Source organism: Nocardioides halotolerans DSM 19273 (assembly GCF_000422805.1).
In the GTDB taxonomy this organism is placed as follows: Bacteria; Actinomycetota; Actinomycetes; order Propionibacteriales; family Nocardioidaceae; genus Nocardioides; species Nocardioides halotolerans.
The window spans coordinates 1-56496 of record NZ_AUGT01000026.1; the positions used below are offsets into that span (position 1 = coordinate 1).

The 56496-nt window shown below is 73.0% G+C and carries 60 protein-coding genes (1 of these 60 only partly in view); 25 read left to right on the forward strand and 35 right to left on the reverse strand.

Translation table 11 applies throughout. From position 1 onward, the window contains the following. Positions 1 to 174 precede the first annotated feature (174 nt). Positions 175 to 720, reverse strand: a complete 546-nt coding sequence (locus tag G514_RS0108460) for a hypothetical protein (protein ID WP_028651399.1) — start codon at positions 718 to 720, stop codon at positions 175 to 177. 137 nt (positions 721 to 857) lie between these two features. Between G514_RS0108460 and G514_RS0108465 the strand changes: the two genes are divergently transcribed. Further along, a complete protein-coding gene (locus G514_RS0108465) occupies positions 858 to 1373 on the forward strand; it encodes a hypothetical protein (RefSeq protein WP_157544666.1) in 516 nt (171 codons plus the stop codon). 18 nt (positions 1374 to 1391) lie between these two features. Beyond that, positions 1392 to 1901 (forward strand): hypothetical protein, encoded by a 510-nt coding sequence (locus tag G514_RS0108470; RefSeq protein WP_157544667.1) that lies wholly within the window; start codon positions 1392 to 1394, stop codon positions 1899 to 1901. Positions 1902 to 1956: 55 nt separating this feature from the next. Here the strand turns inward: G514_RS0108470 and G514_RS0108475 are convergent, their stop codons facing one another. Then, positions 1957 to 2382, reverse strand: a complete 426-nt coding sequence (locus G514_RS0108475) for a nuclear transport factor 2 family protein (protein ID WP_028651402.1) — start codon at positions 2380 to 2382, stop codon at positions 1957 to 1959. 207 nt (positions 2383 to 2589) lie between these two features. Between G514_RS0108475 and G514_RS0108480 the strand changes: the two genes are divergently transcribed. Then, the gene (locus G514_RS0108480) at positions 2590 to 3525 is read left to right on the forward strand and encodes a hypothetical protein (RefSeq protein WP_028651403.1); all 936 of its coding nucleotides are present in this window, start codon (positions 2590 to 2592) and stop codon (positions 3523 to 3525) included. Positions 3526 to 3605: 80 nt separating this feature from the next. Here G514_RS0108480 and G514_RS0108485 read toward each other — a convergent pair whose 3' ends face one another. After that, on the reverse strand, positions 3606 to 4031 hold the full coding sequence (locus tag G514_RS0108485) for a hypothetical protein (RefSeq protein ID WP_157544668.1): 426 nt from the start codon (positions 4029 to 4031) through the stop codon (positions 3606 to 3608). Positions 4032 to 4097: 66 nt separating this feature from the next. After that, positions 4098 to 4607, reverse strand: a complete 510-nt coding sequence (locus G514_RS0108490) for a CGNR zinc finger domain-containing protein (RefSeq protein ID WP_028651405.1) — start codon at positions 4605 to 4607, stop codon at positions 4098 to 4100. 57 nt (positions 4608 to 4664) lie between these two features. Here G514_RS0108490 and G514_RS0108495 point away from each other — a divergent pair, with 57 nt between their 5' ends. From G514_RS0108495 to G514_RS0108505, 3 genes are all read left to right on the forward strand, one after another. Continuing rightward, positions 4665 to 5453 (forward strand): alpha/beta hydrolase family protein, encoded by a 789-nt coding sequence (locus G514_RS0108495; RefSeq protein WP_028651406.1) that lies wholly within the window; start codon positions 4665 to 4667, stop codon positions 5451 to 5453. 22 nt (positions 5454 to 5475) lie between these two features. Beyond that, positions 5476 to 6360 carry a TIGR03619 family F420-dependent LLM class oxidoreductase gene (locus G514_RS0108500; protein ID WP_028651407.1) on the forward strand — a complete coding sequence of 295 codons (885 nt, stop codon included), beginning with the start codon at positions 5476 to 5478 and terminating at the stop codon, positions 6358 to 6360. Positions 6361 to 6507: 147 nt separating this feature from the next. After that, positions 6508 to 7656, forward strand: a complete 1149-nt coding sequence (locus G514_RS0108505) for a hypothetical protein (RefSeq protein ID WP_036564177.1) — start codon at positions 6508 to 6510, stop codon at positions 7654 to 7656. Between the two features lie 31 nt (positions 7657 to 7687). Here the strand turns inward: G514_RS0108505 and G514_RS0108510 are convergent, their stop codons facing one another. Beyond that, the gene (locus G514_RS0108510) at positions 7688 to 8290 is read right to left on the reverse strand and encodes a GNAT family N-acetyltransferase (RefSeq protein WP_028651409.1); all 603 of its coding nucleotides are present in this window, start codon (positions 8288 to 8290) and stop codon (positions 7688 to 7690) included. Positions 8291 to 8371: 81 nt separating this feature from the next. On the opposite strand from G514_RS0108510, the gene G514_RS0108515 reads away from it, so the two are divergent. Then, positions 8372 to 9205: an SDR family oxidoreductase gene (locus G514_RS0108515; protein ID WP_211222088.1), complete on the forward strand. Its 834-nt coding sequence runs from the start codon at positions 8372 to 8374 to the stop codon at positions 9203 to 9205. A 128-nt stretch (positions 9206 to 9333) separates the two neighbouring features. After that, entirely contained in the window at positions 9334 to 10491 is a 1158-nt protein-coding gene (locus tag G514_RS0108520) for a sulfotransferase family protein (RefSeq protein ID WP_245582141.1), read from the forward strand. Positions 10492 to 10636: 145 nt separating this feature from the next. Here G514_RS0108520 and G514_RS0108530 read toward each other — a convergent pair whose 3' ends face one another. Further along, positions 10637 to 11131: an RrF2 family transcriptional regulator gene (locus G514_RS0108530; RefSeq protein WP_028651412.1), complete on the reverse strand. Its 495-nt coding sequence runs from the start codon at positions 11129 to 11131 to the stop codon at positions 10637 to 10639. Positions 11132 to 11222: 91 nt separating this feature from the next. Between G514_RS0108530 and G514_RS0108535 the strand changes: the two genes are divergently transcribed. After that, entirely contained in the window at positions 11223 to 11966 is a 744-nt protein-coding gene (locus G514_RS0108535) for an SDR family oxidoreductase (protein ID WP_028651413.1), read from the forward strand. A gap of 4 nt (positions 11967 to 11970) precedes the next feature. Here the strand turns inward: G514_RS0108535 and G514_RS0108540 are convergent, their stop codons facing one another. After that, positions 11971 to 12930 carry an AraC family transcriptional regulator gene (locus tag G514_RS0108540; RefSeq protein WP_028651414.1) on the reverse strand — a complete coding sequence of 320 codons (960 nt, stop codon included), beginning with the start codon at positions 12928 to 12930 and terminating at the stop codon, positions 11971 to 11973. Between the two features lie 82 nt (positions 12931 to 13012). Between G514_RS0108540 and G514_RS0108545 the strand changes: the two genes are divergently transcribed. Continuing rightward, positions 13013 to 13531, forward strand: coding sequence for an anthrone oxygenase family protein (locus G514_RS0108545; RefSeq protein ID WP_211222089.1), 519 nt, complete (start codon positions 13013 to 13015; stop codon positions 13529 to 13531). 43 nt (positions 13532 to 13574) lie between these two features. On the opposite strand, the gene G514_RS0108550 is transcribed toward G514_RS0108545, so the two are convergent. The 21 genes from G514_RS0108550 to G514_RS0108650 form a co-directional block, all read right to left on the reverse strand. Next, on the reverse strand, positions 13575 to 14864 hold the full coding sequence (locus G514_RS0108550) for an MFS transporter (protein WP_028651416.1): 1290 nt from the start codon (positions 14862 to 14864) through the stop codon (positions 13575 to 13577). A 42-nt stretch (positions 14865 to 14906) separates the two neighbouring features. After that, on the reverse strand, positions 14907 to 16319 hold the full coding sequence (locus tag G514_RS0108555; protein ID WP_245582142.1) for a cytochrome P450: 1413 nt from the start codon (positions 16317 to 16319) through the stop codon (positions 14907 to 14909). Between the two features lie 125 nt (positions 16320 to 16444). Continuing rightward, positions 16445 to 17371, reverse strand: coding sequence for an alpha/beta hydrolase (locus G514_RS0108560; protein WP_028651418.1), 927 nt, complete (start codon positions 17369 to 17371; stop codon positions 16445 to 16447). Further along, positions 17368 to 17958, reverse strand: coding sequence for a TetR/AcrR family transcriptional regulator (locus G514_RS0108565; protein ID WP_028651419.1), 591 nt, complete (start codon positions 17956 to 17958; stop codon positions 17368 to 17370). The genes G514_RS0108560 and G514_RS0108565 overlap by 4 nt, the downstream gene beginning before the upstream one ends. Beyond that, entirely contained in the window at positions 17955 to 19280 is a 1326-nt protein-coding gene (locus G514_RS0108570) for a flavin-containing monooxygenase (protein ID WP_036564180.1), read from the reverse strand. The genes G514_RS0108565 and G514_RS0108570 overlap by 4 nt, the downstream gene beginning before the upstream one ends. 130 nt (positions 19281 to 19410) lie before the next feature. Beyond that, on the reverse strand, positions 19411 to 20013 hold the full coding sequence (locus G514_RS0108575) for a dihydrofolate reductase family protein (RefSeq protein WP_028651421.1): 603 nt from the start codon (positions 20011 to 20013) through the stop codon (positions 19411 to 19413). A gap of 37 nt (positions 20014 to 20050) precedes the next feature. Next, positions 20051 to 20779 (reverse strand): sulfite exporter TauE/SafE family protein, encoded by a 729-nt coding sequence (locus tag G514_RS0108580; protein WP_028651422.1) that lies wholly within the window; start codon positions 20777 to 20779, stop codon positions 20051 to 20053. 75 nt (positions 20780 to 20854) lie between these two features. Continuing rightward, complete coding sequence (gene idi / locus G514_RS0108585; protein ID WP_028651423.1) at positions 20855 to 21436, reverse strand: isopentenyl-diphosphate Delta-isomerase; 582 nt, start codon at positions 21434 to 21436, stop codon at positions 20855 to 20857. Further along, on the reverse strand, positions 21433 to 22455 hold the full coding sequence (locus G514_RS0108590) for an NAD(P)/FAD-dependent oxidoreductase (protein ID WP_028651424.1): 1023 nt from the start codon (positions 22453 to 22455) through the stop codon (positions 21433 to 21435). Before G514_RS0108590 ends, idi begins: the two co-directional genes overlap by 4 nt. Continuing rightward, on the reverse strand, positions 22448 to 22981 hold the full coding sequence (locus G514_RS0108595; RefSeq protein ID WP_028651425.1) for an isoprenylcysteine carboxyl methyltransferase family protein: 534 nt from the start codon (positions 22979 to 22981) through the stop codon (positions 22448 to 22450). Before G514_RS0108595 ends, G514_RS0108590 begins: the two co-directional genes overlap by 8 nt. After that, on the reverse strand, positions 22978 to 24054 hold the full coding sequence (locus G514_RS0108600; protein ID WP_028651426.1) for a type III polyketide synthase: 1077 nt from the start codon (positions 24052 to 24054) through the stop codon (positions 22978 to 22980). Before G514_RS0108600 ends, G514_RS0108595 begins: the two co-directional genes overlap by 4 nt. Continuing rightward, the gene (locus G514_RS25675) at positions 24051 to 25217 is read right to left on the reverse strand and encodes an NAD(P)/FAD-dependent oxidoreductase (RefSeq protein ID WP_245582143.1); all 1167 of its coding nucleotides are present in this window, start codon (positions 25215 to 25217) and stop codon (positions 24051 to 24053) included. Before G514_RS25675 ends, G514_RS0108600 begins: the two co-directional genes overlap by 4 nt. Positions 25218 to 25270: 53 nt before the next feature. Next, positions 25271 to 26071: a UbiA family prenyltransferase gene (locus tag G514_RS0108610; RefSeq protein WP_028651427.1), complete on the reverse strand. Its 801-nt coding sequence runs from the start codon at positions 26069 to 26071 to the stop codon at positions 25271 to 25273. Next, complete coding sequence (locus tag G514_RS0108615) at positions 26068 to 26964, reverse strand: ferredoxin family protein (protein WP_036564195.1); 897 nt, start codon at positions 26962 to 26964, stop codon at positions 26068 to 26070. The genes G514_RS0108610 and G514_RS0108615 overlap by 4 nt, the downstream gene beginning before the upstream one ends. Before the next feature lie 8 nt (positions 26965 to 26972). Then, entirely contained in the window at positions 26973 to 27929 is a 957-nt protein-coding gene (locus G514_RS0108620; protein WP_342662571.1) for a JmjC domain-containing protein, read from the reverse strand. A gap of 170 nt (positions 27930 to 28099) precedes the next feature. Beyond that, positions 28100 to 28330 (reverse strand): hypothetical protein, encoded by a 231-nt coding sequence (locus G514_RS0108625; protein WP_028651430.1) that lies wholly within the window; start codon positions 28328 to 28330, stop codon positions 28100 to 28102. Positions 28331 to 28411: 81 nt separating this feature from the next. Further along, complete coding sequence (locus G514_RS0108630) at positions 28412 to 31390, reverse strand: helix-turn-helix transcriptional regulator (RefSeq protein ID WP_169576343.1); 2979 nt, start codon at positions 31388 to 31390, stop codon at positions 28412 to 28414. Between the two features lie 101 nt (positions 31391 to 31491). Then, a complete protein-coding gene (locus G514_RS30205; protein ID WP_157544669.1) occupies positions 31492 to 31632 on the reverse strand; it encodes a hypothetical protein in 141 nt (46 codons plus the stop codon). A 225-nt stretch (positions 31633 to 31857) separates the two neighbouring features. Next, positions 31858 to 33042, reverse strand: coding sequence for an imidazolonepropionase (hutI, locus tag G514_RS0108640; protein WP_028651432.1), 1185 nt, complete (start codon positions 33040 to 33042; stop codon positions 31858 to 31860). Continuing rightward, positions 33039 to 34334: a formimidoylglutamate deiminase gene (locus G514_RS0108645; protein WP_028651433.1), complete on the reverse strand. Its 1296-nt coding sequence runs from the start codon at positions 34332 to 34334 to the stop codon at positions 33039 to 33041. The genes hutI and G514_RS0108645 overlap by 4 nt, the downstream gene beginning before the upstream one ends. Then, positions 34331 to 35584, reverse strand: a complete 1254-nt coding sequence (locus G514_RS0108650; protein ID WP_028651434.1) for an allantoate amidohydrolase — start codon at positions 35582 to 35584, stop codon at positions 34331 to 34333. The genes G514_RS0108645 and G514_RS0108650 overlap by 4 nt, the downstream gene beginning before the upstream one ends. A gap of 99 nt (positions 35585 to 35683) precedes the next feature. Between G514_RS0108650 and G514_RS0108655 the strand changes: the two genes are divergently transcribed. The 7 genes from G514_RS0108655 (at position 35684) to G514_RS0108685 (ending at position 43023) form a co-directional block, all read left to right on the forward strand. Further along, entirely contained in the window at positions 35684 to 36304 is a 621-nt protein-coding gene (locus G514_RS0108655; protein ID WP_028651435.1) for a nitroreductase family protein, read from the forward strand. Between the two features lie 59 nt (positions 36305 to 36363). Beyond that, positions 36364 to 37728 carry a M20/M25/M40 family metallo-hydrolase gene (locus tag G514_RS0108660; protein ID WP_028651436.1) on the forward strand — a complete coding sequence of 455 codons (1365 nt, stop codon included), beginning with the start codon at positions 36364 to 36366 and terminating at the stop codon, positions 37726 to 37728. Positions 37729 to 37746: 18 nt separating this feature from the next. Beyond that, entirely contained in the window at positions 37747 to 39201 is a 1455-nt protein-coding gene (locus tag G514_RS25680; RefSeq protein ID WP_051247141.1) for an MFS transporter, read from the forward strand. Further along, positions 39198 to 39764, forward strand: a complete 567-nt coding sequence (locus G514_RS0108670) for a DnaJ family domain-containing protein (RefSeq protein WP_028651437.1) — start codon at positions 39198 to 39200, stop codon at positions 39762 to 39764. The genes G514_RS25680 and G514_RS0108670 overlap by 4 nt, the downstream gene beginning before the upstream one ends. Before the next feature lie 124 nt (positions 39765 to 39888). Beyond that, the gene (locus tag G514_RS0108675) at positions 39889 to 40998 is read left to right on the forward strand and encodes an HpcH/HpaI aldolase/citrate lyase family protein (protein ID WP_028651438.1); all 1110 of its coding nucleotides are present in this window, start codon (positions 39889 to 39891) and stop codon (positions 40996 to 40998) included. After that, complete coding sequence (locus G514_RS0108680) at positions 40995 to 41855, forward strand: HpcH/HpaI aldolase/citrate lyase family protein (protein ID WP_281167607.1); 861 nt, start codon at positions 40995 to 40997, stop codon at positions 41853 to 41855. The genes G514_RS0108675 and G514_RS0108680 overlap by 4 nt, the downstream gene beginning before the upstream one ends. 55 nt (positions 41856 to 41910) lie before the next feature. Further along, a complete protein-coding gene (locus G514_RS0108685) occupies positions 41911 to 43023 on the forward strand; it encodes a matrixin family metalloprotease (RefSeq protein ID WP_028651440.1) in 1113 nt (370 codons plus the stop codon). Between the two features lie 43 nt (positions 43024 to 43066). On the opposite strand, the gene G514_RS0108690 is transcribed toward G514_RS0108685, so the two are convergent. Genes G514_RS0108690 through hutH form a run of 5 tightly spaced genes read right to left on the reverse strand, consistent with a single transcriptional unit; the run spans position 43067 to position 48429 of the window. Then, entirely contained in the window at positions 43067 to 44083 is a 1017-nt protein-coding gene (locus tag G514_RS0108690; protein WP_028651441.1) for a M48 family metallopeptidase, read from the reverse strand. A gap of 9 nt (positions 44084 to 44092) precedes the next feature. Next, positions 44093 to 44668: a TIGR03086 family metal-binding protein gene (locus G514_RS0108695; RefSeq protein WP_028651442.1), complete on the reverse strand. Its 576-nt coding sequence runs from the start codon at positions 44666 to 44668 to the stop codon at positions 44093 to 44095. A 25-nt stretch (positions 44669 to 44693) separates the two neighbouring features. Then, a complete protein-coding gene (locus tag G514_RS0108700; protein WP_028651443.1) occupies positions 44694 to 45185 on the reverse strand; it encodes a hypothetical protein in 492 nt (163 codons plus the stop codon). A gap of 20 nt (positions 45186 to 45205) precedes the next feature. Next, positions 45206 to 46873: a urocanate hydratase gene (hutU, locus tag G514_RS0108705; RefSeq protein ID WP_028651444.1), complete on the reverse strand. Its 1668-nt coding sequence runs from the start codon at positions 46871 to 46873 to the stop codon at positions 45206 to 45208. Next, positions 46870 to 48429 carry a histidine ammonia-lyase gene (gene hutH / locus G514_RS0108710; protein WP_028651445.1) on the reverse strand — a complete coding sequence of 520 codons (1560 nt, stop codon included), beginning with the start codon at positions 48427 to 48429 and terminating at the stop codon, positions 46870 to 46872. The genes hutU and hutH overlap by 4 nt, the downstream gene beginning before the upstream one ends. Before the next feature lie 220 nt (positions 48430 to 48649). Here hutH and G514_RS0108715 point away from each other — a divergent pair, with 220 nt between their 5' ends. Then, positions 48650 to 49846 (forward strand): MFS transporter, encoded by a 1197-nt coding sequence (locus tag G514_RS0108715; RefSeq protein WP_028651446.1) that lies wholly within the window; start codon positions 48650 to 48652, stop codon positions 49844 to 49846. Here G514_RS0108715 and G514_RS0108720 read toward each other — a convergent pair. Continuing rightward, entirely contained in the window at positions 49759 to 50148 is a 390-nt protein-coding gene (locus G514_RS0108720; RefSeq protein ID WP_028651447.1) for a hypothetical protein, read from the reverse strand. The genes G514_RS0108715 and G514_RS0108720 overlap by 88 nt on opposite strands. Before the next feature lie 7 nt (positions 50149 to 50155). Then, complete coding sequence (locus G514_RS0108725; RefSeq protein WP_051247143.1) at positions 50156 to 50554, reverse strand: hypothetical protein; 399 nt, start codon at positions 50552 to 50554, stop codon at positions 50156 to 50158. Positions 50555 to 50711: 157 nt separating this feature from the next. On the opposite strand from G514_RS0108725, the gene G514_RS0108730 reads away from it, so the two are divergent. The 7 genes from G514_RS0108730 to G514_RS25695 all read left to right on the forward strand — a co-directional run. Next, the gene (locus G514_RS0108730) at positions 50712 to 51362 is read left to right on the forward strand and encodes a response regulator (RefSeq protein WP_036564186.1); all 651 of its coding nucleotides are present in this window, start codon (positions 50712 to 50714) and stop codon (positions 51360 to 51362) included. A gap of 1 nt (position 51363) precedes the next feature. Continuing rightward, positions 51364 to 53091 carry a sensor histidine kinase gene (locus G514_RS25685; RefSeq protein ID WP_051247145.1) on the forward strand — a complete coding sequence of 576 codons (1728 nt, stop codon included), beginning with the start codon at positions 51364 to 51366 and terminating at the stop codon, positions 53089 to 53091. A 56-nt stretch (positions 53092 to 53147) separates the two neighbouring features. After that, the gene (locus tag G514_RS25690; RefSeq protein WP_028651450.1) at positions 53148 to 53531 is read left to right on the forward strand and encodes a hypothetical protein; all 384 of its coding nucleotides are present in this window, start codon (positions 53148 to 53150) and stop codon (positions 53529 to 53531) included. Positions 53532 to 53778: 247 nt separating this feature from the next. After that, on the forward strand, positions 53779 to 54531 hold the full coding sequence (locus G514_RS0108745) for an IclR family transcriptional regulator (RefSeq protein ID WP_028651451.1): 753 nt from the start codon (positions 53779 to 53781) through the stop codon (positions 54529 to 54531). 69 nt (positions 54532 to 54600) lie between these two features. Then, positions 54601 to 55263, forward strand: coding sequence for a DedA family protein (locus G514_RS0108750; RefSeq protein ID WP_245582144.1), 663 nt, complete (start codon positions 54601 to 54603; stop codon positions 55261 to 55263). A gap of 70 nt (positions 55264 to 55333) precedes the next feature. Beyond that, complete coding sequence (locus G514_RS0108755; protein WP_157544671.1) at positions 55334 to 55969, forward strand: hypothetical protein; 636 nt, start codon at positions 55334 to 55336, stop codon at positions 55967 to 55969. Between the two features lie 63 nt (positions 55970 to 56032). Next, positions 56033 to 56496, forward strand: partial view of an amidohydrolase family protein gene (locus tag G514_RS25695; RefSeq protein WP_051247147.1) — the start only. 1996 nt of this gene lie beyond the right edge of the window; 464 of the gene's 2460 nt are visible here — the first part of the coding sequence; the start codon lies at positions 56033 to 56035; the stop codon falls past the right edge of the window.

Consider the following 56496-nt stretch of genomic DNA (forward strand, 5'->3'; position numbering starts at 1 on the left):
GCTGACGCAGGTGCCCGCGCTGCGGTGATCTCGACAAGCTCGATCAGCGGTGGCCCGGCACGTGCCTTCCCGGCGGGCTGGCGCGCGGCGGGTGGCCGGTGCTGTCGAGATGGGCGCCGTCGAGCGGAGTGCTCTCTAAGCAACCTTGACTGCGGAGGACCTGCTTCGCTGCGCTCAGCGGATCTTGACCCGGACCTCGTTGGAGACGTTGGGGCCGTCAGTGTCGCGCACGCGGAACCTGTTGACGCCGGACTGGGCGGTCTGGACGTAGGTGGAGAAGGTCTCGCCGCTGACCACGGCGTCGACGGCGGCGAAGTCGTCCCACTTGCCGTTCTCGAAGCGCTGCACCTGGACCACGGCGCCCTCGCCTCCGGGGTAGACGCCGGTCAGGTAGATCTCCTCCATCGGGCCGACCTCGGTCGAGGCGGCCGACAGCGAGATCGCGAACTCCGGCGGCGCGTCGGACGACGGCGGGCCGCTCGGGGTCTGCTCGCCGGGCTGGAGCGTGATCTGCGGCCCGGTCTCCTGCAGCGTGTCGGAGGGCTTCGGGAGGTACATCGACTGCTGGCTCGAGGCGGTGCCGCCCTCGTCGTCGCCGCCGAGGCCGAGCATCGAGGTGGCGGCGAGCGCTCCCCCGCTGACGAGGAGCCCGACCACCACGCCCACGCCCGCGAGTGCGGCCAGGCCGGACAGGACCGGGTGGCCTTCGTCGTCGCTCAACGCGGAGGTCCTTTCCGTGAGCTGGTCCTGTCGTGGGGGTACGACGCCGCCATTGTCGGCCAGGATCCCTCGGCGATCCAACCAGCGGCGCCGCCGGGACCCGTGTCGTCGAGCGGCAGGTCTGGTCTGATGACATCGTGCAGAACCCCTTGGCGAAGCAGCGCGCGCTCCTCGCGCTCCGGGCGCAGGCGGCCCGGTGGCTCGCCGACCACGACGCCGACCTCCTCGCACGCGGGCTCGGGTTCACGGCCGAGGACGTCGCCGCGGTCGAGGCCTCGCGCGCGGCCCACCCGGCGCCGACCGAGAAGCCCGGCCCCGGCACCTACGTCTCGATGGTCTGGGTCGGGCTGAAGGCGACGTTCCAGAGCTATCCGGACAGCCTCGACCTCTCCGACCCGAGGCTCGCACCGGTAGCCGGCCTCAGCTTCCCGGCGTACGCCACCGCCGCCGCGGCGATCGGCTGGGCGACCGACGACGAGGACCTGGTCGCCCGCGTGACCGCCGCGCTCGGCGTGACGCCGGCCGACTGGGAGGCCGCGATCGAGGGATGGACCGAGCGCATCAAGGACGACGTCGTGATCGCGACGATGTACGGGCAGCTGTTCGCCCAGGTCGGCGCCCTGCCCATGAAGGGCTCCCCGGCCGCGCCGTGACCCGCTAGTTTCCCCTCCATGCCTCAGGACCCGGCGGCCATGGGCCGCGCGATTCAGGCGATCATGGCGCAGGCCGGCGCGTGGGTGACGCAGTACAAGGCAGACCTCGCGGCGCGCGGCCTCGGCTTCACGCCCGACGACCTGACGGCCGTCGCGGCGTCAGCCACCGCTCACCCCACCCCGCCCGCCGCCGCCGACCCGGCCGCGGAGGCCGCCGAGATGGAGCAGGTGCGCCAGGCGGCGCTCACGGCGGAGTACCCCGAGACCGGCTTCGCGCCCGACGACCCGCGACTCGCACCGGTGGGCATGCCGCTCGTGACCTACGCCATCGCGGCGAAGGCGGTCGGCTGGGCCAACGGCGACGACGCGCTGGTCCAGCGGGTGGTCACGGCCCTGGGCCACACGCGCGAGGACTACGACGCCGCCGGCGCGCACTGGACGCCGCTGCTCAAGACCGACATGGCGGTGGCGACGCTCTACGGTCAGCTGTTCGCGAACGTCGGGGAGCTGCCGGCCAGACCTGCCTAGCGGCCACCCGGCACGGCGGCCAGGGCTGCGCGGGTGAACGTCGACGGCGGAGCCATCAGAGGTTCTGCCTCCAGACGATCTCCTCGTGCAGCCGCCGGCTCCGCCAGCCGTCCGGCGTACGCGTCATCGAGTGGTGGTAGAGGCCGCCGAGCTCGACCACCTTCGTGCCGCCCTGGCCGTCGTCCATCGGCATCGGGTTGTGGAAGTACGCCGATACCTCGGCGTCGTCGCCGTCGAGCCGGATGTCGACCTGGCCGAGCGTGTGCATCCGCTTCGGGAAGAACGCCGGCAGCACCTCGGCGAGCCACGGCTTCACCTCGGCGAAGCCCGCCGCGATGCCGCCGGACTCCGTGTAGTCGATCCGCGCGTCCGGGGTGAACACCGTGTCCAGCCGGTCCCAGTCACCGGTGTCGATGGCCCGCGTGTAGCGGACCAGGACGTCGTTGATCTCCGCGCGGTCGCTCAGCTCCTGGAGGTCCACGGCGGGAGGATCGCACACAACTGAAACGTGTTCTAGGGCAGCCTCTACCGCGCGGACCCCAGCCGACCCGAGCAATGGCCCGTTGTCGCTATTCAACGCCGGCACACGCGGTCCTAGTTTCGAGAAGTGTCGGCGATTCGTGGAAAGCGATCCGGCCGACCCGATGCGGCCCCTGGGCCGTCATCCCATCCCGAGAGGAAACCCGCTATGAGAAGCTCGTTCGTCGCTGCCGCGCTGGGCGCGGCATCGCTGACCTTGGCCCTGCCAGCCGTCGCCACGGCCGACCCAGTCACCGCAGGTGAGCCGGCACCGCGGCACGCCGATGCCCTCGAGCGTGTCGCGGCCAAGGCCACCGGCGTCGTCGTCGGCCAGATCGCGGCACTCCCGACGTCATGCGGCTCGGCGTTCACCCTTTTCATGTCCGCCGAGTCCGGTCCGCCCAGCTTCACGATCCCCTCCAACGGTGTCCTGACCACCTGGTCGCACCTGGCGAACGCGACGCCCGGATCGGCCCGGCTCGTCGTGGTCGGGCCGTCCGCTGTACCCGGCCACCGCACCGTCCTCGGCACCAGCGCCCTGCAGCCCGTCGCGGTCAACGCCCTCAACTCCTTCCCGACCCGGATCCCGGTCACGGCCGGGACCGCGATCGCGCTCCAGACGACGGTCCCCGGCATGGCATGCGTCGGGGCAACGGTCGTGGGCGACGCCGTCGCCGGTGCCGCCGCTCCCTACGACCCCGCGACCAACGTCGACCTGCCGAACAGCGTTGCCCAAGCCGGGATCCGGATCAACGTCGCGGCCGTCCTCGAGCCGGACGCCGACGGCGACGGCTACGGCGACGTCAGCCAGGACGCCTGCCCCGTGTCGGCGCAGACCCAGGCGGTGTGCCCGGCACCGGACACCACGATCAAGAAGCAGCCGCCCAGGGTCGGTCACAACCGGTTCGTCACGATCAAGTTCAAGTCGACCGTCCCCGGCTCGACGTTCACGTGCAGCGTCGACGGCAAGAAGTTCAAGCCGTGCTCCTCGCCGTTCGACAAGCGGCTCGGGCTCGGCCGTCACAAGGTGAAGATCCTGGCGACCAGCGGGGTCGGCATCGTGGAGGCGAAGCCAGCCACCGTGAAGTTCCGGATCACCCGGTAGCACGCTGATCCATCGGCACCCGGCGCCGGCGGCACCCGCCGCCGGCACCGCGGCACTTCCTGCGCGGCGGGCCAGCCCGTTCAGCAGATGTCGCCGTCGCCGGCCCACCGGCGCCAGTGGGAGCCGACCGGGCCGCCGGGCCGGTGGGCCACCCGGAACCGCAACCGGGTGTAGGCGACCGAGCCGTCCGCACAGGCGCCGAGCCGGTCGGCCCGGAGCACGATCCGACCCGGACGCGCGTAGTAGCCGCCCTCCGGCCGCAGCAGCCAGGTCACGCCGCGTCCGGTGGTGGCGTGGCGTCCCCAGCGCTTCCACACGAGGTGGGCGACCTCGCCCGAGGGGTCACCGCCGTTGTAGAGGTGCCGCGGGTGAGCCGTGCCCCAGCCGGCGCCGGTCGGCTGGGCGTGGGCCGGCGAGCCGAGCACCGGCGGGTCGTCAGCGGCGGCGGTGACCGGCGTCAGCGTGGCCGCGAGGACCACGGCCGTCAGCAGGGGGATGGAGGGCACCAGGAGACGGAGGGAGCGCACACCCCGAAGACGCCCGAGGAGCGGCGACGGGTTGCCGGTGCCCTGTCACGATCCGGTCTCGCTCCTGCGCCGTCGGTAGGCGCGGGCCGCAGCCCGGTCGTTGCACAGGGTGCAGCAGTAGCGACGGGTGCCGGCGCGGGTGCGGTCGACGTACGCGCAGCGGCAGGGGTCGCTCGCGCAGATGCCGAGCCGGCCCACGCCGTGCTCGGCCGCGTGCAGCGCGACGGCGAACAGGAGCCGGGCGCGCAGGTCGCCGCTCACGGTCAGCCCGTCGGGGCCCACCTGGACCACCGCCTCCGCGTAGAGGAGCGCGACGTTGAGCACCGCGCGCGCCTCGTCGGCGTCGACGCACTCGAAGATCGTGCGGATCGTCGCGCGCAGCGACTGGAGCATCGGCAGGTCGTCGTCACGCTGGGCGGCCGCGAGCTCCGGGTGGCCGTTGCGCTCGAGCGCGCGGCGCCACCAGACCAGGTCGTGGGCCATCCGGTCGGGCGGGTCCTCGAGCAGGTCGACGGAGTTCAGCAGCAGGACGGCCAGGTCCAGGTCGTCGGTCACGGGCGATTCCTTCATCAGTTGCTTGACGGATCATGCTACTGACGCTTGACTCTGCGCGTGAGTGCGACACCCGCGGCCGCTCCGTCCGTCACGTCGACGACCGCCGTCGACGACGTCCGCCTCGAGGTGCCCGGCCAGGACCACGAGGTCCGCGCCTGGCTCGTGAGGGGCGGCGACGACGGCACGGGGCGGCCCGCGGTCCTGTGGCTCCACTGGCTCGGCTACCGTCACAACGACCGCGCCGAGTTCCTCGCGCTCGCGGTCCAGCTCGCCTCGCGCGGTGTCGTCTCGCTGCTACCGGCCGGGCACTTCCCGTGGGTCCCCGACCCGGACGGCACCGCGCAGGACGTGGCCCGCGTGAGCGAGCAGGTCGACGCGCACACGGTCGCCCTCGACCACCTCGCGGCGCAGCCGGGCGTCGACCCAGCCCGGATCGCGGTGGTCGGTCACGACTACGGCGGGATGTACGCCGCCCTCCTCGCCGCGCGCGACGCGCGAGTCTCGGCGCTGGCGCTGCAGGCGCTCGACTCGGCGTGGGGCGGCTGGTTCGCGACGTACTGGCTGAGGCTCGAGGGCCAGGCGCGGGCCGACTACTCCCGCCGGTTCGCCGGCCTCGAGCCCCTGGACCGGGTCGCGGAGCTGGCCGGTCGACTCGGCGACCGGATGCTCCTCCAGTGGGCCGGCAAGGACACCTTCGTCTCCGAGGACGTGCGGGCGGCGTACGCCGCGGCGAACGGCGACGCGCGCAGCATCGTCTACGAGGGCGCCGACCACATGCTCGACGACCGGGCCGCGGTCGACCTCGTGGCGTTCCTCGCGGAGACCCTGGGGCTCGACCAAAACTGAAACACGTTCTAGTCTGGCGGCCATGCGGTTCACCTACGCCGAGGCGATGACCCAGGCGAGCTTCTACGCACCGCTGGCGCAGGCCGCCGAGGCAGCGGGCTACACGAGCATGACGGTGGCCGACAGCCTGATCTACCCGCAGGAGTCCGACTCGAAGTACCCCTACACCGACACCGGGGACCGGGAGTTCCTCGACGGCAAGGAGTTCATCGAGACGATGGTGCTGTGTGCGCACCTGTTCGCGCTGACGAGCACGCTGCGCCTCACGCCGTTCGTGCTCAAGCTGCCGGTGCGCCCGCCGGTGCTGGTGGCCAAGCAGGCCTCGTCGATCGCGTTCCTCTCCGACAACCGGCTCGGGCTCGGGGTCGGCATCTCGCCGTGGCCCGAGGACTTCGCCGCGCTGGGCGTCTCGTGGGAGAAGCGCGGCAAGCGGATGGACGAGTGCATGGACATCCTTCGCGGCCTGACCGACCCGGCCGGCGACTTCTTCGGCTTCCAGGGCGAGTTCTACGACGTCGAGCCGCTCAAGCAGTGCCCCGCCCCGACCGAGCGCATCCCCCTGCTCGTGGGCGGCCACGCCGACGCCGCGCTGCGGCGCGCGGTGCGCAAGGGCGACGGCTGGATGCACGCCGGCGGCGACGGCGAGGAGCTCGACCGGCTGCTCACGCGGCTCGCCGAGATCCGGCAGGAGGAGGGCGACACCCGCGACGACTTCGAGGTGCACGTCATCTCCTACGACGCCTACGACCTCGACGGGATCAAGCGCCTCGAGGACAAGGGCGTGACCGACTGCATCGTCGGCTTCCGGGTGCCCTACATCAAGGGGCCGGACACCGAGCCCCTCGAGAAGAAGATCGAGCACCTCGAGCGCTACGCCGAGACCATCATCGCGAAGGCGAACGGGTGAGCGCACTGCCGCTGGTTGAGGAAGGCGCGCTAGCGCCTGTCTCGAAACCACCACACCCGCGCGCCCACGTGATCCCGACAGTCCCAGCCTCGGCTCCAGAGGTTTCGGGACGGTCGCTGCGCGACCTCCTCAACCACCGGACGAGCAATGTCTGAGTCGTGGGACCTGACGCGGCCCCTGAGAGAGGCGATCGCCGAGGCCGAGGAGCTCGTCGCCAACGCGCCGTTCATCCGGACCGAGCAGGACCGGCTCGAGGGCTACGACTACCTCGCCGGCCGGATCCGGATGGCCATGCAGATGGCCTTCGACTACGACCTCGACCGGCCGTTGTTCGTAAACCCCACCCACCAGTTCTCGCGGCAGGGGCTCGACAACCCGGACGCGATCTACTTCAACGCCTTCCTCCGTGAGGGGGTGGAGTACGTCGTCCGCGGATGCCGCGGGACCAGCGCCGACCTGTCCTTCCAGGTGATGTGCGGGCAGTACACCGCGGACTCGGCCGCCACCTCGCTCATGGCCTTCGACGACCGCGAGCTCGACCTCGCGGCCGACGGCACCTTCGAGTTCACCTACGTCGCCGAGCCCGGTGCCAAGTCGATGATCGTCCGCGAGGTCTTCAACGACTGGGACACCGAGGAGCGTGGCACGCTCACCATCGAGCGCACCGACACGCTCGGGCGACCGGCGCGGCCGCTGACCCGCGACCTGCTCGCGAAGAAGTACGACGTCGCCGCGCGCTCGCTGGTCGGCTCGATCCAGACGTGGTTCGCCTTCCCCCACTTCTTCCAGTACAAGGAGCCGGTCAACACGCTGACCGCGCCGCGGTCGACGCCCGGTGGCCTGGCGTCCCAGCGCTCGTCGATCGGCCACTACGAGCTCGACGACGACCAGGCCTTGGTCATCACCGTCCCGCGCTGCGACGACTGCAGCTACCAGGCCGCGCAGGTCGGCTCGGACTGGTACGCCTCCACCGACTACGAGACCCACCAGACCTCGCTCACCAAGGCGCAGGCGGTCACCGACCCCGACGGCAGGATGAGGTTCGTCGTCTCGGAGCAGGACCCCGGCATCGCGAACTGGCTCGAGACCACCGGCCACCGCACCGGCTCGCTGATGCTGCGCTGGCAGCGGCTCGAGCGCGACCTCACCCAGGACGCCGACGGGCCGACCGTGGAGGTGGTGCCGTTCGCCGACGTACGGTCGCACCTGCCGTACTACTCCCCGATCTCGGCAGAGGAGTACGCCGCCCGCATCACCGCCCGCCAGCGCGCCGTGGCGCGCCGGATGATCTCGTAGCGTCCGGCTCGGCCCCGTCGCCAGCGGGGGCTCAGCCGGCCGGCGCCACCACCTTGCTCATCACGCAGTTGCCCTGGCCCTTGGGCCGGACGTAGGTGAAGCCCGCCTCCTCGTAGGAGTGGCGGGTGAGGTTGTAGAGCCAGGACGCGCTCATCTTCTTGGCCGGGTCGCGGACCGAGAGGTCGTGCGGGTAGCCCTCGACCACGCCTCCGCCGGCCTGCGCGATGAGGTCGAGCGCACCTCGGAGCGCCAGCCGGCCGAGACCCTTGCCGCGGTGCGACTTGGCGACGTTGATGCAGGTGATCCGGTAGTCGGGCGGGGCGCAGCCGGCCGCAGCCGCATCGGCGTCGTACTGCTTGCGGTGGTGGACGTTGGGCAGCTCGGACGGCGTGCCGTACTCCGCCCACGCCACGGCGTCCGGCCCGTCGTAGACGAGCGCGGCGTGGGCGATGCCGGCCTCGACCATGCGCTTCTTGAACTGCGGGTTCGGCTCGCCCTCGCCGCGACCGTCGGTGACGCCGTGGTGGAACCACACGCACCAGCACCCGCTGAACAGACCGGTGTTGCGCTCGACCAGGCCGGCGAAGTCGGGCCACGTCTCCGGCGTGAGGGCCTTGATCGCGTAGTCGCTCATGGGGTCAGCGTAGGAACGGTTCCGGACGAGCTCCTTCCGTGACGGCTCGACCAAAACTGAAACACGTTCTAGTCTGACGCCGTGACCACCACCTCCACCCACCACGCGACGCCGGTCGCCGACGCCTACGAGCCCGTCCCGCTGCTCGAGGACAAGGTCATCGTCCTGTCGGGGGTCGGCCCCGGCCTGGGCCGCTCGCTCGGCGAGGAGGCCGCCCGGATGGGCGCAGACCTCGTGCTCGTCAGCCGCACCGAGCGGCGACTCGAGAAGATGGCCGAGATCGTGCGCTCGCACGGCCGGCGCGCGCTCGTCGTACCGACCGACATCACCGACGAGGACTCACGCGCCGAGCTGGTGGAGCGGGCGCTGGCGGAGTTCGGCCGGGTCGACTGCCTGATCAACAACGCGTTCGGCATCCCGCCGATGGACCCGATCAGCACGGTCCCCCTCGAGGCCCTGCGCGCGGCCAACGAGACGAACGTGTTCGCGCCGCTGCGGCTCTCCGCGCTGTTCGCCGACGCGCTGGCGGCCTCGCACGGGTCGATCATCATGCTGAACTCCTGCGTGGTGTTCAGCTCGCAGCCGGAGTACGCCGGCTACAAGCTCTCCAAGGGCGCGCTCGAGCACCTCGCCTCGTCGCTGGCCACCGAGCTCGGCCCGCGCGGCATCCGGGTCAACTCGGTCGCGCCGTCCTACATCTACGAGGACGTCAACAAGGGCTACTTCGACTGGCTCGCCTCGGAGGCCGGCGTCACCCACGACGTCGTCTACGCCGAGAAGGCCGCCCCTACCGACCTCAAGCGGCTCGCCTCGCCCGAGGAGGTCGCCCGGGCGGCGCTGTTCCTCGCCTCCGACCTGGCCTCCGCGGTCACCGGCCAGATGCTGACCGTCGACTGCGGCGAGTTCCACGACTAGGCCATGCCCGCGCTCCGCTCTCGTCCTAAGACCAGATCAGCGCAATCGCGCCCATTCGGTCTTGTTTCACGCGTGAAACCGAGCACGTCCGGCGCGAATGCGCTGATTGTGCACCTACCGGAGCGGCGATGAGCGACAACATCATGGTGCGCGAGCGCGCCGACGTCGGGTCGTACGACGACATCGTCGCGGCCGCGCAGCGCACGACCGGCCTCGGCGGCTTCGGCGGCAGCGCGCACGAGGAGGGGCTGCGGATCCTGGTCGACGACCTCGCCTCGCCCGAGGCCGGCCTGACGCCGCGAGGCAACTACTTCCAGCGCTCCGAGGTCAAGAGCGCGCTGGTCGGCGTACTGCTGACCGAGGCGCAGTTCGCGGCGCACCCCGAGCACCGCGACGTGCCGATCGAGCGGCCGGTGTTCCTGATGGGGCTGCCGCGCACCGGCACCACTGCGCTGCACCGCTACCTGCACGCGGACCCCTCCACCCAGGGGCTGGAGATGTGGCTGACGCAGTACCCCCAGCCGCGCCCGCCCCGCGAGACCTGGGAGCAGGACCCGATCTTCACGGTCATGCAGCAGGCGTTCACCGCGCACCACGTGGAGAGCCCGGAGTTCATGGGGATCCACTACATGGACGCGACGACCGTCGAGGAGTGCTGGCGGCTGCTGAGGCAGACCGGCAAGTCCAACTCCTACGAGTCGCTCGCCAACCTGCCGCGATACCGCGACTGGCTGCGGGGTCAGGACTGGACCGACGCCTATGCCCGCCACAAGCAGAACCTCCAGCTCGTCGGCCTCAACGACGTCGACAAGCGCTGGATCCTGAAGAACCCCTCGCACATGACCGCGCTCGACGCGCTGATGACCGTCTACCCCGACGCACTGGTCGTCTACACGCACCGCGACCCGGTCACGTGCATCGCGTCGTCGGCGTCGCTGTCGGCCGAGACCACGGCGGGTCACTCGACGACGTACGTCGGCGAGGTCATCGGCCGCACCCAGCTCGACCTGTGGTCACGTGCGTTCCACGCGTTCCACGACGCGCGGCCGCGCTACGACCAGGCGCAGTTCGCGGACGTGGCGTTCGCGGACCTGCGCGACGACCCGCTCGGGGTGACGCGCGGGATCTACGAGCAGTTCGGCCTGGACTGGACGCCCGAGGCCGAGGCCGCGATCACCGCGCTCGACCGGGAGTCCAAGTCGGGCCACGCGGCGCCGCGGCACGACTACTCGCTCGACGACTACGGCCTCACCGAGCGCCAGGTGCGGGAGGCGTTCGACCGGTGACGCCCGAGCGCTGGTGATGAAGGCGGACCGCATGATGGGGCGACCGTCCGAGGACTGGATCGTCGCCCTCGTCGAGGAGCGCGAGCGTCGCGAGCGTGCCCAGCAGGAGGGCGAGAGCTCGCCCGGCTGAGCAGCGATCCGGCCTCTACGCAGTGGTGCCGGCTGAGCCCGTCGCGAGCCAGTCGCGCGCCCGCGCGAAGGTCTGGGCGCCGTTCTCGCGCTCGACGGTGCCGACCACGTCGGCGATGGTCACCCCCGCCAAGGACGAGCGCCACGCATGGTCGGCGGCGTACATCACCCGCGCGACGCCGCACGCGCGCCGGCAGGCCTGGGGCGAGGCCGGCAACGGTCCGTTCTGGCGGATCTCGGTGCAGCGGAACGCCGGCTCGTCGCCCTCGATGGCGAGGACCACGTCGAGGACGGTGATCTCGTCGGCGGGCCGGGTGAGCACGTAGCCGCCGGTGCGGCCCTCGGTCGCCGTCACGAGCCCGGCGCGGGAGAGCTGTTGCAGGTGCTTGGCGAGATAGGTGCGCGAGACGCCGTGGAACTCCGCGAGCCGCGGCACCGGCACGGGCTCGTCGGCCTGGCTCAGCAGGATGCAGCAGTGCACGGCCCACTCGACGCCGGCGGACATCTTCATGCGGCGAGCGTACCCGGATGACAACTGTCCGAGTTCATGGTTGACTCTTACTAGGACAATAGACATCCGAGTATCGAGGAGAGGTTCTGCCATGCGCATCGCTGTCGCCGGCGCCACCGGACAGGTCGGCTCCCAGGTCACCGCACTCGCCCGCAAGGAGGGTCACGAGGTCGTCGAGATCTCGCGCGAGACCGGGTTCGACCTGACCGACCCCGACACGACCCGGCTCGAGGCGGCACTGCAGGGCGTGGATGCCGTCGTCGAGGTCACGTCGTTCCCGGCGATCGACGAGGCGGCGTCGACGGAGTTCTTCACCACCGTCGCCACCAACCTCGGCCGGGCGGCGACCGCCGCCGGCGTGCCGCGCAGCGTCGTGCTCTCGATCGTCGGCCTCGACGAGAGCCAGGACTACCCCTACTACCGCGCCAAGCTCGCCCACGAGCGGGCCACCCGCGCGGCCGCGCCGGGCGCGCTCGTGCTGCGGGCGACGCAGTTCCACGACTTCGCGCGGCAGATGCTCGAGTGGAACACCGACGGCGGCGTCGCCCGCATCATGGACGTGCCGACCCAGCCGGTCGACACCGCCGAGATCGCCCAGGTGCTGCTCGAGCTCGCGACCGGCGAGCTCGACGGCGACGTCGACCTCGCCGGGCCGAAGCCGGAGCGGCTCGTCGACCTCGTGCGGAGGTACGCCGAGCACGTCGGCGCGGACGTCGTCGTCGAGCCCGACGCTGCGGTGCCGAGCATGGCCGGCGGCTCGATCCTCCCGGGCGACGGCGCACTGATCCGCGGCATCGACTGGCAGACCTGGCTGGCGGCCCAGCCGCGGAGCTGACCCGCTAGACGGCGGCGGGAGCGGCCGGGTCGGCCCCCCGCCGCCGGTGGTCGCGAGGGCTGATCCCGCGCTCCCGCTTGAACGCCGCACTCAGGGCGAACGGCGTCGCGTAGCCGACCTTCCGCGCGACCGAGCCGATCGTGGCGTCCGCCTCGAGGAGCAGGTCGGCGGCGAGCGCGATGCGCCACGCGGTGAGGAACGCCATCGGCGGCTCGCCGACCAGCTCGGCGAACCGGCGCGCGAACGACGCGCGCGACACCCCCGACCGCGCGGCCAGCTCGGCCACCGTCCACGGGAGCTCGGGGTGGTGCTGCATCAGCCGCAGGGCCGGGCCGACGACCGGGTCGCCCTGGGCGGCGTACCACGCCGGCGGGGCGGCGTCGGGCCGGTCGAACCACGTGCGGAGCAGCGTGATCAGGAGCAGGTCGAGCAGGCGGTCGAGCACGGCCTCCTGGCCCGGGGCGTCGCGCACCACCTCCTGGCCGAGCAGATCGATCAGCGGGGTGTCGAGCTCGGCCGCGCGCAGGACCATCGTGCGCGGCAGCGCGCGCAGCAGCCGCCGCGTCACTTCCCCCTCGAGCAGGTAGACGCCCGTCAGCAGCACGGTCTCGCCGGCGGCGCTGTTGCCCCAGCTGCGCACGCCCTGGCTCAGCTCCTCGACGACCGGGTGCCCGTCGACGGTCGTGCAGACCTGGCCGGGGTGGATGACCACCTGGGCCGGCGTGGCCGGGTCGTCGGCGAGGGTCCAGTGCTCCTCGCCCACCCACACCACGACGTCGCCGGCGTCCAGCCGGACCGGGGCGTCGCCGTCCGGGCAGACCCATGCATGGCCCCGGACGACCGCGGTCACCGACAGCGGCGCCTCGTCCTCCAGCCGGATCGACCAGGGCGCGTCGAGGAGGATGCGCAGCAGGAACGCACCGCGCGCGCGAGGTCCGTCGAGCAGCCCGGCGAGTCCGTCCATGCGCGCGACCGTAGACGCTCGCGTATGCAATTGCCAGATCCAGCCATGGATAGTCTCACGGATCGCCGATTGACTCGGGCTCATGACCTCCACCAGCACCGACCTGATGACCACCACCATGACCACGAGCGCCCGCGGGCCCGCCCTCCTCGCTGCCGCCGTCGTCGCCGGGCTGCAGGCCGGCACCTACTTCACCTGGGCCACCGGCGTGATGCCCGGGCTCGCCAGGGTCGACGACCGCACGTTCGTGCACGCGATGCAGCAGATGAACGTCGCGATCGTGAACCCCGTCTTCATCGCCACCTTCCTCGGCGCCCCGGTGCTCGCCGGCGCGGCCGCGGTGGTCGCGGGTCCGCAGGCGCGGCCGTGGGCGATCGCGGCCACCGCGCTGACCGTCGGCACGCTCGTGATCAGCTTCGCCGGCAACATCCCCCTCAACGACGCGCTCGACGGCGCCGGCCCGGTCGACCGGATCACGGACCTGGCGGCGGTCCGCGCCGACTTCGAGTCGCTCTGGGTGAAGCTGAACGTCGCGCGCACGCTCACCTCGACCGGTGCCCTCGCGGCCCTCGCGGTGGCGGCCCTGCGGTCGCGGGGCTGAGCGGGACCGGCTCGCCGGCTCGCGTCGACACGGGCCAGCGAGGTCAGGCCTCGCCCGCGGCCTGGCGCACCGCCCGCTCGGCGACGGCGTGCTCGTCGGTGCGGGCGTCGTAGGTCCAGAAGTCGCGCAGCCACACCGCGGTGAGGCCGACGCCGGCCACGCACGCGAGCCCACCGCTGGAGATCGCGCCGCGCACCGACCACAGGTCGGCGGTCACCCCGGCCCGGACCTGGCCGCCGAGCGGGCCGAGGGAGTAGGACAGCATCTCGATGCCGGCGAGGCGCCCGCGCATCGACTCGGGGATGGTCTGGCTCCAGACGGTGCCGCGGAAGACGCCGCTGATCATGTCGGCGGCTCCGGACAGCGCGAGGAAGACGCCCACCAGCCAGATCGACGGCATCAGGCCGGCGAGCGCGACCATCCCGCCGTACGCCGTCGCAGCCAGCACGATCGCCCGGCCGTGGTGGTGCACCCGCGACGTCCAGCCGCTCAGCGCGGTCGCGACGAGCGCGCCGACGGTCTCGGCGGAGTAGAGGAGCCCGAGGACCTGCGGCTTGTCGAAGACCTCCTCGGCCAGCGCGGGGAACAGCACGACCGGGAACGCCAGGAGCATCGCGGCGATGTCGACGAGGTAGGTGCCGAGCAGGTCGCGGCGGCTCAGCGCGTAGCTCAGGCCCTGGCGGATGCCGGCGAGCGAGGGCGGGGTGGTCTCGTCGCGGTGCGGGTAGGCGTTCATCAGCCAGAACATCAGCGAGGCGACCGACAGGCCGGCGATGTCGATGAGGAAGCACCAGCCGATGCCGACGTAGGCCACGAGCAGTCCGCCGACGGCCGGCCCGACCAGCACCCCGATCTGCATGCCGAGGCTCGTCAGGGCGTTGGCGGCGGCGAGCTGGTCGTGGGTGACCGTCCGCGGCATCAGGGCCTCGCGGCTCGGCCGCTGCATGGACGAGGTCGAGGCGAGGCCGACGCTGAGCACGAAGATCAGCCAGATCGAGGGGTCGTCGCGGAACGCGTTCGCGGCGAGCACCCCGGTGAACGTCGCCTGGGCGACCCCGCAGGCGACGAGCAGCCTGCGCCGGTCGACGTGGTCGGCCAGCGCTCCGCCGTACAGCCCGAAGACGACCAGCGGCGCCAGCTCGACCAGGCCGACCGCGCCGACCGCGAAGTTCGAGCCGGTGAGGGTGTAGATCTGGAACGGGATGGCGACGTAGGTGACCATCGCGCCGAAGTAGAAGACCGTGCCGGCGTAGAACAGCAGCCGGAAGTCGCGCGAGGAGCGGAGCGGGGTGACGTCGAGCCGCAGCGCGCGCAGGCGCTCACCCCAGGTCACGAGTGCGAAGCCTCTCAGGCCGAGGCGGCCAGGACGAAGCGGTTATCGGGCGGCGACCTCGACGCGCGCACCGTGTCGCGGCACCGAGGTGATGTTGCGGACCAGCGGCTCGTCGGTGCCGACCGCCGTGACGCCGACGGAGCGGAACACCTCGCGCAGCACGGCGACCCCCTCCATCATCGCGAAGCCGGCACCGATGCAGCGGCGGACGCCACCGCCGAACGGGATCCAGGTGTTGGGCGGCGGGTTGTGGCCGAGGAACCGCTCGGGGTCGAACCGCTCGGGGTGCTCGTAGTTGTCCTCGCGGCTGTGCGCGATGAGGATCGAGGGCCCGACGGTGGCGCCGCGCGGGATGTCGACACCGGCGATGGTCTGCGGCTTCATCAGCGTCCGGACCACCATGGGGATGACCGGGTGGAGCCGCATCGACTCCTTGAGCACGGCGTCGAGCCAGGCGTCGCCGTCGGCGTCGTCGGCATCCGCGGCTTCCTGGGTGCGGCGCATCAGGGCCGGGTCGCGCCCGAGCTCGTAGAGCGCCCAGGCGAGCGCCGTGGCCGTCGTCTCGTGGCCGGCGAGCAGCAGCGTGACAAGCTGGTCGCGCAGCTCGATGTCGCTCAGTCCTCCACCGGGCCCGTCGCCGCTCTCCGCACCCTCGCGGATCAGCCGGGACAGCACGTCGGTGCGCTCGGCGAGGTCGGGCGCCGTACGCCGCTCGCGGATCTCGGCGTACATCAGCTCGTCGAGCTCGACCTGGTTCTGCACCGCGGCCTTCCAGGGTCCGTAGCGGTGCAGCGCCGGGATCGTCCACACGAGCAGCACGGCCGGGCTGACGTTGACGGTCGCGGTGACCCGCGGCCGCAGGGCGGCGAGGCGCTTCTCGTCGGTGACGCCGAACACGACGCGCAGGATGACCTCGAGCGTGAGCACGTTCATCCGGTCGTGGCTGCGGAACGGCCGTCCCTCCGGCCAGTGCGCGACCTCGTCGCGCGCGAGCGCCGCGACCAGGCCCTGGTAGCCGCGCAGCGCCTGCCCGTTGAACGCCGGCATCAGCAGCTTGCGGGCGCGCTTGTGCTCGGCGCCGTCCTGGAGCAGCAGCGAGTGCTCGCCCATGACCGGGCCGAGGATCGCGTTGCCCTTCCCGGCGTGGAAGATCTCGGGGTCGCCGGCGAAGATCTCCTTCGCGTGCTCGGGCCGGGTGAAGAACACGAGCGGCCGCCCCTTGGGCATCAGGCGCACGGTGTAGACGTCGCCGTACGTGCGGTGCAGGTAGGGGTGGAACCAGTGCCGGAACCGCATCAGCGCCACCGTCTGCGCGAACGCCGGCCACCTCGGTCCGGCCGGCAGTCCCTTGAGGTCGACCTCGGGCAGCCCGCCCCCGCCGGCCAGCGTCATCCGCTCGAACCGCTGCTGGGTCAGCGCCCGGGTGTCGGTCTCGTCGTGCTCGAGGATGGCCACGGGTCCGAGGTTACTGAGACACCGTGTCTCCGGGCATCCGACCGCGGGTGGAGATGGGCAGTTTCACCGGGTACCCGGAGAAACTGCCGCTGACCGCAAGGAACTCCATCCGGTCAGCGCCGGTTTCACCGGGTACCCGGTGAAACCGGCCCACGCAGGTGGCGGCGCAGGAAGTACAGCTGATGGGCGAGCACGGGTCCGAAGAACTCGCTGCCCGGCCAGACGTCGAAGTGGTCGCACGGGTAGTGGCGGACCTCGGCCCGGCCGGCCTCGGCGGCCTTGGCGGAGGCGCGCGGGGGTGCGCTGCGGTCGAAGTCGGTGATCTGGACGAGGAGCGGGCAGCGCAGCGCCTTGGCGTGCTTCGCCGGACGGTGGCCGCCGAGCTCGAGGCCGACGGAGGCGTCGATCTCGTTGCGCCAGGTCGGGCCGGCGATCGCCAGGTAGGACTCGTAGTGGCCCGGCAGCGTCAGGGCGCCGACCTCCCCCGGGCGCGCGACGACCGGCATCATCACGGGCTCACCGCCGCGCAGCGCGGACAGCCGGCTGCGCAGGCCGGCGCGCGTCGAGCCGAGCATCGCCCGGGCCGAGTGGTGCTTCAGCGCGAGCAGGCCGGCGGCGCGGCCGTCGACGAGGGGTGAGAGCGACACCACCGCGGCGACGTCGTCACGGTCCGCGGCGGCGGCGAGCACGTGGCCACCGGACACCGACACGCCCCAGAGCACCAGCCGCGACGCGTCGACACCGGGCAGTCGGGCGGCCGCGGCCATCGCGGCGCGGTAGTCCTCGAGCTGACCGGCCATGCTGACCCGCTGGCGCGGCGTACCTCCCGAGGCGCCGAACCCGCGGTAGTCGAACGCGAGCACGTCGAGCCCGGCCTCGGCCAGGCCGGCGCCGAACGGTTCGAGACCGGAGTCCTTCGTGCCGCCGAGGCCGTGGGCCATCACGACGACGGGCCGCCCGCGCGGACCCTCGAACGCCGACCCGGCGCCGGTGAAGTGCCAGCCCGACAGCTCGACGCCACCGGAGTCGAAGGTCACCTCGTCGCGCTTCACCCACGCACCTCGCCGTAGATCGTGTGCAGCCAGACCGCGACGACCGCCTCGACCAGCTGCTCGCGGTCGAGGGGGCCGCCGAGGGCGAGCCGCTCCAGCATCCGGTCGTTGAGCTCGAGCAGCACGCTCGCCAGGGCGGTGGCGTCGGTGCCGCTCGGCGCCGCGCCCGAGGCTCGCTCGCCCTCGATGAGGCTCGCGACCACAGGCACGAACGACTCGCGGTCGCTGTCCCACAGCTGGCGGACGGTGCTGCTGGTCGAGCGCGCATCGAGCGAGGCCCGGAAGAGGTGCTCGTGCTTGTCCCACGTCGAGAACAGCGCGCGCACCATGGCCTCGATGTTCTGCGCCGGCGTCCCGTCGCTGCGCAGCTGCTCGGCGGCGGCGGTCGACTCGGCGTACATCTCGTTCATCAGCGCCGCGACCGCGCTGGCCTTGTTCTCGAAGTAGAAGTAGAACGCCGAGCGGGTCACGCCGGCCCGGCGCGAGATGTCGGCGATGTTGATCGAGTCGAGGCTGCTCTCGCGCAGGTGGTGGTCGAGCGCCTCGAGCAGCGCGGTGCGGCGGCGGTCGCCGCGGGCCTCGGTCACCGGCCCGCCCTCGCCATGCCCGCGGGGAGCTCGCGGGTCCGCAGGTCGTGCTCGTAGACGAAGTAGTCGACCTGCTGGGTGTGCCGCGGCCGGTCGGTCACGTGGCCGAGGTAGAGCTGCTCGTCGGCGGTGATGACCCGCTCCATCTCCTCGACGTCGGGTAGCGCGTAGGCACCGACGGCGTACGCCGCGAGCAGCCGCGCCTGCGCCTCGACGAACGGGAACAGCGTCGGCACCGCCTGCGCGAACCCCATGAACACGGCATCGTCGAGGCCGGGCTTGAACATCCGCTTGAAGAGCCGGATCACGTTGCGCGGAGCGCTGAGGAGCTGCTCGTCGAAGAACGGGAAGGTGATGTTGTAGCCCGTCGCGTAGACGATCACGTCGAAGCCGGACGACGTCCCGTCGACGAAGTGCACGGTCTCGCCGTCGAGCCGCTCGATGTCGGGCTTGGGCACCACGTCGCCGGAGCCGAGCCGTAGCGGCAGCTCGACCGACTGGGTCGGGTGCGCCTCGAAGAACTTGTGGTTGGGCTTCGGCAGGCCGTAGAGCTCGGGGTTGGACCCGGTCATGAACTGCATCTTCTGGATGAGCTTGCGCTGCCAGGCCAGCGGGATGTGCGGCGACGTGGCGAAGTACTTGTCGGCGGGCAGGCCGTACATGTACTTCGGTACGATCCAGGCGCTCGAGCGCGTCGAGAGCGTGACCTGGTTCTGCAGCGCCTTGCCGGACAGCTCCACCGCGATGTCGGCGGCGCTGTTGCCGAGACCGACGACGAGGATCCGCTTGCCGGTGAGGTCGAGCGGGTCCGTCGGGTCGATGTAGTGGTGGGAGTGGAACGACTCCCCGTCGAAGTGGCCGGGGAACTCCGGCGTGCGCGGGTCCCAGTGGTGGCCGTTGGCGACGACGAGCAGGTCGAACTCGCGGGTCGCGCCGGCCTGGTCGGTGATCGCCCACCCGCCGCCCGGCCGCCGCTCGGCGTGCACCACGCCGTTCTCGAACTCGATCGGGTCGAGCAGGCCGAACGCGTCGGCGTACGCGTCGAGGTAGGCCTTGACCTGGGTGTGGTGCGGGAAGTCGGGGTAGTCCTCCGGCATCGGGAAGTCCTTGAACGACAGCCGGTGCTTGCTGGTGTCGATGTGCAGCGAGCGGTAGGCGCTGCTGTGACCGTTGGGGTTGCCGAACGCCCAGTTGCCGCCGATCCGGTCGGACGCCTCGAAGCACGTGTAGGGCACGCCGTAGTCGCCGAGCATCTTGCCGGACGTCAGCCCGCTGATGCCCGCGCCGATCACCGCGGTCGTCGGTCGGCGCAGGGATGGCATGCCGGGGACGCTAGGCACTAACTTGACACGCGTCAACTGCTTCCGGGTCGGGATAGTCCCTGACGTTTCCGACACGGTCACGCGTGAGTCGCGTCGGAAACGTCAGGGACTATCGGGGACCCGCGGCGGATCAGGAGCGCGTCGAGTAGACGACGTGCGTCGCCAGCGGCGAGGCGTGCACCTCGATCGGCGTCAGCCGCAGGTCGGTGAGGCCTGCGAACGGCGACTCGCCGCTGCCGAGCACGACCGGTGCGTGGTTGAGCATGATCTCGTCGATCACGCCGGCCTCGAAGCCCTGCCGCACCGCGCTCGCGCCGCCGGCGATCGTCACGGTGTCCTCGCCCGCCGCCTCGAACGCCCGCTCCATCGCCTCGTCGAAGCCGGTGACGAAGTGGAAGGTCGTGCCGCCCTCCATCTCGATCGGGTCGGCCGGGTAGTGGGTGAGCACGAAGACCGGGCAGTGGTACGGCGGGTCGTCGCCCCACCAGCCGCGCCACATCTCCGCGCCCCAGTCGCCGCGGTCGGGGGCGTACATGTTGCGGCCCATGACGTAGGCGCCCCGCGGCGCGAGGATGCGCTCGGTCATGGCCTTGTCGACGTCGTTGGTCGGGGCACCGATGTGCCAGCGGTGCAGCTCCTCACCGCCGACGCCCAGAGGCTCCTCGCGCGTCTGGTGGGGGCCGGCGACGAAGCCGTCGAGGGAGATGGACAGGTGTGCGGTGACCTTCGGCATGGCGGGTCTGACTCCTGGGCTCGAGGGGACTCATCGCTCATCCGACCAGCGACCGCACCAGCAGCACCAGGGCGGACGCCGAGCTGACGACCAGCACGGCCGGGCGGACGACGTGCGCGGGGAGCGAGCGCCGGGCCAGCGCCCCGAGGCCGGTGCCCAGCGCGAGCCACGGCAGCAGCTCGGCCGCGGCGACGGCCTGGTCGCGCTCGAGGTCGCCGGTGACCCACAGGGCCCCCAGCGACAGCCCGGCACCGATGAGGAAGTAGACCGCCATCGTCGTACGGATCTCGCGGGCCGGCCGGTGCTGGTAGACGATCGCGATGGGCGGCCCGCCGATCGACGTGGCGGTGCCGGTGATGCCGCTGGCGAACCCCGCCACCGAGAGGCTGAGCCGGTTGAGCGGCACGGTGACGGCGCGCCACGTGAGGGCCACCGCGCCCAGCACGACGATGCCGATCGCGATGCCGAGCTCGCGCGCGCTGAGGGCGCCGACCACCCACACGCCGACGAGGGTCCCCGGGAACCGTGCCGGCAGCGACCACCCCAGCCCGCGCCAGTCGATGTCGTGGTGGTCGATCACGAGCGTCAGGCACGGCAGCAGCACCGCGACCATCAGCAGCGCCCCCGGCATCAGCGCGGGCTCCAGCAGCGCGGTCACCGGCGCCGCCACCAGCCCGACCCCGAGCCCGACCGCCGACTGCACCACCGACCCCACCAGGACCGCGGCCGCGATCACGGCGTACGTCGTGGGGTCCACCCGGCCCATCCTCTCGTGTCGGGGTGGGTAGTCCGTGACGGTGGGGCCCCAGAACGTGTGGACGAGGGGCCCGAACGTCACGGACTACCCCGGCCGGGCCGCAGGAGGCAGGGCAGCCGGGTCGGCGGCCGGTGCGGACAGGGGGTCCTCGGGGAGCTGCTCGACCTGCTCGCGGCACCACTGGCTGATCTCGCGGGCGCCGGAGAGCACGTCGGCCCGGAACTCCGACCACGAGACCCACTCCCACGCCTCGACCTCGCTCGGGTCGGGTCGCGGGTCGCCGGCGGCGACGGCCGTGAAGACCGGGCACAGCTCGTGCTCGACCGTGCCGTTGTCGCCGACCGCGCGGTAGCGGAACGCCGGCAGCGCCAGCCGCACGTCGGTGAGCTCGAGGCCGAGCTCCTGGGTGGTGCGCCGCACGACCGTCTCGGCGATCGGCTCGCCCGGAGCCGGGTGGCCGCAGCAGGAGTTGGTCCAGACGCCGCCGAACGTCGGCTTGTCGACCGCGCGCTGGGTCAGCAGGAAGCGGCCTCGGCCGTCGAAGACGTAGACCGAGAACGCCAGGTGCAGCGGGGTGTCGGGGCCGTGCACCGACGCCTTGTCCGCGACCCCGATCGCGCGACCGTCCTCGTCGAGGAGGACCACTTGCTCGGCCGGGGAGCTCATGCCGGCCTCGCCAGCTGGTCGACGACGCCCGCGAACACCCGCGGCAGGCGGGCCGCGAGCGGCACGATGCGCCGGCGCACGGCGGGCACCCGCGACGACGAGAGCAAGGCCTGGGTGAGCAGCTCGTGGCGCCGGCCGAGCCGGCGGTAGACGGCCTCGTACTGCTCCGGACGGTCCATGACGACCGCGTCCACCGCCGCGCGCGCCTGCGCGAGACCGAGCGCGATGCCCTCACCGGTGAGCGCGTCGACGTAGCCCGCCGCGTCGCCGACGAGCAGCACCCGGCCGCGGGTCCGGGCCGTGGAGCGCTGGCGCAGCGGACCGGCACCACGGGTGCGCGACAGCGGCCGGCGCTGGAGCCGCTCCCTCAGCAGCGGGTGCTCCGCGAGCAGCTGGTCGAACGGCGCCTGGCGCTCGGTCAGCACCGCGATGCCGACCAGCTCGTCGGCCACCGGCGTCACGTAGGCCTCGGACCCCTCGGCCCAGTGCACCTCGACGTACGGCGTCCAGGGCTGCATCTCGACGTGCACGCGCAGCCCGAAGCGCCGCCGGCCCTCGGGCGGCCGGTCGAGCCCGAGCATCCGGCGCACCGGCGAGTGCAGGCCGTCGGCCGCGATCAGGTAGCGCGCCGGCTCGTCGTCGACGAGCACGTGGCTGCCGCGGTCCTCGACCTCGCCGACCGCGCGCTCGACGATCTTGATCCCGGCCGCGCGCACCGCGTCGGTCATCGCGCGGTGCAGCGTCGTGCGCCGGACGCCGCGGCCCTCGCCGTGCCGGAACGGCGCGTCGGCCGTGCGGCCGCCGCCGAGGTAGCGGATGCCGGCCAGCCGGTGCCCGGCCGGGTCGATGCCGAGCGCGGCGAGGTCGGCGACGGCGCCGGGCATCAACCCCTCGCCGCAGGCCTTGTCGACCGGTCCGGGGCGGGGTTCGCGCACCTCGACGTCGATGCCCGCGCGGGCGGCGTACAGCGCGGCCGCGAGGCCGACCGGTCCGCCGCCGGCGACCACGAGGTCAGGCACCGGACGGCTCCGCGAGCGTGGTGAGTGCGGCGTTCTCCACCCGGATCCGGACGGTCAGCAGCACCGCGTTGAGCAGCGTGAACACCACGGCGGTGATCCAGCAGGCGTGCACGAGCGGCAGCGCGACGCCCTCGAGCACCACCGCGACGTAGTTGGGGTGCGGGAGGAGAGCGTAGGGACCGCGCCGCACCGGCGTCAGCCCCGGCACCACGATCACCCGCGTGTTCCACTGCCGGCCCAGCGTCGCGATGCACCACCAGCGCAGCGCCTGGCTCACCACGACGACGGCGAGCATCGACCAGGCCAGCGCCGACGGTGTGTGCGGCTCGCGCACGTAGGCCTCGACGAGCGCCCCGACCAGCAGCCCGGTGTGCAGCACCACCATCGGCGGGTAGTGGGAGAACCCCGTCTCGACACCGCCGCGCTCGAAGGACCAGGCGGCGTTGCGCCTGGAGACGACGAGCTCGGCCAGCCGCTCGACGCCCACGAGGACGACGAGGATCGTGAACGCCGTCAGGGAGGTCACGCGGCGCTCTCCCCGCCGGCCCGCAGCAGCACGAGCTCGGAGCAGAAGCCGGGACCCATCGCCATCAGCAGGCCGTGGCTCCCGGGCGCGGGCGGCCGTTCGCGCAGCGTGTCCTCCAGGACGTGCAGCACCGAGGCCGACGACAGGTTGCCGATCTGGGCGAGCGAACGGCGCGTGAGCGCGACCGCGTCGGGGTCGAGCTCGAGCGCCTGCTCGAGCGCCTCGATCACCTTGGGTCCGCCGGGGTGGCAGACCCACCAGCCGATGTCGGCGCGGGTCAGCCCGTGGTCGGCCAGGAAGCCGTCGACGTCCTCGCGGACGTAGCGTCCGATCACCGTCGGCACCTGGGCGTCGAGGACGATGCGCAGCCCGGTGGTGCCGACGTCGAAGCCCATCACCCGCTCGGAGTCGGGGTAGAGCCGGCTCCTCGTGGCGACCACCCGGGCGGGTGCCGACCCGTGGCGGTCGTCGCCCGTCGCGACGACGCACGAGGCGCCGTCGCCGAACAGCCCGCTGGCGACCAGGTTGGGCACCGACACGTCGTCGCGCTGCACGGTCAGCGAGCAGAGCTCGACGGCCACGAGCACGGCGACCTCGTCGCGGTGGCCGCCGAGGTAGTCGTCGAGGCGCGCGATCCCCGCCGCACCAGCCACGCAGCCGAGGCCGACCAGCGGCACCCGCTTGACGTCGGGCCGCAGTCCGACGAGGGCGGCGATCCGCGCGTCGAGGCTCGGCACCGCGAGGCCGGTCACGGTCGCCGAGATGATGAGGTCGACGTCCGTCGGCGTCAGGTCGGCAGCCTTGAGGGCGTCCTGCAGCGCCCGCGCGCCGAGCTCGACGGCGTGCTCGATGAAGTGGTCGTTGGCGGTGGTGAACCCGTCGAGCTCGCCGTACGCCTCGAGCGGCAGCACGGTGTGCCGGTGGTCCACGCCGGCGTTGGCGTGGAAGCGTCGCAGCACCCGCTCGTCGAGCCCGCCGCCGCGGGCGATCACCCCGGCGAAGGCGTCGGTGATGTCCGCCTGCGCGTGCCGGAACGGCGGCAGCGCACCGCGGACCGTCAGGATCTGTGTCACGTGAGGCCCACCCTTGCTCGCGTCGCGGTCACTGCCTTGCGTCCGAGGCCGCCGGCCAGGCCGCGCACGAGCCGACCGGAGATCCGGCCGTCGCCGAGGCCGAGCTCGACGAGCTCGTCGAAGACTCTTCGGTCCCGGCGGGCCACCCGGATGCCGCCGTCGACGATCACGGGGTGCTCGGCCAGCCGGGAGGCGACGAACGTGTGCTTGAGGTGCCGACCGAGCTGGTCGCGCACCGCCTGCCGGTGCAGCGCGCCGGGGTCTCCCCCGCCGCGCAGGGCACGCACGGACGACTGGCCGGCCGCGATCCCCGTGGCGATCGCGTAGTAGATGCCCTCGCCCGTCATCGGGTTGATGAGCCCGGCGGCGTCGCCGACCAGCAGCACCCGCCCGTCCGGCTGGTCCCACCGCCAGCTCGACAGCGGGAGGTGGTGCCCCTTCCACTCCGCGCCGTCGTAGCCCGGCAGCAGCTGCTCGAGCTGGTCGAGCAGCAGGGCGCGCGAGGGCGGGTCCTCGCCGTCGGGTGGCAGGAGCTCGCCGTAGCCGATGTTGGAGAGGCCGTCACCACGGTCGAAGGCCCAGGCGTACGCCGGCTGGCGGCGGTCGCCGTACCTGATCACCTGGGTGCCGCGCCGGTCGGGCGGCGTCGGCGCGTAGCCGCGGATGGCGAGCGCGCGCCGGCCGGTCGGCAGGCCGAGGTGCGCACGCAGCACCGAGTGCGCGCCGTCGGCGCCGACGACCACACCGGCGTCGGGGAGGTCGTCGACGGAGGTGACCCGCTGCCGCCGGAACGCCGCTCCGCGCTCCACCGCCCGCTCGACCAGGCGCGCGTCGAAGACCTGTCGCGGGATGACGTGGACGGGCCGCGACATCGTCCCCTCGACCGACCCCTCGCCGCGCGCCAGCTCGAGCCGGGTGAGCGGGGTCCAGCCGTCCTCGACGCCGGTGACGCCGATCGAGGCGAGCTTCGCGAAGCAGTGCGGAGCGATGCCGTCGCCGCACGACTTGTCGCGCGGGAAGTCGGACCGGTCGAGCAGGAGCACCCGCAGCGAGGGGTCGGCGTGCAGGGCGGCGAGCGCGGTCGTGGCCCCGGCCGGCCCGGCGCCGACGACCACGAGGTCCCAGGACCCGTCGGGGGTGATCATCGCTTCTGGGGTCCCCACGGAACTGTTCGCCTCCGCGCGCAGCGCTCGGCGCGAAGAGTTTCGTGGGGTGTTCATCGAGCCCACACCAGCATCGCCACGTCCACCAGTGCCATCGCGATGGCCGCTCTAAACGGGGTCCGCCCCTGTGCGACGAGCGCGACCACCGCGAGACCGGCCGTGATCACCAGTGCTGTGACGGCGAGAGCGATGTTGTCGACCGGTGCGCCGACCACGATCACGACGGCCGCCGAGACGAGGACGAGCGCGGAGACGACCGGGCTCCAGCGCGCGCCGAGCCGGTGCGGCAGCCCGCGGACGCCGGTGGCGGCGTCGTCGGCCAGGTCGGGCAGCACGTTGACGAAGTGCGCCCCGACCCCGAGCAGCGCGCCGGCCAGCGGCAGCCACAGCGGCGGCGCCTGGTCGGGGTTGTCGGTCAGGGAGACGAACGCCGGCAGGCCGCCGAACGCGACGGCGTAGGGAAGCCACGACCACGGCGTCGCCTTTGCGCCCAGGTTGTAGACCCAGCCGGCAGCGACGCAGACGAGGTGGACGAGTCCCGGCAGCCAGCCGCACGCGAGCGACAGCGGGACCGTGGCGACGAGAGCCAGGCCGCACGCCACCCGGACCGTGCGCTCGGAGACCCGCCCGTCGACGAGCGGCTTGTCGGCGCGACCGACGCTGCGGTCGCGGGCGAGGTCGACGAGGTCGTTGGACCAGCCGATCGAGAGCTGGCCGGCGAGGACGGCCGCGACCACCAGGGCGATCCGCCCCGGCCCGAGCCCGACCGCGCCGGCGAGCAGGCCGGCGAGCAGCGTGACCGCGAACGCCGGCCCGGGGTGGCTGGCACCCAGCAGCGCCGCGGCCTTCCTCATGGAAGCGCCCGGATCTCGTGGACCTCGTGGTGCATCACCGGATTGTGGCGCAGCGCCCGGCAGGTGAGCTGCTGCACGTCCTCGCCGCGGGTGGTGGTCACGGTCACGGCGTAGCGGCGTCCGCGGACGTCGAAGACCGCGTCTGTGTGCCCGTCGCTGACGTGCCGGGAGACGAAGCGCACCGAGTCGAGGCGGCGCTCGTCGACGTGGCGGCGCAGCGCGGCCTCGGCGGCCTGCAGCGGCGTGGCCAGCCCCGATCGGCCGCGCAGGTGGTCGAGGTCGACCTCGCCGGCGGCCAGCAGCCGCGCCATCCCGCGCGCCGTGTCGGGCTCGAGGCGCCCGTAGTAGAGACCGTGCGGGAGGACGAGCACGTTGCCGGCGAACCGGTCGCCGCCGATGTGCGAGCACTCCCAGGTCTCGTCGGGGAACGCCTCGGCAAGCCCGGCCGCGACCGGCCGGCCGCGCTCGGCGCAGCACGCGTCGTGCCGGCCGTGGGTGCAGACCGCGAGCACTGGGTCGGCGTGCCGCGCCAGCCCGAGGGAGCGGCCCTCGGCGAGCGTCTCGAGGTCGAGGTCGTGGACACCGGCGAGGTCGTCGAGGACGGCGGTCTCCAACCAGGGCTCGGCGTGGTGCGCGTACGCCGCGAAGACCCGCACGCCCGCGGTGGCCTTCGACGCCCCGGACGGGCGCCGGATCAGCAGCACCTTGGTGCGGGTCGCAGCGGTGCGCTCGCGCAGCTCGGGCCCGATGCCCGGCGGCATGCGTGCGTCGCGCAGCGCGTCCTCGCCCCACGGACCGGGGTGCTCCACCAGCAGGAAGGACCGCACCGTCGACGCGGTGCCGGCCATCGTCTCGCTGCGCTCCTCACTGGCGACCGCGCATCGGAAGGGCATGGCACCCATCATCCGGTGACGACCCTGAGCAGCCCCTCCCGGACCAGCCGACGGGCCAGGACCAGCCGGCTCTGCTCGTCGAGCGGCAGGTCGCGGGGGCGCAGCTCGGAGCGGTCGCGGACCACCTCGAGGGCCTCCCGGATCCGGGCAGGCACGTCCATGCTGCGGTCGCCGAGCAGCACCTCGACCCGCTCGCCGTCCGCGCGGTCGACGAGCACCAGGGGGTGGCCGGGGCGGCGGCGCAGCAGGGTCTCGTCGTCGATCGCGTCTAGGCCGAGGCCGTCGACCAGCGCGCCCTCGAGACGTGGCGGCCGCGAGGTGAGGAAGCGGCGTACCTCGGCCTGCACCGCCTCGCTCGGGTCGACCGCCCGCAGCCGGTCGGCCACGTCGGAGAGGTGCCGGCCCAGCTGGTGGGCGAGGGCCTGCGGGTCGTCGAGGTAGCCGGCCGGGAGGTGCTCGGCCGGCACGCCCTCGGTCAGCGACCTGAGCGACCGCTCGACCAGGCCGCGCCAGGTGAGCTGGTTGATGCCGATCGTGATGTGCAGCGAGACCGTGTCCTGCGCGCGTGCGGCGTGCGGGGTGCCGGTGGGGAGGTACATCACGTGGCCGGGCTCGAGCAGTGGCTCCTCGGCGGCGGCGCCGACGGGGTGCAGCTCCCACTGCTTGGTGCCGGCGGTCTGCAGCACGAACACGTCGTGGGTGTCGGAGTGCACCGCGAAGCCCTGCGACCCGGGCGGGGTGAGGTAGGCGTTGGCCTGGCAGGGGTGGCCGAGCTCGAGCTCGAGCTCGGAGATCAGGTCGACCAGCGGCGGGAACGAGCGGTGCAGGCCCTGGAAGACCACGGTCGCGCCGTTGCGGAACTCCTCGACCGCGGTGCGCCCGTCGACCAGCCCGGTCAGCGCGCGGCCCGCGAGCGTGGCGCCGCGCGTGTAGTCCTTCTCGGGCAGCACCGTGCCGTCGCGCACCAGCCGGACGCTCGGCGTGCGGATCCCGGTCGCGGTCAGCAGGCGGTCGGCGTCGTCGAGGGAGAAGTACGCCGCCAGCTCGTCGGGGTCGACCTCGTGGTGGTGGACCTGCGACGCCCAGACCTTCTCGCGGAAGGTCTGGGCGTCACCGGTGAGCTGTTGGAGAGCGCTCAGGAGGCGTCCCCGTCGGTCGTGTCGGTCGAGTCGCCGTCGGTGCCGTCGGCGTCGCCGGAGTCACCGTCGGTGCTGTCGGTCGAGTCGCCGTCGGTCGAGTCGCCGTCGGTGCCGTCGGCGTCGCCACCGTCCGTGCCGTCCGCGTCGCCGCCGCCGAGCCCGGCGTCACCGGACGGGGCCGTGGTCATGTCGTCGTCGCCGAGCGGCTCTTCGGGAGTGGTGGTCATGTGTCCTCCAGTGGGTCGGTGTGGGACCAGTCAAGTACCCCTGGGCCTCGGTGTACACACCGCGAGCCGGTCAGCCGCGGATCAGCCCGGGATCAGCCCGCGCCGCCGGGCGATCGCGGCCGCCTCGGTGCGTCCTGACGCGTTGAGCTTGGCCAGGATGTTGGACACGTGCACCGAGACCGTCTTGGCGCTGATGAACAGCTGCTTGCCGATCTCGCCGTTGGAGCGGCCCTCGGCGACCAGCGCCAGGATCTCGGACTCGCGCGCGGTGAGGGTGTCGGACGCGGATCCGTCGGCGCGCGCCGGCGCGCTGCCCTGGGCGCGCAACCGATCGAGGAGGGGTACGGCGCCCAGCCGGTGGGCGACCTCGCGGGCCTGGTCGGCGAGCTCGCGGGCGCCCGCGGTGTCACCGGTGGAGCGCAGGATGCCGGCGAGCACCGCCCGGACCGTGGCGAGCTCGTGGACGTGCCCGAACTCCTCGTAGAGGTCGGCGGCCTCGCGCCAGACCTGGACGAGGTCGTCCTGCGTGGGCGCGTCGACCCCGGAGAGCCAGCGGGCGCGCAGGGTCTCGGCGTCGAGCCGCTTCACCCACGCCCGGCCCTCCGGGCCCCAGTGACCGGAGGGGTCGGTGTACTTCTGGAGCACGACGTGGCCGTCGCCGTGCAGCCGCTCCACCTCGGCCATCAGCTCGGTGCGCTCCGCGCCGCTGAGTCGGGGCAGCGCATCGGCCACCGCGCCGGTCGCGATCGCGGCGAGCCGGATGCGGGCGCTGAACCACGGGTGCCAGATCCGGCCGAGCACCGTCACGGCGTCGTCGTAGACGCCGATGACCTTGATCGGGTCGTCGGCGCGCGCGGCGTCGGCCATCTCGGCGACGACGGAGTTGATCGCCACGCCGCCCTCGAGCTCCCAGAACCGGCGCAGGGCCCGGGCGCGCTCGGCCACGGGCTCGCCGCGGCCGGACTCCACGAGCAGCGCGACGCCGGCGACCAGGGCCGCCGGGATCGGCGGCACCTGCTCGTTGCTGGTGTCGGCCAGCCGCAATGCCTCGTCCCAGTCGCCGTCGACGCTCTTGATCCACGCCAGCTGCCACCGCGACTCCCAGCCCCAGGGGCCGTAGGGGACGCCGGCGTCGGCGGCGGACTTCATCGCGCTGCGGAACCACGTCTCGGCCTGGGCCCACTCCGCCCAGTCCTGGTAGGAGCGGCCCAGGAAGTAGCGGGCACGCAGCTCGGCGCGCAGCGCGCCGGTCTCGACCGCGCGGTGGACGGCCTCGACCAGCGCGGAGCGGAGCGCGTCCTTCGGACCGGCCTTCTTGAGCTGGCTGAGGGTGGTGATGACGTCGGCGGCGAGCTCGTGCAGGTCGAGCCGCTCGGCCAGCGCCAGCGCGTCGAGCCCGGCGGCCTGCGCCTCGTCGTAGCGCCCGTAGCCGGTGAGCACCCGCGCCTGGATCGCGAGCACCTTCGCACGCAGCCCGCCGGCGTCCTCGGGCAGCAGGTCGACGGCCTGCTGCACGAGCTCGCAGGGGTCGAGGTCGGGGCTCTCTGTGAGGATCACGACGTCGGCCTGCGCGGCCAGCATGCGGGCCCGCCACCCGGGCGGGGCGTCGGGGGCGAGCGCCGCGAGCTGCTCGGCGAGCAGGGCCGCGGCGCGGGTCGGCTGGCCCGACGCCGTGAGCGCCTCGGCCGCGCTGACCGACAGCTTGGAGATGTCGATCTGGCAGGTCGAGCGGCGCCGCGGGTCGGCGAGCAGCTCGAGCGCCTGCTCGTAGTGGTGGGCCGCCTCGTCGGGGCCGGCCACCGCGGTCGCCTCGTCGCCCGCGCGGATGCTGGCGTCGAGGGCGGTCTCGAGGTCGTGGGCCAGCCGGGCGTGCCGGGCCAGCTCCGCGGCGGTGCCGCGGCCCATGCCCTCCTTGAGCGCCTCGGCGTACTGCGCGTGCAGCCGCACCCGCTCGCCGGGCAGCAGGTCGTCGTAGACCGCCTCGCCGAGCAGCGCGTGGCGGAAGGAGTAGGTGCCTTCGCCGGGCACCAGGAGGTTCATCTCGACGGCCTGGCGCAGACCCTCCTCGAGCGAGTCGACGGGCACCCCGGACGCCGCGACCAGCAGGTCGTGGGCCACCTTGCGGCCGGCGACGCTCGCGACGCGCACGACCTGGCGGGCCGCCTCGTTGAGCCGGTCGAGGCGCACGAGCAGCACGTCGGCGAGCTCGTCGGGCACCCAGCTGCCCGGCTGGGTGGCGGCGCCGACGAGCTCCTCGACGAAGAACGCGTTGCCCTCGGCGCGGCGCACGATCGCGCTCAGCTCCTTCTCGCGCATGGAGTCGGGCGAGAGGCTGGCGATGAGCAACCGGACGTGCTCGTCGCCGAGCGGGGCGAGCTGGAGCCGCTCGACGCCGCCGAGACGGGACCACTCGGCGACCTGGCGGCGCAGCGGGTGGCGGCGGTGCAGGTCGTCGGAGCGGTACGACGCCACGATCGCCACCCGGCCCTCGCCGGCGCCCTCGAACGGCCGGGAGAACAGGAAGCTGAGCAGGTCGCGCGTGGACTGGTCGGCCCAGTGGCAGTCCTCGATCACCAGGAGCAGCGGCGCCTCCGCGGCTGCCTCGCCCAGGAGCGTGTGCACCGCGGCGAACAGGTCCGCACGGTCGACGCTCTCGCCCTCGATGCGGCCGGGCGTGCCCTCGGCGGGCACCAGCACCCGTCGTCCGGGCTGGAGACGCGCGAGCGCGGGGTGGGCCTCGGCGACTCGCGCGACGACCTCGGGCAGCTCGGCCTGGAGCCGGCCGAGCACCTCGGAGAAGGGCAGGTAGGGGAGCGCGCTGTCGCCGAAGTCCAGGCAGTGCCCGGCGAACACGCGCCACCCCTCCTCGACCGCGAGGTCGCGGAGCTCGACCAGCAGCCGGGTCTTGCCCACGCCGGCGTCACCAGAGAGCACGACGTGCCGCGGAGGCACGGTCCGCTCCGCGTCGTCCGCCGACGACGAGACGCCGAGCAACGAAGCGATCTCCGTCAGCTCGGCGTCTCTGCCGATCAAGGTCCGGCTGGTCGTGTGTACAGCCACACCGTCCATGATCCCTTGTTCAGTTGTGAGGTCGTGCACCGTTTTCCTGTCCGGCGCCGTGTCGATGCTCATCCGAGCTCGATCTCGGTGGCGGTGCGCGGTCAGCGCGGCGTGCGCGTGGCCTCGGCGGGTCGGCGTACGAACGGCATCCGCACGCGGCGACCGTGGCGGCCGACCTCCTTGCGAGCCCGGTTGCTGCGGTACTCGATCTCGGCCTGGTAGGTCTCGAAGGTGTTGTACATCTCTGGTGTGCTCCTCAGTCGGTGTTCCGGTGCTGCCTGGTGATCACAAAGATCGCCGCCTGAGGTAGGCACCCACATCGGGAAGGTGCCTTATCTCTGGCACCAGGTCCACGGACGCGAACCCCTAAGCACGACACCGATGCCGCCGAGCACGCGTAGGAGGCACCTCATGCGTCACACCGGCCCCACCGGTGACTGAGGGGGTGGGCGGTCGGTACGGCCCCGTCAGGGCCCGACGGGGCGGCCGCCGAGCCACGTGCCGGCGACGAGCGGTACGCCGGGGCGGTAGGCGAGGTGCACGTGCGACGGGGCGTCGAGCAGCACCAGGTCGGCCCGCGAGCCGACCGCGATGCGGCCGACGTCGTCGCGGTCGAGGGCGCGCGCACCGCCCGCGGTCGCGGCGTGCACGGCCTCGGCCGGGATCATCCCCATCTCGCGGACGGCGAGCGCGATGCACAGCGGCACCGAGCTGGTGAAGCTCGAGCCCGGGTTGCAGTCGCTGGCCAGCGCGACGGCTACTCCGGCGTCGAGCAGCCGCCGCGCGTCGGGGTAGGGCTGGCGGGTCGAGAACTCCACGCCGGGCAGCAGCGTGGCGACGGTGCCGCTGTCGCGGAGCGCGTCGACGTCGGCATCGGTGAGGTAGGTGCAGTGGTCGACCGCGGCCAGCCCCAGCTCGGCCGCGAGCAGCACGCCCGGGCCGGGTCCGAGCTGGCTGGCGTGCAGCCGGCCCCTCAGGCCGTGGGCCGCACCCGCCTCGAGCACGGCCCGCGCCTGGTCGGCGTCGAAGGCTCCGGTCTCGCAGAAGGCGTCGACCCAGCGGGCGTAGGGCGCCGCGGCCTCGAGCATCGGCCCGGTCACGAGGTCGACGTAACCAGCGGGGTCGCCGGCGTACTCGGCCGGGACGACGTGCGCGCCGAGGAACGTCGTCTCGTCGGTGAACTGCCGCGCCACCGCCAGGCTGCGGGCCTCGTCGTGCACGGTGAGGCCGTAGCCGGACTTGATCTCGACCGTCGTGGTGCCCTGCCGGGTCATCTCCTGCACCAGCCTGGCGACGTGCGCGGTGAGCTGCTCGTCGGTCGCGGCGCGGGTCGCGGCGACGGTGGTGCGGATGCCGCCGGCGGCGTAGGACTCCCCCGCCATCCGCGCCGCGAACTCCGCAGCGCGATCTCCCGCGAAGACGAGGTGGCTGTGGCTGTCGACGAAGCCCGGCAGCACGGCCCGGCCCCCGGCGTCGACCTGCTCGTCGGCCGCTGGCGCGTCGGCCGCAGGCCCCACCCAGGCGACCGTGCTGCCCTCGACGACGACGGCGGCGTCGACGATGGTGCCGAGGAGGTCGTCGGCCGCCGTCGATCGTTGCGGGTCGTTGGTGACCAGCTCGCCGATGTGGGTGATGAGGGTCGTGGCCGTCACCGGAGCGCTCCGATCGCGTCGTCGAGCTCGCGCCCGATCTCCTGCTCGTCGCCCCTCGTGAACACGACGCGCCCGCCGACGACCACCTGGCTGACGTCGGCTGCCGTCGCCGCGAACACAGCGGTGTGCTCGTCGGCGCCGGTGCCCGCCGTGCGCGGCGTGCTGGTGTCGAGGGTGACGAGGTCGGCCTCGGCGCCGACCTCGATGCCCCGCCCCGCGGTGCCCACCGCGAGCAGCTCGGCGGCGGTCCAGTGGCCGCGCTCGCCGGTCGCGAGCCGCTCGTCCATCTCCAGTCCACGCAGCTCCTCGAACGGGTCGACGACCGCGTGGCTGTCGCTGCCGATGGTGACCGGGCAGCCCGCCTCGTGCAGCCGGCGGGCCGGGCCGATCCCGTCGGCGAGGTCGCGCTCGGTGGTCGGGGTGATGCAGACGCGGGTGCCGGTGGTGCCGAGCAGCTCGATGTCGTCGCCGGTGAGGTGCGTCGCGTGCACGACCGTGGTGCCGGGGCCGAGCAGGTCGGCCTCGTGCAGCAGCCGGGCCGGAGTGACGCCGTACGCCGCGAGGCAGGCGTCGTTCTCGGCGGCCTGCTCGGACAGGTGCACGTGCAGCGGCGCCCGGCCTCGGAAGACCGGCAGCTGCTCGCGCGGCACCGCGCGCACCGAGTGGATCGCCGCCGGCCCGTCGCCGGCCCGCGCGGCCCACGCCTCGGCGTCGCCGTCGGAGTAGCGGCGCTGCACGCCTTCGGGCGGTGCGCCGAAGCCGCTGCTCACGTAGCACGTGTCGAGCAGCGTGATCCTGATGCCGGCGTCCTCGGCGGCCTGGCGCAGCGCGTCGCCCATCGCGTTCGGGCTGGCGTACGCCGTGCCGTCGGGCCGGTGGTGGACGTAGTGGAACTCGGTCACGCTCGTGTAGCCCGCGGCCACCATCTCGCGGTACGCAGCGCGGGCGAGGGCGCGGTAGGTGTCGGGCTCGAGACGCTCCGCCACGGCGTACATCTGCTCGCGCCAGGTCCAGAACGTGCCCCGCTCGCGCTGGGTCCGGCCGCGCAGCGCGCGGTGGAACGCGTGGCTGTGGTCGTTGACGAGGCCGGGGAGAGTGAGGCCGGGGAGCCGGGCAGTTTCACCGGGTACCCGGTGAAACTGGCGCTGACCGGATGGAACTCCGTCCGATAAGGGGGAGTTTCGTCGGGTCAGCACCACCGAGGCGAACCTGCCGTCCGCGATCTCGACCAGCACGTCGTCGTGGACGGCGCCGCCAACCCAGGCGCGCTCGAGGAGGTAGGACGAACTCACGTCGCCAGCCTCTCCAGCGTCTCGGCCAGCGCGTGCACGCCGGCCAGGCAGTCGGGGATCGACGCGGTCTCGGCCGGCGAGTGCGAGACGCCGGTGGGGTTGCGGACGAACAGCATCGCGGTCGGGATCCCTTGTGCCGCGAGGATCCCGGCGTCGTGGCCGGCTGCGGTCGGGATCACCGGCCAGTCGCCCGACTCGTGGTCGGCGGCGATCCGCGCGGCCAGCGCAGGGTCGAAGGTGACCGCGTCCGAGACCGACTCGGCGGTCACCTCGACCGCGGTCCCGTCGCGCTCGGCGCGCTCGGTCGCCTGCCGGGTGACGGTCTCGACGAGCTCGCCCAGCGCTGCTTCCGACGAGCAGCGCGCGTCGAGCCAGGCGAGCACCTGCGACGGGACGGCGTTGGTGCCGTTGGGCGTCACCTCGACGCGGCCGAACGTCGCCCGCTCGCCCGCCAGCCGCGCCTGCTTGTTGGCGGCCAGCGCGGTCATCGCGTAGGTCAGCATCGGGTCGACGCGGTCCTCCATCCGCGTCGTGCCCGCGTGGTTGGCCTCGCCCCGGAAGTCGAACCGGTAGCGCCCGTGCGGCCAGATCTCGCTGGCCACGCCCACGGCCGCCCCGCGGTCGACGAGGTCGCGGCCCTGCTCGACGTGCAGCTCCACGAACATCTCGACGCCGTCCAGCAGCCCCGGGCCGCCGCCCTCGACGACCTCCTCGAACGCCACGCCGTCACGGTCGCGCAGTCCGCGCGCCTTCTCCCACTCGATCGCCCCGCTCGCCAGCCGCGACCCCAGGCACGCCAGCCCGAACCGCGACCCCTCCTCCTCCACGAACACCGACACCCCGATCGGCCTGGCCGGCACGACCCCGCGCTCCCTCAGCTCGTCGACGGCCGCCAGCGCCGAGACGACCCCCAGCGGTCCGTCGTACGCCCCGCCGTCCAGCACGGAGTCGAGGTGGGAGCCGGTGAGCACGCCCCCGGTCCGGGATAGTCCCTGACGTTGTGACACGGAATCCGGCGGGTCGACGGCCAAAACGTCAGGGACTATCCCACCGTCCGGGTCCCACCACGCCACGAGGTTCCCGGTGGCGTCGGAGTCCAGCGCGAGGCCGCGGGCGCGCGCCTGCTCGCGGAACCAGTCGGCGAGCTCGCGCTCGGGAGCGGTGAACGGCTGGCGGAAGTAGCCGCCCGAGGTGGCGGACCGGCCGACGGGTGCCAGGTCGGACCACATCCGCTCGAAATCGTCAGGCACCCCTTCATCCAACGACAGCCGGCGCCGCGCTGCCACCAGCACGCCGCGAGCGAGGGTCTCGGATCCGAGATCGAGGGCGCGTGAGCCAGACTGTGGCGCATGGAGTTTCAAGACGTCGTACGCCGCCGCCGCATGGTCCGCGACTACAGCGACGAGGCGGTCGACCCGGCCGTCGTCGACCGGGCGCTCGCCAACGCGGTGCGCGCGCCGAGCGCGGGGTTCAGCCAGGGGTGGGCGTTCCTGGTGCTCGAGCAGCCCGAGGACGTACGCCGCTTCTGGGCCGCCACCGCCGACGACCTCGACGAGCCCGACAGCTGGCTCGCCGGGATGATGGGCGCCCCGGTCGTGATCCTCCCGTGCTCCAGCAAGGCGACCTACCTCCGGCGCTACGCCGAGGACGACAAGGGCTGGACCGACCAGGACGAGTCGCGCTGGCCGATGCCGTTCTGGCACATGGACGCCGCGATGGCGGCCCTGCTCATCCTCCAGACGGCGACCGACGCCGGCCTCGGCAGCTGCTTCATCGGCGTCCCGCCAGACAAGGACGCCGCCGTGCGCGAGGCGTTCGGCATCCCCGACGACCACGACCCGGTCGGCGTGATCACGATCGGCCACCGCGCCGGCGGCGAGGCGCCGTCCGGCTCGCCGCGCACGCGCACGCGCCGTCCGCTCGACGAGCTCGTGCACCGTGGTCACTGGGGTCAGGCCGCCCGCGGCTGAGGGACGCCGTTCTCGCCGAGCCCCGGGGATCGCAGCCCCGAGGGCACTAGGGTCCCGCCATGACCGAGGGAGGGACCGAGGGAGGAGACGGGCTGCCACGCGCCGTGCAGAGGCTGCAGGCGCTCATCCGGATCCCGACCGTCTCGCGGCTCGACCCCGAGCAGGTCGACACCGCGGCGTTCGACGATTTCGTCGTGGAGCTCGCGCGGCAGTTCCCGCTGGTCCACGAGCGGCTCGAGCTCACCCGGGTGCACACCCACGGGCTGCTCTTCCACTGGAGGGGCGCGAGCGACGCGCGGCCGGTCGTGCTGATGGCCCACCTCGACGTGGTGCCGGTCGAGGGCACCTGGCAGCACGACGCCTTCAGCGGCGCGGTCGTCGACGGGCAGGTCTGGGGGCGCGGCACCCTCGACGACAAGGGCAGCCTCGTCGCGATCTGCGAGGCGGTCGAGACGCTGCTCGAGCGCGACGTCGTGCCGGCCCAGGACGTCTGGCTGTCCTTCGGCTGCGACGAGGAGGTGTTCGGCACGGCGGCCGAGGGCGCCGTCGACGCGCTCCGCGAGCGCGGCGTCCGGCCGTGGTTCGTCGTCGACGAGGGCGGCGCGATCGCGCACGACGCGTTCACCGGCGTCGGCAGGCCGGTCGGCGTCGTGGGCGTGACCGAGAAGGGCGTCATGTCGGTGCGGCTGCGGGTCGAGGGCCGCGGCGGCCACGCCTCGACCCCGGCCCGGATGGGGCCGACCGCCCGCCTCGCCAGAGCGATCACCCGTCTCGACCGCTCGCCGATGCCCAGCAGCCTGCCCGCGCCGACGGTCGAACTGTTCCGGCGGCTCGCCCCGCACGCGCCCCTCGCCCTCCGCCCCCTGCTGGCGAACGCCGGGCGGCTCGGACCGGCGCTGCCGAAGGTGCTCACCGCCCTCGGGCCCGAGTCGGCGGCGATGGTGCGCACGACGTTCGCCGTCACGACGTTGCAGGGCAGCCCGGCCCTCAACGTCATCGCCGCGACCGCGACCGCCGGCGTCAACATCCGGATCATGCTCGGCGACACCTCGGAGTCGGTGCTCGCCCACCTGCGCAAGGTGATCGGCGACGACCGCGTGGAGATCGACGTCGTCGAGGTCTTCGAGCCGTGCCCCCTCTCGCCGTACTCCACCGACGGCCACACCGACGAGGCGTTCGACCTCATCGAGACCACGATCGGCGAGGTCTTCCCGGACACCGTCCCCGCGCCGTACGTCATGATGGCCGCCACCGACTCGCGCACGTTCACCGCGATCTGCGAGCGCGTCTACCGCTTCGCGCCGTTCCGGATGACCAAGGCGCAGCGCGAGGCCATCCACTCCTACGACGAGCACCTCGGCGTCGACGACTTCCTCGACGGCGTGCGGTGGTACCAGCGCCTGATCGAGCGCCTCCCCTCGTGAGCGCCTCGTGAGCGCCTCGTGAGCGCCGTCGCGCCCGCTCCGGTCCGGCCGGTGCACGGGCTGTTCGCGATCGTCGGCTTCCTCGTCTGCGTCGAGCTGGCGAGCGGCGTGCTGCAGGGGTACTACACGCCGATCTACAGCGACATCGCCGACCACCTCGTCATCAAGGACGCCGACGTCAACTGGTTCGAGGCGGCGCAGCTGGTCGTCTCCGCGCTGGTCGTGCCGCCGCTGGCCCGCCTCGGCGACCTGGTCGGCCACAAGAAGGTTCTGCTGGTCTCGACCGCGGTCACCGCGCTCGGCAGCTGGGTGCTCGCGTTCGCGCCGGGCTTCACGACGTTCCTGGTCGGGTGGGCGGTCCAGGGCGCGTACGTCGTCTGGCTGCCGCTCGAGATCGCGATCATCCACCGCCGCACCGCCGGCACCGGACGGCAGGCGGTGCTCACCCGGCGGGCTGCCGCCATCCTGGTCGGCGCGCTCGAGCTCGCGGTGATCATCGGCGCGCTCACCTCCGGCGCGCTGGTGGAGGCGACGTCGATGGGCTTCCTGCTGGCGCTGCCCGCGATCGTGGTGACCGCGGTCTTCTTCGTCGTCTGGTGGGGCATCGAGGACGTCCCGGGTGACGCCACCGGCGGCTACGACTGGGGCGGGCTGGTGCTGATCACCGCTGCGCTGGGACTGGTGATGGGCGGGCTGATCGCGATCCGCGTCCAGGGTCCCGGCTCGCCGCTCGCATGGGCGCTCGTCGCGCTCGGCCTGCTCGCGCTCGTGCCCTTCGCGCGCTACGAGCTCGGGCACCCCGAGCCGATGGTCGACGTGCGCCTGCTCGCGAGCCCCGGGCAGTGGCCGGTGCAGCTCACGGCGTTCCTGTTCGGCATGTCGGTGCTCGGAGCCCAGATCCCTCTTTCGACGTTCGCCCGCACCGACCCCGACACCGCGGGCTACGGCCTGGGCGCCGACGCGTCGTTCGTCTCGACGCTGATCGGGGTGTACGTCGTGTTCCTCGCGATCGGCGCCTTCACCCTGCCCCTGACGGCGCGGCTGCTGGGTCCGCGCGGCGCGCTGGTGCTGGGCGCCCTGCTGGTCGCCGTCGGCTACGGGCTCTGGCTCCCGCTGCACGACTCGACCGGCCAGGCGCTGCTCAACATGGCGATCGCCGGCGTCGGGTCCGGCGCCCTGGTCGCCGCGCTGCCGGCGACCGCCGCGGCTGCGGCACCTGCCGACCGCACCGGGTTCGCGACCGGCATGACCAACGCGACCAAGACCGTCGGCGGAGCGATCGCGTCGTCGGTCTTCGCGATCTGCCTCGCCTCGGCCGGCTCGATCAAGGACCCCGTCAAGGGCCACGCCCCGCTGTCGGGCTACCTCACCGTCTGGGCGATCTGCGCGGTCGCGGCCCTCCTGGCCGCGGTGGCGCTGTGGCTGATGCCGCGCGGCCCCGAGCCGGGGGCGCCACCTACACTGGAGGCGTGACCGGAGACCGGCGCGAGCGACCCGAGGCGACGCCCCGGTCGCGTGCCGAGAGCCGCGCGGCGGCCCGGGCGCGCATGGCCCAGCAGCACACGTGGGTCGACCTCCAGGTGCGCCAGGCGATGGAGCGCGGCGACTTCGACGACCTGCCCGGCGCGGGCAAGCCGATCAAGGACCTCGGCGACTCCCACGACCCGAACTGGTGGCTCAAGAAGCTCGTCGAGCGCGAGAACGTCGCCGTGCTGCCGCCGAGCCTGGCGCTGCGCAAGGAGGACGCCGAGCTGGCCGCCACCCTCGACAGGCTCAACGTCGAGGGCGAGGTGCGCCGCCACGTCGAGGACTTCAACAAGCGGGTCGTCGCCGCGCGCTACCGGCTGCCCGAGGGGCCGCCCCTGGTCACGATGCCGCGCGACGTCGACGAGGAGGTCGCGGGCTGGCGCGAGCGGCGTACGGCCCGACTGGCCGAGCAGCGCGCCAAGGCCAGGAAGCTGCTCGCCGAGGAGGCGGCCCGGCCGCGGGCGAAGCGCCGCTGGTGGCGCCGGGCAGTTTCACCGGGTACCCGGTGAAACTGGTCCTGACCGGATGGAGTTCCTTACGGTCAGGTGCAGTTTCACCGGGTACCCGGTGAAACTGCCGCGGTGTCAGATCGGTCATACCGACGCCGACACCATCGCTGTTACGTTCCGATCCATGACTGGCAAGAGCGCCAAGGACTTCTTCCGGCCGCTGGCCGTCGGGGCACCCGAGCCGCTGCGCGAGATCCCCGCGCGGCCGAGCCGGGCCATCCACTTCTTCGACCCCAGCAACGAGAAGATGGCCTCGAAGATCCCCGACATGGTCGGCACGGTCGACGTGCTGCTGGGCAACCTCGAGGACGCGATCAAGGCCGACAACAAGCTGGCCGCGCGCGAGGGCCTGGTGAAGATCGCGAAGGACACCGCCGACCTCGGGGGGCCGGACGCGAAGACCCAGCTCTGGACCCGCGTCAACGCGCTCGACAGCCCCTGGGGCCTCGACGACCTCACCACCCTCGTCCCCGAGATCGGCGACCGGCTCGACGTGGTGATGGTCCCCAAGGTGCAGGGCGCCGAGGACATCCACTACGTCGACCGGCTGCTCGCCCAGCTCGAGGCCAAGGCCGGCCTCGACCGGCCGATCCTCGTCCACGCGATCCTCGAGACGGCGCGCGGCGTCGCGAACGTCGAGGAGATCTGCGCCGCCAGCCCGCGCATGCAGGGTCTGTCCCTCGGCCCGGCCGACCTGGCCGCCGACCGGCGCATGAAGACCACCCGGGTCGGCGGCGGCCACCCCGGCTACCTGGTCCGCGAGGACCCGCCCCGCGTCGACGGCGTGGCCAACCTCGAGGCCAGCCGCGCGACGTACCAGCAAGACCTGTGGCACTACACGATCTCGCGCATGGTGGACGCCTGCGCGATGCACGGCATCTACCCCTACTACGGCCCGTTCGGCGACATCGCCGACGTCGTGGCGTGCGAGGACCAGTTCCGCAACGCGTTCCTGCTCGGCTGCGTCGGCACCTGGTCGCTGCACCCCAAGCAGATCGCGATCGCGAACAGGGTCTTCAGCCCCAGCGTCGAGGACGTCGCGCACGCGCGCCGGGTGGTGGCGGCCATGGGTGACGGCACCGGCGCGGTGATGCTCGACGGCAAGATGGAGGACGACGCCTCCCTCAAGCAGTGCCTGGTGATGGTCGAGCTCGCCGAGCAGCTGGCGGCGATCGACCCCGAGCTGAAGAAGCAGTACGACGCCATCGAGACCGACGCGGAGGCCGGCGCGTGAGCGAGGACATCTCGCCGCTGCGCAGCGTCCTCTACATGCCGGGCTCCAACGACCGGGCGCTCGAGAAGGCGAAGTCGATCCCCTGCGACGGGCTCATCCTCGACCTCGAGGACGCCGTCGCCCCCGACGCCAAGCCCGCGGCGCGCGAGGCGGCATGCGCCGCGGCGGCGAGCGGCGACTACGGCAGCCGCACCGTCACCATCCGTGTCAACGGGCTCGGCACCCCGTGGCACGACGACGACCTCGTCGCGGCCGCGCAGGCCGGGCCGCACGCGGTCGTCGTGCCCAAGGTGAGCAGCGCCGCCGACGTGGAGCGGCTCGTCAGCGCGCTCGAGAAGGCCGGCGCCCCCGACCACACGACGCTGTGGGCGATGATCGAGACACCCGTCGCGATCCTCGACGCGCTGGCGATCGCCAGGGCCTCGCAGCGTCTCTCCGCGCTGGTGCTCGGCACCAACGACCTCGTCAAGGAGCTGTACGCCGCGCACGTGCCCGGCCGGGCACCGATCCTGCCGAGCCTGCACACCGCGCTGCTCGCCGGCCGGGCTGCCGGCCTGGCGGTGCTCGACGGCGTCTACAACGACGTGAAGGACACCGACGGCTTCCTGGCCGAGTGCCGGCAGGGCCGCGAGCTGGGCTTCGACGGCAAGACGCTCATCCACCCGGGCCAGGTCGAGGGGGCCAACGAGGTCTTCGCGCCCAGCGAGCAGGAGGTCGCCGACGCGCGCGAGGTGATCGATGCTTGGAACGCCGCAGGAGGCAGCGGGGTCGTCACCGTCAACGGCCGGATGATCGAGGCGCTCCACGTCGAGTCGGCCCAGCGCGTCCTCGAGCTCGATGCCGCGGTCGGCAGGTAGCAGCCGTCGTGCGACCGGAGGTTTCCCGCCCGGCCCGGTGGGGCAGGTTCGGCAGGTGACTCTCCCCCGTTCCGTCCGCGTCGTCGCGGCCTCCCTCGTCCTCGGCCTCGCCGCCGCCCTCCTCGTCGCCGTCTCGCCGTCGCCCGCCCTCGCCGGCCTCGGGCACCACGGCCAGCACGACAAGAAGCGCAAGAAGGGCAAGGTGGTCTGGGACTCGACCTCGTTCTACGCCGGCTCCGGAGCCGTCGCCGCCCACGGCAAGGTGCCCGGCGGCAAGAAGAAGGTGAAGCTGCAGGTCAAGCTGCCCGGTGGCTGGCACACCTTCGCGAGCACCAAGAGCAGCCGCAAGGGCACGTTCTCCATTGCCGGCACCCTCAACTGGTACGGCAGCCACAAGGTGCGCGTCTCCACGTCGGGCCGCCACCGCTTCAACCGCAGCACCAAGGTCAACGTCTTCTACACCTACGCACCGCGCGGCAACCCCGCCGACCACGTCTTCCTCAACCACCAGGGCGTCCGCTACTCGTTCAACCCCTGCAAGACGGTGCGCTACGCCGTCAACGGTGACGACGTCGGCCCGTTCGGCGTGCTGTTCGCGCAGATGGTGATGGCGCAGACGTCGATGGCCACCGGCATCCCGGTCAGGTACGTCGGCCTCTCCCACCAGATCCCGTTCCAGACCGACGAGACGAGGCTGCCGGGCAACCAGGACCTGCTGATCGCCTTCGCCGACGAGACCGAGATGCCCGACTTCGTCACGCGCTCGGCGCTCGGGTTCGGCGGCCCGGTCCAGCTGAGGCCCGCGCGCGACGGCCGCCACCGCCGGGTGTGGGAGGCGACGCAGTCGGCGGTCGTCTTCGACACCAACAAGTGGTACGGCACCGACCTCGAGCAGGCCTTCGTGGGCAAGAAGCCGCTCTGGGGCGAGGTCATGCTCCACGAGTTCGGTCACGCGTTCGGCCTCGACCACTCCAACGGCCCCGACCAGATCATGTACTGGCAGGCCGGCAACGGCGTCTACCCCGACGGCTACTTCCGCGCCCTCTACGGCGCCGGCGACCTCGCCGGCCTGGCGACCGACGGCCTCGGGCAGGGCTGCTTCCGGCGGGTCACCCGGTTCCGCGACGGCGCCCCGGCGCGCATCGCGGCACCGCGCCCGCTGCCGTAGCCCTCAGCGGCGTACGCCGCGACCGGGTCTGGACGCCCTTCGCTCAGTCCCGGTTGCGGCGCAGCTGTTCGTCGAGCCAGAGCTTGGCGCCGCCGGCCACCCCGGCCAGGTCGTGCACCAGCTTGCCGAGCGCGTCCTGCGAGGAGCGGAACGCCTCGGAGTAGGAGTCGGCCGCCTCCTTCGCCGCCTCCGAGATCCTTGCGTCGCCGTCACCGTCGCGGCGCGGGTAGTCGCCGCCGAGGATCGCGGTGTACTCCCCCGACTCCACCCAGCGCCGCTGCTCGGCGGCCCGGACGACGGCGTAGGGGTGGGAGCGGCCCTCGACCAGCAGCAGCTTGAGCACCGAGTCGCGGATGTCGTCGGCCTCGAGGTACTCCGCCCCTTGGGCGAAGAAGGCCGTCTGGTCGAGCTCCGAGAGGTCACCTGACCCGCTGGCGAGCTTCATGTGCACCCGGTAGGCGACCGCAGGGTCCTGGGTGGCGAGCAGCCCGGCGCGGTCCGCGGAGAGCTCCGACTTGCGAGACCACTCGGTGAGGGCGGCGACGATCATCCGGAAGCCGATCCCGCCGATCGGGATGGATCGCCAGAAGCCGGTCACGCTGCCCAGCCACATCAGCAGGGTGCGGTAGACGGCGTGACCGCTCAGCGCATGCCCGAGCTCGTGGGCCACGATGTAGCGCATCTCCTCCTCGTCGAGGAGGTCGAGCAGGGCGGAGTTGATCACGATGATCGGCCTGTCCATGCCGATGCAGAAGGCGTTGGTGAAGGGGCTGTTGCGCACGTAGAGCTCGGGGAGCTCCTCGGCGTCGAGCACCCGGCCCACCTCGGCCAGCAACCGACTCAGCCCCGCGAACTGCCGGTCGTCGACGCGGATCGCACCCCCGAGGTAGTCGAGCCGGATCCGGCGCTCCTTGATGAAGCCCGAGAGCCCCTTGAGGATCGTGTCGAAGCCCCTCAGCTTGCGCAGCGCGACGAGCGCTCCGCGGTCTGCGGGGTGCTCCCACGCCCGCGAGCTGATGCCGGTCAGGGTCACCCGGGGCCGGGTCGGAGTGCTCGTCACGTGCTCAGACTAGGCAGACGGGGGTGGTTCCCACCCCGGATCGCGACCGATGAACCCCAGCATCCTCGACTGTGCATCAGCGTCCTCCGGTACGTCGACGGGCGGCCCGTACTGACCGCTCTGACGCATCACGTCGGCGATGGGCTCCATCCCGGCCAGCATGGTCGCGCAGCGCTCCGGGTCGAGGGTGTCGTCCTGGCCGGTGGCCCGGGCGAGGTCCCAGGTGTGCATGAACACGTCGGCGGTGAAGAACTGCGAGACCGCCTGCGGCAGCGGCACCGAGCCGAGGTGCGGGTTGGTGAGCGACCGGCCGGACGAGCCGGGGTCGTCGAGCAGCGCCTGCACCTCGGACTGCAGGTGACGCCACGCCCCCGCGGGGTCCCCGTCCACCGACGGCCCGGGCGGCAGCGCGACCCCGGCGCCGGAGGAGAGGAACGCCGGGAACCACTCGACGAGGTGGCGGACGACATCGCGTGCCGTCCACTCCGCCACCGGTGACGGGTCGTCCCACTGGTCGGGGCGCAAGCCGGCGGCGACCGCGCCGAACCGGCCGCCGATCTCACGGAACTCCTGCGCGGGGGTCATGGCGGTCCGACCACGTCAGCCTGCCTCACTCATCGGAGGTGCGGGTCGGGTCGTCCATCGTCATGAACCGCCACACCAGCCCGTGGGCGACCAGCACCAGCAGGATGAGCAGGATCGCCTCCACCTGGATGCCGCGGAGGTTGAGCCGCGAGCCGATCTCCGGCGCGACCCCCGTGAGGGCGACGAGGGCGTAGAGCACCACCGCGGCGATCCGGTGCGGACGGTCGTCCACACCCGAGCGGGTGCTGTGCTGCAGCGCGCGCAGCGTCGTCACCAGGCCGACCGCCGCCACGACCACGAAGCTGACCCGCCAGAACGGCGTCGAGCCCGCCTGGCCGACCTGCGCGAAGAGCCCCATCAGCCCGGGCAGCAGGAACGAGAGGTAGACACCGCCGACCGCGGTCCGGGTCCCGGGGTCGCGCAGCCAGCGCGGGTTGGCCTGCAGCAGGCTCCACCAGAAGCCGAGCAACGCGAAGCAGGTGGCTGAGAACAGCGCGTAGAACGTGCTGACATCCATGGGCGGAAACTACGCCCGCCTCAGCCCTCTCGCACGGGCACCCGGACCCCGCGCTCGCCGGCGACCTCCGCGGCCCGCTCGTAGCCCGCGTCGACGTGGCGGATGACGCCCATGCCCGGGTCGTTGGTCAGCACCCGCTCGATCTTCTGCGCGGCGAGCTCGGTGCCGTCGGCGACCGTGACCTGACCCGCGTGGAGCGAGCGGCCCATGCCGACGCCACCGCCGTGGTGGAACGACACCCAGGTCGCACCCGAGGCGGTGTTGACCAGCGCGTTGAGGATCGCCCAGTCGGCGATCGCGTCGGAGCCGTCGAGCATCGCCTCGGTCTCGCGGTACGGCGACGCCACCGAGCCGCAGTCGAGGTGGTCGCGACCGATCACGATCGGGGCCTTGAGCTCGCCCGAGGCGACCATCTCGTTGAACTTGAGCCCGGCCAGGTGCCGCTCGCCGTACCCCAGCCAGCAGATCCGCGCCGGCAGGCCCTGGAAGGAGACGCGCTCGCCGGCCATCGTGATCCACCTGCGCAGGCGCTCGTTGTCGGGGAACAGCTCGAGGATCGCGCGGTCGGTCGCCGCGATGTCGGCCGGGTCGCCGGAGAGCGCGGCCCAGCGGAACGGGCCCTTGCCCTCGCAGAACAGCGGGCGGATGTAGGCGGGCACGAAGCCGGGGAACTCGAAGGCGCGGTCGTAGCCGCCCTTGCGTGCCTCGTCGCGGATCGAGTTGCCGTAGTCGAACACCTCGGCGCCCTTGTCCTGGAGCTCGACCATCGCGCGGACGTGGACGGCCATCGACTCCTGGGCGCGCTTGGTGAACCCGACCGGGTCCTCGGTGCGCTCGCGCTCCCAGTCCTCGAACGCCGTGCCGACGGGCAGGTAGAACAGCGGGTCGTGCGCCGAGGTCTGGTCGGTGACCACGTCGATGGGCGCGTCCATCTCGAGCAGCTCCGGCAGCATGGCGGCGGCGTTGCCGAGGACGCCGATCGACAGCGGCCGGCGGGCGTCGCGCGCCTCGACGGCCATCCGCACGGCCTCCTCGAGCGAGGGCGCCTGGACGTCGAGGTAGCGGTGGTCGATGCGCCGCTGGATGCGCGCGGGGTCGCACTCGATGCAGATGACCACGCCGTCGTTCATCGTGACCGCGAGCGGCTGGGCACCGCCCATGCCGCCGAGGCCGGCGGTCACGGTGATCGTGCCGGCGAGCGTCCCGCCGAACCGCTTGTCGGCCACGGCCGCGAAGGTCTCGAAGGTGCCCTGGAGGATGCCCTGGGTGCCGATGTAGATCCACGAGCCGGCGGTCATCTGCCCGTACATCGTGAGGCCGAGGTCCTCGAGCCTGCGGAACTCCTCCCAGTTGGCCCAGTCGCCGACCAGGTTGGAGTTGGCGATCAGCACCCGCGGCGCCCACTCGTGGGTCCTCATCACGCCGACCGGCTTGCCGGACTGCACGAGCATGGTCTCGTCGTCGCCGAGGGTGGACAGCGTCCGCACGAGGGCGTCGTAGGCCTCCCAGCTGCGGGCCGCCTTGCCGGTGCCGCCGTAGACCACGAGGTCCTCGGGCCGCTCGGCGTTGTCGGGGTCGAGGTTGTTCATCAGCATCCGCAGCGGCGCCTCGGTCTGCCACGAGCGCGCCGTCAGCTCGGTGCCGTGCGCGGCGTGGATCGGGAGGCGGGGGTTGTCGGTGGTGGTCATGCCAGGTCTCCGATCACTTCTTCGACGGCGGTGAGGACGGCGCCCGACTCGACCAGCCGGACGGCGGCCTCGATCTCGGGCGCGAGGTGGCGGTCCGGGCCGGGGCCGTCGACGCCGTTGCTGCGCAGCAGGGCGACCACCGCGGCGGTGGCCGGCGCCGGCTCGAGCGGCGCGCGCAGGTCGAGCGCGCGGGCGGCGGCCAGCAGCTCGACGGCGACGACGCGGGTGAGGCCGTCGACCGAGCGGCGCAGCTTGCGGGCGGCGTTCCAGCCCATCGACACGTGGTCCTCCTGCATGGCGCTGGAGGGGATCGAGTCGACCGAGGCCGGCACCGCGAGCCGCTTCAGCTCCGAGACGATCGCGGCCTGGGTGTACTGCGCGATCATCAGCCCGCTGTCGACACCGGGGTCGCTCGCCAGGAACGGCGGCAGGTCGTGGCTGCGGGTCTTGTCGAGGAAGCGGTCCGTGCGCCGCTCGCTGATCGAGGCGACGTCGGCGGCGACGATGGCCAGGAAGTCGAGCACGTAGCCGAGCGGCGCGCCGTGGAAGTTGCCGTTGGACTCGACGCGGCCCTCCTCCACGAGCACCACGGGGTTGTCGATCGCGGACGCCAGCTCGCGCCCGGCGACCGTGGCGGCGTGCTCGACGGTGTCGCGGGCGGCGCCGTGCACCTGGGGCGAGCAGCGCAGCGAGTAGGCGTCCTGGACCCGGTGGAACTTGTCCTCGCGGTGGCTCGCCATCACGCCGGACCCCGCGAGCACGGCCGTGAGGTTGGCGGCCGAGAGCGCCTGGCCGACCTGCGGCCGCAGCGCCTGCAGCTCCGCGGCGAAGACCCGGTCGGTGCCCATCTGCGCCTCGACGCTCATCGCGGCGGCGACGTCCGCGGTGCGCAGCAGCCGGCGGAGGTCGGCGACCGCCATGACCAGCATCCCGAGCATCCCGTCGGTGCCGTTGATGAGGGCGAGCCCCTCCTTGGCCTCGAGCTCGACCGGCGTCAGACCCGCGGCGGCGAGGGCGTCGGCGGCGGGGAGGAGGGCGCCCGAGGCGTCGCGGACCGAGCCCTCGCCCATCAGCGCAAGCGCGCAGTGGGACAGCGGCGCGAGGTCGCCCGAGCAGCCGAGCGAGCCGTACTCGTGGACCACCGGCGTGATGCCGTGCGAGAGGAGGTCCGCGAGCAGCTGGGCGGTCTCGCGGCGTACGCCGGTGCGACCCGTGGCCAGCGTCGAGAGCCGCAGCAGCATCAGCGCCCGCACCACCTCGCGCTCGACCTCCGGACCGGAGCCCGCGGCGTGCGAGCGCACCAGCGACCGCTGGAGCTGCGCGCGCATGTCGGTCGGGATGTGCCGGGTCGCCAGGGCGCCGAACCCGGTCGAGATGCCGTAGGCAGGCGTCGGCGCGGCTGCGAGCTCCTCGACCACCGCACGCGCGCGGTCGATGGCGGCGAGCGCCGCCTCGCTCAGCACCACGGGTGCACCACCGCGGGCGACCGCGACGACGTCCTCGGGCGCCAGGGCGCCGACGTCGACGGTGACCGCAGCTGCACGCTCGGAAGACATGCCTCCATCCAATCCCCCCGCCGGCGCCACCAGCCAGAGCCGCCCAGGCGCCTCTGTCTCGAATCTGAGACCCAGGTGGGATAGTCCCTGACGTCTGAGCGGTGGAACCGGCGTCCCAGGGGCCCGTACGTCAGGGACTATCCCGACCGGCCGGGCCCACGCCGTCTCGAAACCCGCGCACCGGATGGCCGGGCCGGGGCGGACGTCGTTCAATCGGGGGGTGACCGCCACCGCCGACCGGACCGCCGAGGTCGGCGTACGGCGGAGGTGGGCGATGCTCGGCGCGAGCACGCTCGCGCAGGCGTCGACGGCGGTGATGGTGCACGGGCCGGCGTTCCTGATCCCGGCGCTGCACGAGCAGCAGGGGCTCTCTCTCGCGCGCGCCGGGCTGGTGGCCGCGGCGCCGATGGTCGGCACGATGCTCGCGCTGGTGCCGTGGGGCGTGGTGACCGACCGGCGCGGAGAGCGCCTCTCGCTGCTGGCCGGGCTGGCGGTCTCGGTGGTGCTCGGCGCGCTCGCGGCGCTGTCCGGGTCGGTCGTCCTCCTCGCGCTCGGGCTCGGCCTGGCCGGCCTGGCGGCGGCCAGCAGCAACGTCGCGAGCGGGCGCGTGGTCGTCGGGTGGTTCCCGGCCGGGCGCCGCGGCTTGGCGATGGGCATCCGCCAGATGGCCCAGCCCGTGGGGGTCGGCGTCGCGGCGGTCTCGATGGCGGTGGTCGCCGACCGGCACGGGCCGTACGCCGCCGTGTGGGTGCCGGTGGTCGCGTGCGGCGTCGCCGCGGTGCTGGTCGCGCTGGTGGTGCTCGACCCACCGCGCCCGGCCACCGGGTCGGGGGTGGCGCACAACCCCTACCGCGCCGACCGCTACCTGCCGCGCATCCATGGGGTGTCGGTGCTGCTGGTGGTGCCGCAGTTCGTGGTGTGGACCTTCGCGCTCGTCTGGCTGGTGCAGGACCGCGGTTGGTCACCGGCCGCCGCGGGCGGCCTGGTCGCCGGCGCCCAGGTGGCCGGAGCCGTGGGGCGGATCGGCGCCGGCCAGCTCTCCGACGTCGTGGCGAGCCGGATGCGGCCGCTGCGCTGGGTGACCGTCGCGGCCGTCGCCACGATGCTGCTGCTGGGGGCGACCGCCGGGCTCGACGCGCCCGTCGCGATCCCGCTCGTGGTGCTGGCGACCGTCGTGACGGTGGCCGACAACGGACTGGCGTTCACCGCGGTCGCCGAGCGGGCCGGACCGTTCTGGTCCGGCCGCGCCCTCGGCGTGCAGAACACCGCCCAGTTCCTCACCGCGGCCGCGGTGCCGCCCCTCGCGGGGCTGACCGTGACCTCGCTCGGCTACCCCGCGACGTTCGCGCTGGCCGCGGTCTTCCCGCTCGCCGCGCTGGCGATGGTGCCGGTGAGGGAGGAGCGCGAGCTCTCCTGACCTTGCTCCTGACCCCGCTCCTGACGCCGCTCTCGTCGCCCGCGGCCGACCCGGTGGCCGAGCGCCACGAGGCCGAAGCCGCCGACGAAGATCGACAGGGTCACCACGCCGTAGGCCAGCGGGAACTCCTGCCGCTCGAACGCCGCACCTGAGGACTCGTTCATCGCGTCCAGCACGAGGTAGAGGGTCTGGAAGACGAACGCCCACAGGTAGGCGACGGCGTACGTCGTGTTGGCAGCCAGCCGGCTGCTCAGGAAGAAGCCGAGCGGGAACGCGCACAGGATCGTGACGACGGCGATCATGGCGAGCTCAGTCCGTGATCGACGCGGGACGCCGGTCGGTCGAGAACATGAGCACGACCGCGACCACGGTCAGCACGACGCTCACGCCGACGAACGCCTTGATGAACATCGGCACGTCGACGAAGAACGCCGGCAGCCCGGTGAGCGTGACGATGATGATCGCGCCGGCGGCAACGCGGAGCGCCACGCGGTTGCCGCGCCAGGCCATCACGGTCGCGACCAGGCCGATGAGACCGAGGATGCTGCCGACGACGAGGATCGCCATCGGGGGCCCCTCCTCGCCGTCGGGTGGCGACTCGAGGACCGACGGCACGCTGGCGAGGCTGTAGAGCCCGCAGAGGACGAGCCCGACCCTCTGCTTGGTGGTGATGGCCGAGCGGTGGGCGGTGGCGGCGATGGTGCTCATGGTTCCTCCTGGTGGAGTCGTGGTTGACGGCTCCACGCTCGGCCCGTCCACGCCCCCTGACCCAGAGGATGCACTCCCCCTCTCCTCCCGACCAGTGCCACGACCGCGGGAACTTCTTCCCGAGCGCCCGGGGGTGCCTCGGCGCGATGATGTGCGGGTGCCGCCGATCCGCGTCCTGCTCGCCGACGACCACCCCGTCGTGCGTCGGGGCCTCGCCGCGCTGCTCGGCACCCTCGACGACTTCGAGGTGGTCGCCGAGGCCGAGGACGGCGAGGCCGCGGTCCGCGAGTGCCAGCTGACCCGGCCCGACGTGGTGCTGATGGACGTGCGGATGCCCGGGATCGACGGCGTCGAGGCCACCCGCCGGATCCGCAAGGCGGTCCCCGACGCCGCCGTGCTCATGCTGACGATGTACGACGAGGACGCGACCGTGTTCACCGCGATGCAGGCCGGCGCGCGGGGCTACCTCCTCAAGGGCGCCGAGCAGGACGAGATCGCCGACGCGATCCGCGCAGTGGTCCGCGGCCAGGCGATCTTCGGCGCCGCGATCGCCTCGCGGATGCTCGAGCACTTCGCCAGCCCGCCCGGCCAGGCCGCGGCCGACGACCCGTTCCCCGAGCTGACGGCGCGGGAGAAGGAGATCCTCGAGCTCCTCGCGCACGGCCGACGCACGGCCGAGATCGCGTCGGCCCTCCACCTCTCGCCCAAGACCGTGAGCAACAACCTCACCGCGATCTTCGCCAAGCTCGAGGTGACCGACCGGACGGCGGCCGTGATCCGGGCCCGCGAGCGCGGCCTCGGCGGCTGACGTGGAGGTCCTGCCCCTGACGACGGCGCTCGCGTTCGCGTCGTTCCTCGTCAGCGGTCTGGCGCTCGCCGCGCGCCGCCAGGCCCTCGCCGCGGCGGTCGTGATGGTCCTCTGCGGCGCTCTCGGCCTGGCCGCCGCCGTCCTCCTCGCACAGGACCGGCGCGAGGCGGCCGTCGCGGTCGCGATCGGCGCGGGCATGGTGCTGGCGCCGTTCGCGCTGGCCGTCTATCCGCGCGCCCGGTGGAGGGAGCTGCCCGACTTCCTGGCGCTGGTGGTCCTGGTCGGCTGCGGCCTGGTCGCCGCCGCCTACCGGGACGCCGACGTCGTCGGCGCGCTCGGGATCGTCCAGGGGTGCGTGTTCGTGGCCCACACCTGGTGGCGGATCGAGACGAGTGACACGGCCGCCCGCCGGCCGCTGATCTGGATGACGCTCGCGGTCGCCACCACGGGGTTGGTGTGCTTCTTCATGACGTTCTCCGCCGAGGCCCAGTCGCCCGGAGTGACCGACGTCGCGATCGGGGTGTTCGCGCTGCTCGGACCCGCTCTCTACGTCGGCGCCACGCTCCCCGACCTCGTGGACGTCCGCGGGCTCGTCGTGACGGTGGTGGTGACCACGGTCGCGCTGGTCACGGTGATGTCGGTGTTCGTCCTCGAGCTCGCGCTGCTCCAGGCGGTGGGCGCGGACGATCTCAACACGGGGGCGCTGGCGTTGCTGGCCGCTCTGGCCGCAGTGGCCTTCCAGCCCACCCGAGTGGTGCTCCGCGGTGTGGTCGACCAGCTGTTGTTCGGCGAGCGGCCCGACCCGCTCGGCGCCGCGTCGAGCGTGGCCGGCCGCATCGGCGAGGACCCGGTCGTCGCACTGCGTGCGATCCGCGAGGCGCTGGTCCTGCCGTACGCCGCAGTGCTCGTGGACGGCGCCCCGGTCGCGGTCTCCGGTGCCGAGACCACGCACACCCGCACCCTCGACCTCGACGGCGCGGGCGAGCTCGTGGTCGGGCTGCGGCCCGGCGACCTGTCGTTCTCCCCCGGCGACGAGCAAGTGCTCCGGCTGACCGTGCCGCTGCTCGCCCAGACCCTGCGCGCCCGCGCGCTCGCCGAGCAGCTGATCGAGTCGCGCGGCGCCACGATCGCCGCGGTCGAGGAGGAGCGGCGCCGGCTGCGCCGCGAGCTGCACGACGGCCTCGGCCCGCGGCTGTCGGGTGTCGCCTTCACCTCCGACGCCGCGCGCAACCTGATCCGCACCGACCCCGCGGCCGCCGAGCAGCTGGTCGCCCAGCTGCGCTCCGACACCGTGACCGCGATCGAGGAGATCCGCCGGATGGTCTACGCCATGCGCCCACCGGCCCTCGACGAGCTCGGCCTGGTGCCGGCGCTGCGCCAGCAGGCGGTCGGGCTGCGCAACCGCGAGGGGACGCCGGTGGCGGTGGAGGTGACCGCGCCCGAGGAGTTCCCCCACCTGCCCGCGGCCGTGGAGGTGGCGGCGTACCGGATCGTCACCGAGGCGCTCACGAACGTCGCCCGGCACAGCTCGAGCGGGTCGGCATCGGTGCGCCTCGAACCCGCGGCCGACGGGCTGCACGTCGAAGTCACCGACCGCGGCCGGAGTGGGCCGTGGCGGGCCGGTGTGGGGCTCGCGTCGATGCGGGAGCGCGCGGCCGAGCTGGGCGGGACGCTCGAGGCCGGTCCGGGCGCCAGCGGCGGCCGGGTCGCCGCGCTGCTGCCGCTCTGAATGCTCTCCCCCGGGCCGGGTACCGCCTCCGCGCGCGGGGGAAAGGGAGGAGAGACATGGACAACACTGTTGCCACGATCATCGTGATCGCGGTCATCGTTCTCGTGGTCGCCGTCGTCGCGGCCCTGCTGATGCGTACGCGGGGCCGAGAGCGCCGGGCCCGCCAGGCCGAGGAGCTGCGCAGCCACGCTGCCGAGACCTCGGTCGAGGTCGAGCAGACGCAGCGTCAGGCCGCCGCCGAGCGGGCCGCTGCCGAGCAGGCCCGAGAGCAGGCCGAGATCGCCGAGGCGCGCGCCGCCGAGGCCGAGCGCGAGCTCATGCACACCGACGCCCAGCGCGAGGACGCCCTCCGCGAGGCCGACCGGCTCGACCCCGCGGTCGACCACCGCAGCGAGGACTACGCCCCCGGCGACGTGACGCCGCCGCGACGTACGCCCTGAACCCGGGGATGTCCGTCACCTCGGGGCGGTCGTCCACACGCGACTGCCACCCAGGGGTGACGGACCACCCGCCTAGGCCGTGTCTCTCAATTGCTGGTGGATGCCGGCGTCGTCCAGTCGCGCGCTGGCAAGCCGCGGCCACGCGCGCAGACTGGGTGTCTTCGAAATGTCTGCAACGCCGCGAGCGCGTGATCTGGGGGGCGTCCGGCGCCGCCATGAATTGAGAGACGCGGCCTAGCCTGTGCCCATGGCCCAGGTCCCGGCGGCGACGCGGACGCTGCGGGTGCTGCGCTACCTGGCCAGCCAGCCCGACCCGGTGCCGCTTGAGGCGATCGCGCGCGCGTGCGCGCTGCCCAGGAGCTCGGCGTACCACCTCGTGAGCGCGATGGTCGAGGAGGGCTTCGTCGTCCACCTCGACGACGAGCATCGCTACGGGCTGGGGGTGGCGGCGTTCGAGGTGGGCAGCGGGTACGCCCGCCAGGGGCCGCTGCAGCGGATCGCGCGCCGCCCGCTGGCCGAGCTGGTCGACCGCACGCGGCAGAGCGCGCACCTCGCCGTGCTGCACGGGAGCGACGTCCTCTACGTCCTCGAGGAGCGGGCGCCGGGCCGGCCGCCGCTGGTCACCGACGTCGGCGTCCGGCTGCCCGCGCACCTCACGGCCAGCGGCCGCGCCGTGCTCGCTCACCTGTCGGGCCCGCAGGTGCGCGCCCTCTACCCCTCGGCCGCGTCGTTCGTGGTCCGCCACGGCACCGGTCCGACGACGCCCAGCGCGCTGCGTTCACTGCTGACCGAGACCCGGCAGCGCGGCTACGCCGTCGAGACCGGGGAGGTGACGCCGGGCCTCTCCTCGGTCGCCGCCGCCGTGCTCGACCACAACGGCCACCCGCTCGCGGGCGTCGCCGTCACCTACGCCGAGGGCGACGCCGACCCGACCGCCCTGGCCGACGACGTACGCCGCACGGCCCGCCTGCTGAGCACCCGGCTCGGCGGCCGCGGGTGAGCGAAGCGACCCCGTTGGTTACCGGCTCCGCGGAGGCAGGATCGACCGGCCTGGGAGGGAGGGGTCTCGGTGACGCACGCCCTGGTGGCGCCGCTGATGTTCGGCATCAAGTGGCTCGACCCCGAATGGATGCTCGACGAGTTCGGGTCGGCGTTCTTCTGGGTCAGCCTCGCGATCATCGTCGTCGAGTGCGGCCTGTTCTTCCCGTTCCTCCCGGGTGACACCCTGCTGGTCGCGATCGGGCTGTTCGTCGCGACCGACAAGCTGTCCATCCTGCCGGGGCCCGCCCTGCTCGATGTCGCGGTCGCCTGCGCGCTCCTGGTCGCGGCCGCGATCCTCGGCAACGTCATGGGCTTCGAGATCGGCAGCAAGGTCGGCCCGGTGATCTACGAGCACGACGGCAAGATCCTGCGGCGCGACCACTTCGACAAGACCGAGTCGTTCTTCGACCGGCACGGCCGCAAGGCGCTGGTCATCGGCCGCTTCGTGCCGGTGGTGCGCACCTACATCACCGTGGTCGCCGGCGCCTCGAAGATGAAGCGGCCGCGGTTCCTCGTCTGGAGCCTGGTCGGCGCGCTGCTCTGGGTCCTCAGCATCACCCTCATCGGCTACTTCGTCGGCGACGCGTTCCCGTCGCTGGTCAAGCGCATCGACTACCTGATCCTCGGCCTCCTGCTGCTGACGGTCATCCCCGCCGGCATCCACTGGTGGCGCGAGCGCGCCTCCGACTGAGGCCGCGCGCGGTCGGCGATGACCCGAGCGGGCCATTGCGCACCGTCACCGGGGTGTCGAGGGTCGGAGGATGACTCGGAGCTCCTACCCCGCCGTGGCCGCCACCCTCGCCCTGTGCCTGAGCCTCAGCGGCACGGCGTACGCCGCCGGCCAGCTCGGCAAGAACATCGTGAAGTCCAGGAACATCGCGCCCAAGGCCGTCAAGGCCTCGGACCTCGCGCCCGGCGCGGTCAACGGCAGCCCCGTCGACGAGGCCTCGCTCGGCACGGTGCCCTCGGCCGTCACCGCGCAGTCCGCGGCCACCGCGACCACGGCTGCCAGCGTGAACGGCGTCCGCGAGCAGGCCGTCCGCGCCGCTGCCCCGAGCCTCACCACCTCGAGTCCGGTGGCGACGATCGACGGACTTCAGATCGGTCTCGGCTGCGGGGCCAACTTCGCCGTCATCGAGGTGCGGGCAGCCGACCCGGCGGACTACGGCCTGCTCTCGACCGCGACCAGCGGCGGGTCGTCGGCGCACCAGACCTTCGGCGTCGGCAACCCCGCGTCGGCCGCGCTGGGCGCCGGCGGCACGACCTCCGGCGCCGTCACGCTGCTGCGCGCCAACGGCCGGAGCGTGCGGTTCGACTTCCACCTGCGCTACGAGGCCGACGCGATGGCCGGCTCGAACGACTGCTTCCTCGCCGGCTTCGCCCGCAGCCAGGCCTGAGCAGCAGCGCTGGCGGCCGGGGCGCGACCGTGACCTCCGCGGCCGGACGGCGTTCCTCCTGACATGGAACGTCACGCGGTCCGACGGCTGTGCTGGGCGACGGTGCTGGCGGCCGCCCTCGTGGTCGGCACCGTCGCGCTGCCGTCGTACGGCGGTGGTGCCGGTGGCGAGCGACAGGGTCCGCTGCGCACGGTGGCTGCCGTCCAGAAGCAGAAGGCGCTCGAGGCGCGACCCCACGTCGACCCGCCCGGCACCCCGCCGCACGTCCACAACGACCCGAAGACCAAGAACCTCGTCTCCCGCGCCGGGGAGACCGGCAAGGACGTCCGCGACCCGAGCACGTTCGTGAGCCGGGCGGTGGCCCGCTCGACGGTGGCGACGCAGCGCCGGATGAAGGACCCGGCCCTGACGCACGTGCGGGCGACGCCGAAGCGGCTCAAGCGGCCGCAGAACCGCTACGCGATGGCCAACGGCTGCTACGGCCTCGGCGGTCAGAAGATCTTCTTCAAGCCCACCGACCTCGGCCA

Coding starts and splice junctions, on each gene's coding strand:
- G514_RS0108470 (WP_157544667.1), top strand. CDS start 1,392: ATGCCTCAGGACCCGGCGGCCATGGGCCGCGCGATTCAGGCGATCATG.
- G514_RS0108480 (WP_028651403.1), top strand. CDS start 2,590: ATGAGAAGCTCGTTCGTCGCTGCCGCGCTGGGCGCGGCATCGCTGACC.
- G514_RS0108500 (WP_028651407.1), top strand. CDS start 5,476: ATGCGGTTCACCTACGCCGAGGCGATGACCCAGGCGAGCTTCTACGCA.
- G514_RS0108505 (WP_036564177.1), top strand. CDS start 6,508: ATGTCTGAGTCGTGGGACCTGACGCGGCCCCTGAGAGAGGCGATCGCC.
- G514_RS0108510 (WP_028651409.1), bottom strand. CDS start 8,290: ATGAGCGACTACGCGATCAAGGCCCTCACGCCGGAGACGTGGCCCGAC.
- G514_RS0108520 (WP_245582141.1), top strand. CDS start 9,334: ATGAGCGACAACATCATGGTGCGCGAGCGCGCCGACGTCGGGTCGTAC.
- G514_RS0108530 (WP_028651412.1), bottom strand. CDS start 11,131: ATGAAGATGTCCGCCGGCGTCGAGTGGGCCGTGCACTGCTGCATCCTG.
- G514_RS0108535 (WP_028651413.1), top strand. CDS start 11,223: ATGCGCATCGCTGTCGCCGGCGCCACCGGACAGGTCGGCTCCCAGGTC.
- G514_RS0108540 (WP_028651414.1), bottom strand. CDS start 12,930: ATGGACGGACTCGCCGGGCTGCTCGACGGACCTCGCGCGCGCGGTGCG.
- G514_RS0108545 (WP_211222089.1), top strand. CDS start 13,013: ATGACCTCCACCAGCACCGACCTGATGACCACCACCATGACCACGAGC.
- G514_RS0108570 (WP_036564180.1), bottom strand. CDS start 19,280: ATGCCATCCCTGCGCCGACCGACGACCGCGGTGATCGGCGCGGGCATC.
- G514_RS0108575 (WP_028651421.1), bottom strand. CDS start 20,013: ATGCCGAAGGTCACCGCACACCTGTCCATCTCCCTCGACGGCTTCGTC.
- G514_RS0108580 (WP_028651422.1), bottom strand. CDS start 20,779: ATGGGCCGGGTGGACCCCACGACGTACGCCGTGATCGCGGCCGCGGTC.
- idi (WP_028651423.1), bottom strand. CDS start 21,436: ATGAGCTCCCCGGCCGAGCAAGTGGTCCTCCTCGACGAGGACGGTCGC.
- G514_RS0108610 (WP_028651427.1), bottom strand. CDS start 26,071: ATGAGGAAGGCCGCGGCGCTGCTGGGTGCCAGCCACCCCGGGCCGGCG.
- G514_RS0108615 (WP_036564195.1), bottom strand. CDS start 26,964: ATGCCCTTCCGATGCGCGGTCGCCAGTGAGGAGCGCAGCGAGACGATG.
- G514_RS0108625 (WP_028651430.1), bottom strand. CDS start 28,330: ATGACCACCACTCCCGAAGAGCCGCTCGGCGACGACGACATGACCACG.
- G514_RS30205 (WP_157544669.1), bottom strand. CDS start 31,632: ATGTACAACACCTTCGAGACCTACCAGGCCGAGATCGAGTACCGCAGC.
- G514_RS0108655 (WP_028651435.1), top strand. CDS start 35,684: ATGGAGTTTCAAGACGTCGTACGCCGCCGCCGCATGGTCCGCGACTAC.
- G514_RS0108660 (WP_028651436.1), top strand. CDS start 36,364: ATGACCGAGGGAGGGACCGAGGGAGGAGACGGGCTGCCACGCGCCGTG.
- G514_RS0108675 (WP_028651438.1), top strand. CDS start 39,889: ATGACTGGCAAGAGCGCCAAGGACTTCTTCCGGCCGCTGGCCGTCGGG.
- G514_RS0108695 (WP_028651442.1), bottom strand. CDS start 44,668: ATGACCCCCGCGCAGGAGTTCCGTGAGATCGGCGGCCGGTTCGGCGCG.
- G514_RS0108700 (WP_028651443.1), bottom strand. CDS start 45,185: ATGGATGTCAGCACGTTCTACGCGCTGTTCTCAGCCACCTGCTTCGCG.
- hutU (WP_028651444.1), bottom strand. CDS start 46,873: ATGACCACCACCGACAACCCCCGCCTCCCGATCCACGCCGCGCACGGC.
- hutH (WP_028651445.1), bottom strand. CDS start 48,429: ATGTCTTCCGAGCGTGCAGCTGCGGTCACCGTCGACGTCGGCGCCCTG.
- G514_RS0108720 (WP_028651447.1), bottom strand. CDS start 50,148: ATGATCGCCGTCGTCACGATCCTGTGCGCGTTCCCGCTCGGCTTCTTC.
- G514_RS0108725 (WP_051247143.1), bottom strand. CDS start 50,554: ATGAGCACCATCGCCGCCACCGCCCACCGCTCGGCCATCACCACCAAG.
- G514_RS25690 (WP_028651450.1), top strand. CDS start 53,148: ATGGACAACACTGTTGCCACGATCATCGTGATCGCGGTCATCGTTCTC.
- G514_RS0108745 (WP_028651451.1), top strand. CDS start 53,779: ATGGCCCAGGTCCCGGCGGCGACGCGGACGCTGCGGGTGCTGCGCTAC.
- G514_RS0108755 (WP_157544671.1), top strand. CDS start 55,334: ATGACTCGGAGCTCCTACCCCGCCGTGGCCGCCACCCTCGCCCTGTGC.